General features: G+C 61.2%; 46 protein-coding genes and 1 pseudogene (1 of these 47 cut by a window edge). 27 read left to right on the plus strand and 20 right to left on the minus strand.

What is annotated here, in order from left to right:
* From IMW75_RS14885 to IMW75_RS14895, 3 genes are all read left to right on the plus strand, one after another.
* Positions 1-1,227: the 3' portion of an acyl-CoA dehydrogenase family protein gene (locus IMW75_RS14885; RefSeq protein WP_205893051.1), read on the plus strand. It extends 423 nt beyond the left edge of the window; the window shows 1,227 of its 1,650 coding nt (coding positions 424-1,650); its start codon lies off the left edge, out of view; its stop codon occupies positions 1,225-1,227.
* A 129-nt stretch (positions 1,228-1,356) separates the two neighbouring features.
* Positions 1,357-2,856 (plus strand): AMP nucleosidase, encoded by a 1,500-nt coding sequence (amn, locus tag IMW75_RS14890; RefSeq protein ID WP_177328595.1) that lies wholly within the window; start codon positions 1,357-1,359, stop codon positions 2,854-2,856.
* A 71-nt stretch (positions 2,857-2,927) separates the two neighbouring features.
* Positions 2,928-3,569, plus strand: coding sequence for a pseudouridine synthase (locus tag IMW75_RS14895; RefSeq protein WP_045062068.1), 642 nt, complete (start codon positions 2,928-2,930; stop codon positions 3,567-3,569).
* On the opposite strand, the gene IMW75_RS14900 is transcribed toward IMW75_RS14895, so the two are convergent.
* Together IMW75_RS14900 and IMW75_RS14905 are read right to left on the minus strand one after the other, a co-directional pair.
* Positions 3,564-3,773, minus strand: coding sequence for a DUF2788 domain-containing protein (locus IMW75_RS14900; protein WP_045062067.1), 210 nt, complete (start codon positions 3,771-3,773; stop codon positions 3,564-3,566). The genes IMW75_RS14895 and IMW75_RS14900 overlap by 6 nt on opposite strands.
* 215 nt (positions 3,774-3,988) lie before the next feature.
* Positions 3,989-4,468, minus strand: a complete 480-nt coding sequence (locus IMW75_RS14905; protein WP_045062103.1) for an Lrp/AsnC family transcriptional regulator — start codon at positions 4,466-4,468, stop codon at positions 3,989-3,991.
* A gap of 415 nt (positions 4,469-4,883) precedes the next feature.
* Between IMW75_RS14905 and IMW75_RS14910 the strand changes: the two genes are divergently transcribed.
* The gene (locus IMW75_RS14910) at positions 4,884-5,945 is read left to right on the plus strand and encodes a DUF6515 family protein (protein WP_045062065.1); all 1,062 of its coding nucleotides are present in this window, start codon (positions 4,884-4,886) and stop codon (positions 5,943-5,945) included.
* On the opposite strand, the gene IMW75_RS14915 is transcribed toward IMW75_RS14910, so the two are convergent.
* Positions 5,930-6,835 (minus strand): cation diffusion facilitator family transporter, encoded by a 906-nt coding sequence (locus tag IMW75_RS14915; protein WP_205893052.1) that lies wholly within the window; start codon positions 6,833-6,835, stop codon positions 5,930-5,932. The genes IMW75_RS14910 and IMW75_RS14915 overlap by 16 nt on opposite strands.
* A 26-nt stretch (positions 6,836-6,861) precedes the next feature.
* The gene (locus IMW75_RS14920; protein ID WP_045062063.1) at positions 6,862-7,281 is read right to left on the minus strand and encodes a hypothetical protein; all 420 of its coding nucleotides are present in this window, start codon (positions 7,279-7,281) and stop codon (positions 6,862-6,864) included.
* Positions 7,282-7,391: 110 nt separating this feature from the next.
* Between IMW75_RS14920 and hrpB the strand changes: the two genes are divergently transcribed.
* On the plus strand, positions 7,392-9,911 hold the full coding sequence (gene hrpB, locus IMW75_RS14925) for an ATP-dependent helicase HrpB (RefSeq protein WP_205893053.1): 2,520 nt from the start codon (positions 7,392-7,394) through the stop codon (positions 9,909-9,911).
* 77 nt (positions 9,912-9,988) lie between these two features.
* Here hrpB and IMW75_RS14930 read toward each other — a convergent pair whose 3' ends face one another.
* The 3 genes from IMW75_RS14930 to IMW75_RS14940 form a co-directional block, all read right to left on the minus strand.
* The gene (locus tag IMW75_RS14930) at positions 9,989-10,903 is read right to left on the minus strand and encodes a LysR substrate-binding domain-containing protein (RefSeq protein WP_205893054.1); all 915 of its coding nucleotides are present in this window, start codon (positions 10,901-10,903) and stop codon (positions 9,989-9,991) included.
* Positions 10,904-11,255: 352 nt separating this feature from the next.
* Positions 11,256-12,332: an endonuclease/exonuclease/phosphatase family protein gene (locus IMW75_RS14935; protein ID WP_205893055.1), complete on the minus strand. Its 1,077-nt coding sequence runs from the start codon at positions 12,330-12,332 to the stop codon at positions 11,256-11,258.
* A 78-nt stretch (positions 12,333-12,410) separates the two neighbouring features.
* Positions 12,411-13,085, minus strand: a complete 675-nt coding sequence (locus IMW75_RS14940) for a YciC family protein (RefSeq protein WP_205893056.1) — start codon at positions 13,083-13,085, stop codon at positions 12,411-12,413.
* Between the two features lie 178 nt (positions 13,086-13,263).
* Here IMW75_RS14940 and IMW75_RS14945 point away from each other — a divergent pair, with 178 nt between their 5' ends.
* From IMW75_RS14945 to IMW75_RS14965, 5 genes are all read left to right on the plus strand, one after another.
* Positions 13,264-14,004, plus strand: a complete 741-nt coding sequence (locus tag IMW75_RS14945; RefSeq protein ID WP_205893076.1) for a DUF2076 domain-containing protein — start codon at positions 13,264-13,266, stop codon at positions 14,002-14,004.
* A gap of 188 nt (positions 14,005-14,192) precedes the next feature.
* Positions 14,193-14,672, plus strand: coding sequence for a LabA-like NYN domain-containing protein (locus IMW75_RS14950; RefSeq protein ID WP_007946629.1), 480 nt, complete (start codon positions 14,193-14,195; stop codon positions 14,670-14,672).
* Between the two features lie 22 nt (positions 14,673-14,694).
* Entirely contained in the window at positions 14,695-15,306 is a 612-nt protein-coding gene (locus tag IMW75_RS14955; protein WP_122838954.1) for a 3'-5' exonuclease, read from the plus strand.
* A gap of 1,249 nt (positions 15,307-16,555) precedes the next feature.
* Positions 16,556-17,482, plus strand: a complete 927-nt coding sequence (yedA, locus tag IMW75_RS14960; protein WP_205893057.1) for a drug/metabolite exporter YedA — start codon at positions 16,556-16,558, stop codon at positions 17,480-17,482.
* Between the two features lie 65 nt (positions 17,483-17,547).
* Positions 17,548-18,882 (plus strand): RNA helicase RhlE1, encoded by a 1,335-nt coding sequence (locus IMW75_RS14965; protein WP_122838956.1) that lies wholly within the window; start codon positions 17,548-17,550, stop codon positions 18,880-18,882.
* A gap of 61 nt (positions 18,883-18,943) precedes the next feature.
* Here IMW75_RS14965 and IMW75_RS14970 read toward each other — a convergent pair whose 3' ends face one another.
* Positions 18,944-20,185, minus strand: coding sequence for a TIGR03862 family flavoprotein (locus tag IMW75_RS14970; protein WP_205893077.1), 1,242 nt, complete (start codon positions 20,183-20,185; stop codon positions 18,944-18,946).
* A 224-nt stretch (positions 20,186-20,409) separates the two neighbouring features.
* Positions 20,410-21,330, minus strand: coding sequence for a histone deacetylase family protein (locus IMW75_RS14975; protein WP_205893058.1), 921 nt, complete (start codon positions 21,328-21,330; stop codon positions 20,410-20,412).
* 83 nt (positions 21,331-21,413) lie between these two features.
* Here IMW75_RS14975 and IMW75_RS14980 point away from each other — a divergent pair, with 83 nt between their 5' ends.
* The 3 genes from IMW75_RS14980 (at position 21,414) to IMW75_RS14990 (ending at position 23,549) form a co-directional block, all read left to right on the plus strand.
* Entirely contained in the window at positions 21,414-21,983 is a 570-nt protein-coding gene (locus IMW75_RS14980; RefSeq protein WP_045062055.1) for a GNAT family N-acetyltransferase, read from the plus strand.
* A 106-nt stretch (positions 21,984-22,089) separates the two neighbouring features.
* A complete protein-coding gene (tesB, locus tag IMW75_RS14985; RefSeq protein WP_205893059.1) occupies positions 22,090-22,959 on the plus strand; it encodes an acyl-CoA thioesterase II in 870 nt (289 codons plus the stop codon).
* A complete protein-coding gene (locus IMW75_RS14990) occupies positions 22,956-23,549 on the plus strand; it encodes an HAD family hydrolase (RefSeq protein WP_205893060.1) in 594 nt (197 codons plus the stop codon). The genes tesB and IMW75_RS14990 overlap by 4 nt, the downstream gene beginning before the upstream one ends.
* A gap of 28 nt (positions 23,550-23,577) precedes the next feature.
* On the opposite strand, the gene IMW75_RS14995 is transcribed toward IMW75_RS14990, so the two are convergent.
* Together IMW75_RS14995 and ypfJ are read right to left on the minus strand one after the other, a co-directional pair.
* Positions 23,578-24,537 (minus strand): alpha/beta hydrolase, encoded by a 960-nt coding sequence (locus IMW75_RS14995; protein WP_205893061.1) that lies wholly within the window; start codon positions 24,535-24,537, stop codon positions 23,578-23,580.
* A complete protein-coding gene (ypfJ, locus tag IMW75_RS15000; RefSeq protein ID WP_045062051.1) occupies positions 24,538-25,431 on the minus strand; it encodes a KPN_02809 family neutral zinc metallopeptidase in 894 nt (297 codons plus the stop codon). It abuts the gene before it with no gap.
* A 171-nt stretch (positions 25,432-25,602) separates the two neighbouring features.
* Between ypfJ and IMW75_RS15005 the strand changes: the two genes are divergently transcribed.
* Together IMW75_RS15005 and IMW75_RS15010 are read left to right on the plus strand one after the other, a co-directional pair.
* Positions 25,603-26,382, plus strand: coding sequence for an IclR family transcriptional regulator (locus IMW75_RS15005; RefSeq protein WP_045062050.1), 780 nt, complete (start codon positions 25,603-25,605; stop codon positions 26,380-26,382).
* 141 nt (positions 26,383-26,523) lie between these two features.
* Positions 26,524-27,408 (plus strand): DMT family transporter, encoded by an 885-nt coding sequence (locus tag IMW75_RS15010; RefSeq protein ID WP_045062049.1) that lies wholly within the window; start codon positions 26,524-26,526, stop codon positions 27,406-27,408.
* 42 nt (positions 27,409-27,450) lie between these two features.
* Here IMW75_RS15010 and IMW75_RS15015 read toward each other — a convergent pair whose 3' ends face one another.
* A complete protein-coding gene (locus tag IMW75_RS15015) occupies positions 27,451-28,752 on the minus strand; it encodes an MFS transporter (RefSeq protein WP_236695888.1) in 1,302 nt (433 codons plus the stop codon).
* A 418-nt stretch (positions 28,753-29,170) separates the two neighbouring features.
* Here IMW75_RS15015 and quiC point away from each other — a divergent pair, with 418 nt between their 5' ends.
* Together quiC and IMW75_RS15025 are read left to right on the plus strand one after the other, a co-directional pair.
* Entirely contained in the window at positions 29,171-31,072 is a 1,902-nt protein-coding gene (gene quiC, locus IMW75_RS15020) for a 3-dehydroshikimate dehydratase QuiC (RefSeq protein WP_205893062.1), read from the plus strand.
* Between the two features lie 101 nt (positions 31,073-31,173).
* Entirely contained in the window at positions 31,174-31,851 is a 678-nt protein-coding gene (locus tag IMW75_RS15025) for a TetR/AcrR family transcriptional regulator (RefSeq protein WP_045062046.1), read from the plus strand.
* A gap of 49 nt (positions 31,852-31,900) precedes the next feature.
* On the opposite strand, the gene IMW75_RS15030 is transcribed toward IMW75_RS15025, so the two are convergent.
* The 3 genes from IMW75_RS15030 to IMW75_RS15040 form a co-directional block, all read right to left on the minus strand.
* Positions 31,901-32,755 (minus strand): shikimate dehydrogenase, encoded by an 855-nt coding sequence (locus IMW75_RS15030; RefSeq protein WP_205893063.1) that lies wholly within the window; start codon positions 32,753-32,755, stop codon positions 31,901-31,903.
* A 5-nt stretch (positions 32,756-32,760) separates the two neighbouring features.
* Positions 32,761-33,201, minus strand: a complete 441-nt coding sequence (aroQ, locus tag IMW75_RS15035; RefSeq protein WP_045062044.1) for a type II 3-dehydroquinate dehydratase — start codon at positions 33,199-33,201, stop codon at positions 32,761-32,763.
* A 133-nt stretch (positions 33,202-33,334) separates the two neighbouring features.
* On the minus strand, positions 33,335-34,246 hold the full coding sequence (locus IMW75_RS15040; RefSeq protein ID WP_045062043.1) for a LysR family transcriptional regulator: 912 nt from the start codon (positions 34,244-34,246) through the stop codon (positions 33,335-33,337).
* Positions 34,247-34,463: 217 nt separating this feature from the next.
* Here IMW75_RS15040 and IMW75_RS26955 point away from each other — a divergent pair.
* Positions 34,464-34,571: pseudogene (locus IMW75_RS26955) on the plus strand (DUF4160 domain-containing protein); the annotation flags it as partial.
* Between the two features lie 2 nt (positions 34,572-34,573).
* Positions 34,574-35,020 carry a DUF2442 domain-containing protein gene (locus IMW75_RS15045; protein ID WP_205893064.1) on the plus strand — a complete coding sequence of 149 codons (447 nt, stop codon included), beginning with the start codon at positions 34,574-34,576 and terminating at the stop codon, positions 35,018-35,020.
* Between the two features lie 54 nt (positions 35,021-35,074).
* Here the strand turns inward: IMW75_RS15045 and trmA are convergent, their stop codons facing one another.
* Together trmA and IMW75_RS15055 are read right to left on the minus strand one after the other, a co-directional pair.
* Entirely contained in the window at positions 35,075-36,154 is a 1,080-nt protein-coding gene (gene trmA / locus IMW75_RS15050; protein ID WP_205893065.1) for a tRNA (uridine(54)-C5)-methyltransferase TrmA, read from the minus strand.
* Positions 36,151-37,446: an NCS2 family permease gene (locus tag IMW75_RS15055; protein ID WP_045062040.1), complete on the minus strand. Its 1,296-nt coding sequence runs from the start codon at positions 37,444-37,446 to the stop codon at positions 36,151-36,153. The genes trmA and IMW75_RS15055 overlap by 4 nt, the downstream gene beginning before the upstream one ends.
* A gap of 222 nt (positions 37,447-37,668) precedes the next feature.
* Here IMW75_RS15055 and IMW75_RS15060 point away from each other — a divergent pair, with 222 nt between their 5' ends.
* The 5 genes from IMW75_RS15060 (at position 37,669) to IMW75_RS15080 (ending at position 42,557) form a co-directional block, all read left to right on the plus strand.
* A complete protein-coding gene (locus IMW75_RS15060; protein WP_205893066.1) occupies positions 37,669-38,115 on the plus strand; it encodes a DUF4879 domain-containing protein in 447 nt (148 codons plus the stop codon).
* A 66-nt stretch (positions 38,116-38,181) separates the two neighbouring features.
* A complete protein-coding gene (locus tag IMW75_RS15065; protein WP_205893067.1) occupies positions 38,182-38,733 on the plus strand; it encodes a DJ-1 family glyoxalase III in 552 nt (183 codons plus the stop codon).
* Between the two features lie 106 nt (positions 38,734-38,839).
* The gene (locus tag IMW75_RS15070; RefSeq protein WP_205893068.1) at positions 38,840-39,373 is read left to right on the plus strand and encodes a (2Fe-2S)-binding protein; all 534 of its coding nucleotides are present in this window, start codon (positions 38,840-38,842) and stop codon (positions 39,371-39,373) included.
* Positions 39,370-40,356, plus strand: a complete 987-nt coding sequence (locus IMW75_RS15075) for an FAD binding domain-containing protein (protein ID WP_205893069.1) — start codon at positions 39,370-39,372, stop codon at positions 40,354-40,356. The genes IMW75_RS15070 and IMW75_RS15075 overlap by 4 nt, the downstream gene beginning before the upstream one ends.
* Positions 40,356-42,557 carry a xanthine dehydrogenase family protein molybdopterin-binding subunit gene (locus IMW75_RS15080; RefSeq protein WP_205893070.1) on the plus strand — a complete coding sequence of 734 codons (2,202 nt, stop codon included), beginning with the start codon at positions 40,356-40,358 and terminating at the stop codon, positions 42,555-42,557. Before IMW75_RS15075 ends, IMW75_RS15080 begins: the two co-directional genes overlap by 1 nt.
* Here the strand turns inward: IMW75_RS15080 and IMW75_RS15085 are convergent.
* Complete coding sequence (locus tag IMW75_RS15085; RefSeq protein ID WP_205893071.1) at positions 42,554-43,792, minus strand: MFS transporter; 1,239 nt, start codon at positions 43,790-43,792, stop codon at positions 42,554-42,556. The genes IMW75_RS15080 and IMW75_RS15085 overlap by 4 nt on opposite strands.
* Positions 43,793-44,275: 483 nt before the next feature.
* On the opposite strand from IMW75_RS15085, the gene IMW75_RS15090 reads away from it, so the two are divergent.
* The 3 genes from IMW75_RS15090 (at position 44,276) to IMW75_RS15100 (ending at position 46,981) form a co-directional block, all read left to right on the plus strand.
* A complete protein-coding gene (locus IMW75_RS15090; protein ID WP_045059322.1) occupies positions 44,276-45,709 on the plus strand; it encodes a cytochrome ubiquinol oxidase subunit I in 1,434 nt (477 codons plus the stop codon).
* Between the two features lie 3 nt (positions 45,710-45,712).
* The gene (cydB, locus tag IMW75_RS15095; protein WP_205893072.1) at positions 45,713-46,720 is read left to right on the plus strand and encodes a cytochrome d ubiquinol oxidase subunit II; all 1,008 of its coding nucleotides are present in this window, start codon (positions 45,713-45,715) and stop codon (positions 46,718-46,720) included.
* Between the two features lie 93 nt (positions 46,721-46,813).
* Entirely contained in the window at positions 46,814-46,981 is a 168-nt protein-coding gene (locus IMW75_RS15100) for a DUF2474 domain-containing protein (protein WP_082069162.1), read from the plus strand.
* A 49-nt stretch (positions 46,982-47,030) separates the two neighbouring features.
* Here the strand turns inward: IMW75_RS15100 and IMW75_RS15105 are convergent, their stop codons facing one another.
* Complete coding sequence (locus IMW75_RS15105; protein WP_205893073.1) at positions 47,031-48,155, minus strand: methyltransferase; 1,125 nt, start codon at positions 48,153-48,155, stop codon at positions 47,031-47,033.
* Between the two features lie 476 nt (positions 48,156-48,631).
* A partial coding sequence (locus IMW75_RS15110; protein WP_205893074.1) for a hypothetical protein occupies positions 48,632-48,829 on the minus strand: 198 nt, incomplete at its 5' end.

Below are 48,829 nucleotides of genomic sequence, written 5' to 3' on the forward strand. Positions count from 1 at the left end.
GCCAGCGTGCCGGCCCTGCGCCTGCAGCCAAATCTGGCTGACATCTGGCTGCCGAAAATCCTCGCCACCGAATACGATCCACGCAACATCGGCATGGCGCACAAGGCGGGCGTCACCATCGGCATGGCCATGACCGAGAAACAGGGCGGCACCGATGTACGGGCCAACACCACCAAGGCTTATCCGGTTGGCGCCAGTGGGCCGGGCCAGGCGTACGAACTGGTGGGTCACAAGTGGTTCTGCTCGGCGCCGATGTGCGATGCGTTCCTGACGCTGGCCCAGACCGACAAAGGCTTGACCTGCTTCCTGTTGCCGCGCCATCGCCCGGACGACACTCGCAACCAGTTCTACATCCAGCGCCTCAAAAACAAGCTCGGCAACTGCTCCAATGCCTCCAGCGAAGTAGAGTTTCGCGGCGCGCTGGCGTGGATGGTCGGCGAGGAAGGGCGCGGGGTGCCGACCATCATCGAGATGGTGGCCATGACTCGCTTTGATTGCATGGTCGGTTCCAGTTCGCTGATGCGCCAGGCCTTGACCCAGGCGAGCCATCACTGCGCGCATCGCAGCGTCGGGGGCAGGCTGCTGAGTGAGCAACCGCTGATGCAGAATGTGCTGGCGGACCTGGCCCTGGAAAGCGAAGCGGCCCTGGCCTTGAGCCTGCGCATGGGCCGCGCCCTGGATCATTTGGCTGACGATCATGAAGCAAAATTCGCCCGGCTGGTGACCGCCGTGGGCAAGTACTGGATCTGCAAACGTGCACCGGCCATGATCAACGAAGCCGCCGAATGCATGGGCGGTGCGGGTTATGTCGAGGACAGCATCCTGCCGCGCCTGTACCGCGAGGCGCCGGTGAACTCAACGTGGGAAGGCTCCGGCAACGTGCAGTGCCTGGACGTGCTGCGGGCGTTGTCGAAAGAGCCCGGCGTGCTCGATGTGCTGTTCAATGAACTGGGCGATGGCCATGGCGACAAGCGCCTGGCGGCGCATATCCAGCGGCTGCACGCAGCATTCAAGGACACGGGCGATATCCAGTACCGAGCCCGCCAGCTCACCGAGGACATCGCCCTGGGTTTGCAGGCCAGGTTGTTGCTGGAGGCGGGTAATGCTGCCGTCAGTGATGCGTTCATCGCCAGCCGACTCGGCTCGAGCGGCCGCGTGTATGGTGCGCTGCCACGCGGCCTGGAGGTTGAAGCGATCGTCGCCCGATCAACCCCGCAGATGTCTTGAAGGGCAAAAGATCGTCCGAACGCGGCCCGAGCCTTCGGCAGCTCCTGCGGGGATTCGCGATTCTTCAAGGGGCTGCCGAAGGCTGCGATCTTTTTTTCACTGTTCCCGTCCGACGACGATGCAGGCAAGATGAAGCTCTGCAAGTCAGAACACAGGATGCTGATCGTGACCGAAGCTTTTATTGTCGTTCAAACCGCCGAGCAAGCCGTGGATCGGCTTGCGCTCTTGCACGAACGTGCAACCACTGCGCTGAATCAGGCGCTCAAGCGTTACCTCAAGGATCGTATAGAACCGGACGCCGAACAGCGTGCGATGTTTCGTTATCCCGAACTGCGTCTGACCTATCACTGCCAGGGCGAAGTGCCGCAGACCACCCGCGCCTACGCCAAGGTTCAACTGCCGGGCACTTACAGCGTCACCGTCACTCACCCTGCGGCGTTTCGCAAATACCTGCTCGAACAGCTGGTGCCGCTGATGCATGACTTCACCGTGACCGTGGAAGTCGGGATCAGCCAGCAGAACATTCCTTATCCGTACGTGGTTGAGCAAGGCGACGAGCTGGCGGGGTCCGGGGTAACGGCTGCCGTCCTGGCACGCGTCTTCCCCAGTACCGACCTGTCCGCCGCCACCGATGGCATTGCCGACGGCCTGTACGACTGGGAAAACACCGACCCGCTGCCACTGGCCCTGTTCGACGCCGCACGGGTGGATTTCTCCCTGCGTCGCCTGGTGCACTACACCGGCAGCGACTGGCGCCATGTGCAGCCGTGGATCCTGCTGACCAACTACCACCGCTACGTCGACCAGTTCATCGTGCATGGCCTTGAGCAGTTGCGCAGCGACCCGCGTTTCGTGCGCATGGTACTGCCGGGTAACGTGATCATTGAAAAGAGCATGGACCACGGCGAGGCATCGGCCATTGCCGCAGGCGTGGTGTGGCATCGCTACCAGATGCCGGCCTATCACCTGATCGCCAGCGATGGTCATGGCGTGACCCTGGTGAATATCGGCGTCGGCCCCTCCAACGCGAAGAACATCACCGATCATCTGGCGGTACTGCGCCCGCATTGCTGGCTGATGATCGGCCACTGTGGTGGCCTGCGTCAGTCCCAGACCATCGGCGACTACGTGCTGGCTCACGCCTACATGCGGCGCGACGGCATTCTCGACCGGGTGGTGCCACCAAATATCCCGATTCCGGCCCTGGCAGAAGTGCAGATGGCCTTGCAGCAGGCGGCGGCGAACATCACTGGCGAGAAGGGCGACGAGCTGAAGAAGCGTCTGCGCACCGGCACCGTACTGACCTACGACGACCGTAACTGGGAATTGCGCTGGGCCCAGGAGCGTCCGCTGATCAACCTGTCCCGCGCCGTGGCGGTGGACATGGAAAGCGGCACCATTGCCGCCCAGGGCTATCGCTTGCGGGTGCCGTATGGCACGTTGCTGTGCGTTTCGGACAAGCCGCTGCACAGTGAAATCAAGCTGCCGGGCTCGGCGAACGCGTTCTACGAGCGTGCGGTCAGCCAGCACTTGAAGATTGGCATCGAAGCGGTGGACCTGTTGCGCACCGAACTCAACTCGCTGCACTCGCGCAAACTGCGCAGCTTCGACGAGCCGCCGTTCCGCTGATTGTTCTCATGGTCATTTGGCGGTCAGGGCACTAGCATTAGCAGCCCTGACCGTTAGATGTTCTCTTCGCCATGTCTCGTCCCCCACGTCCTGCTTCCCGCCGCCCCGGTGCGAACCTTGCGCCATCGGCTTCGGCCCCGCGCCGGGTCGCCAAAGCGCCGCCTGCCGAACCCCGGCTGATCCTGTTCAACAAGCCATTCGATGTGCTGACTCAATTCAGCGACGGCGAAGGGCGGGCGACGCTCAAGGATTACATCGAGATACCCGGCATATACCCGGCCGGACGTCTGGATCGCGACAGCGAAGGCTTGCTGTTGCTGACCAATGACGGACAGCTGCAGGCGCGCATCGCCGACCCGAAACACAAGCTGGCCAAGACCTACTGGGTGCAAGTGGAAGGCGAGCCGAACGCTGTGCAGCTGCAGCGCTTGCGCGATGGCGTCGAGCTCAATGACGGCATGACCTTGCCCGCCGAGGCGCGGCAGCTGGACGAGCCGCAGCTTTGGCCGCGCAACCCACCCGTGCGTTTTCGCAAGAGTGTGCCCACCAGTTGGCTGGAACTGGTGATTCGCGAGGGCCGCAACCGCCAGGTGCGGCGCATGACGGCTGCCGTGGGTTTGCCGACCTTGCGTCTGGTGCGCGTCAGAATTGGCGACTGGTCGATCGAAGGGCTCGATCAAGGCCAGTGGAAGGAAGTGCCGGCGCGTTTATAAGGCGCCGGATTCGATCAGGCCGATCACCACACTCTTGATGACGAACGCGGCCACACCCAGGCCCAGCACGAAGAACAGAATCATTGAACCGAAGCGGCCGGCCTTGGATTTCTTCGCCAGATCCCAGACGATGAAACCCATGAATATGATCAGGATGGTGACCAGTCCGGTCATCATCCACTCTTCGAATACGGCAGGATCCATCGAAACTCTCCGGCGTGGACGCGGCTAAAATTGCGGGGGGCGAGTATACGCCACGCAAGGTTCGCGCAGCATTGACCTGCGTCGGTGTGCCGCAGTCATTGGTCGCCTTCGCCGGCCCTATCGCTGGCAAGCCAGCTCCCACAGGGTTTGTGCTCGCTCACAATCGTGAGTTCAACACAAAACCTGTGGGAGCGGGCTTGCCCGCGATGGCGTCTTCAACTGCGCAGATGCGTCAAAGGCAGTTCGGTACTGTTCAAAACCTGGTTCAACACAAAACTCGAGCGCACACTCGTCACCCCGTCAATCCGGGTCAAGTGCCCCAGCAGCAGCTTCTGGTAGTGATCCATATCCGGCACCACTACCTTGAGCTGATAGTCGGCGTCCATCCCCGTCACCAGGCTGCATTCGAGCACCTGGGGCAAAGTGCGGATCGCCGCTTCGAAGTTCTCGAAGCGTTCCGGCGTGTGCCGGTCCATGCCGATCAGCACGTACGCGGTCAGGCTCAGGCCGAGCATCTTGCGATCCAGCAGGGCCACCTGGCGGGTGATGTAGCCGTCGTCCTCCAACTGCTTGACCCGACGTGAGCAAGGGGAAGGCGACAGCCCTATGCGTTCGGCCAGCTCCTGATTGGAGATGCGCGCATCACGCTGCAATTCCGCCAAAATGCTCAAGTCGTATCGGTCGAGTTTGCTCATCATTCAGGCCTTTATCATAACTATTGCGGCGGATTATCTATCCAGGGTTAAAAATTGCGCAAGTGATGTTTAATTCAGCAATCTTCGCAATCCTCTGCCGCAGCCTCAAGCCTATTCTTATTACCAGAATCACTGCTCGGACAAATAGTCCACTGCAGCTCGCCCAATCAGGCCAGCTGCGGCCGCCACCCCCACCGGGGATGTGCCGGCCTCCGAGCTGCACACTGTCCAGAAGACGGCGTGAGGTGAGCCGACGTCATAAGCGTCGAGCACGGACGAAGTTCTCAAGGGGAGGCCGACGGGTCTCCCTTTTTTAATGCCTGCGAAAAATACTGCGCGACTGATAACCTGTTGCAGAACCGGCCTGTGCTTTCCCAGTCTTACGTACAAGCCCTGAGCTACTGTGAGGAAAAGCATGAAGTCGCGCATCTGGCGTTTGGCCGGTGTTGGTTTGCTGTGCATCAGTGTCACCACCCAGGCGCTGGCTGACGAGCCGCACAATCGGGGGCCTGACGGTGTACAGCAAGGTGAGGGTCACCAGGGTAACAATCCGGGGCGCGGTGGCAACGATCATGCGCAGCGCCCGCAGAATGCGCCTCAGCAGAATAATCAGCCCCGCGGGCAGGGCAACGACATCATTCGTGGCGACAATAGCCGACAGTTCGAGCAGAACGGACACAATCGCAACGGGCAAAGCCGCCCGCCACCGGATTACAACAGCCCGGTGCGGCCACCGCCGCCTCCACCCCAGTTACCCGCCAATGACCTGCCGATCCAGGGTCGCCCCGACAGCGTGCGCCAGACCCAGCAACCTCAGCGGGGCTATTATCAGGATGTGCCACGGCGCAATGACGGTAACCCGCAGTGGCAAGTCGGCGGGCCGGGGGCGCGTCCCGATGACCATCGTGATGACAATCGCTGGCCCGGTCGCCCGCCTGGGCACGGTAATGGCTGGGGGCCAGGGCCGCAGTATCGTCCAGGGCACGTGATCGACCGCTTCCCGGACCGTGATTATCGTGTGCCCTACGGTGGCCGCGATTACTTCTACTCGGGCGGCTACTGGTACCGTCCACAGGGGCCACGTTATGTGGTGGTGCAACCGCCGCGCGGGATTCGCGTGGGCTACCTGCCCGATTACGCACGCGAGGTGTGGATCGGCGGTTCGCTGCTGTTCCTGGCGGCCGGTTCGTACTACGCCTATCAGGAAAGCACCCGGGATTACGTGGTGGTCGAGCCACCGGGACAACCGCTGCCGCAGTCGGCCAGCAACGGTTACGACGTTGAAGCTTATCCGGCCAATGGACAGTCGCCGGAGCAGGTCAATCAGGACGGCTACGACTGCTACCGCTATGCAGTCGAGCAGAGTGGTTTCGATCCACGTGCCGACACTTATCAGCCGGACCCCTCGGTGGTGCAGATCTACCGTCAGGCCCAGGGCAACTGCCTTGGCAGTCGCGGTTATCAGGTCAAATTCTGAGCGCGGGCCGCTTGCACCACTTCCTGCGGGTCGGCGTGCACCAACACCTCGGCCCGTGGGTAGGCGGCGTGGATGGCATCGGCGGCCTGGTCGCTGATGCCGTGGGCCACTGACAGGGTCAGGTCGCCGGGCAGCTCCAGGTGTAACTGCACGAACCACTGGTTGCCCGAGACCCGGGTGCGCAAGTCATGCGCACCCAGCACGCCCGGTACACTGCAGGCCAGTTCAAGCATGTGCTGGCTGACATCCAGTGGTAGTTCTTCATCCATCAGCACGGTAAAACTCTCCCGGGCGATCTGGATGGCGCTCCACAAGATGTAGGCGGCGATGCCCAGCCCGAACCACGCATCCAGCTGATGCCAGCCGAACGCCGCCAGCACCAGTGCCACCAGGATGCTGCCGTTGAGCAGCATGTCCGAGCGATAGTGCAGCGAGTCGGCGCGCACTGCATTGGAGCCGGTGGCCTTGACCACGCGATGCTGCAGCATCAGCAGCGCCAGGGTCAGTGCCAGGGAGAACAGGATCACCCCGATGCTGATCCAGGCTGCGCCTATCGGTTCGGGGTGCTGCAGCCTGTCAAACGCCTGCAGGGCGATCAGCACCGCACTCCCGCCAATGAACAACGCCTGGGCCATACCGGCCAGCGACTCGGCCTTGCCATGGCCGTAGCGGTGATCGTCATCGGCCGGGCGCAGGGCGTAATGCACCGCCAGCAGGTTGAGCATCGAAGTGACGCCGTCCAGCGTCGAATCGGTAAGCCCGGCGAGCATGCTGACCGAGCCGCTCAACCACCAGGCAATGGCTTTGGCGACGATCAGCGTACAGGCCACCGCCACCGAGGCACGGGTCGCCAGCCGCAGCAGGCGGGCGTGTTCGGAGCTTGAGATCATAGGTGCGGCGGTTCCTTGCAAAAGGTTTATGCAGCGGGTTGCAGGCCGAACATGGCCAACTGCTGGGTGCTGCCCTTGTGCTGGATCAGGCGTGGATCATCCAGCGGGAAGCTGCGGCCCAGTTCGGTTTCCAGGATGGTCTGCAACTTGCGGTTGTCGACCTTGCCGTCGGCGCCAATCGCTTCCTGGAGCTTTTCCGGAGCGACCTGGGCGGTCTTCCCCGGTTCGAAGTAGATCGCGCCAGTGGCGAAGTCCACGGCGAAGGCGATCAGGCCCGGGACGATGTAGAACAGCAGGCCCACGGCATCGAGCACGGCAATGGCCGGATCGATCTTGCCATCGATCTGACCGCGGCGATCAGGGTAGAAGATCGATCCGCAGGCGGTCACTTGAGTCAGCAGGGTCGCAACTAGAACACCACCAATCAGGCGAAAGGGAGCACGCATATGAATCTCCTTGAGTCATCTGGAAAACGAAGCGTCGTCGGTATGAATTAGGACCGTGAGAAACGCCAGGCAGTTCGCCGTTATACTCGCGCCTCTGTTTGGGAGCCAGCATGATTTCTTTACCGATCGATGAAGTTTTACCCGCCCTGCGTGAAGCCCTGGCCGCACGTCATGAAGCGGTGCTCGAAGCACCGCCCGGCGCGGGCAAGACCACTCGGGTGCCACTGGCCTTGCTCGACGAGCCCTGGCTGGCCGGTCAGACCATCCTCATGCTCGAACCACGACGTCTGGCCGCGCGAGCGGCGGCGGAGCGCCTGGCCAGTGAGTTGGGCGAGAAGGTCGGGGAAACCGTGGGCTATCGGATTCGCCTGGACAGCCGGGTGGGGCCCAACACCCGTATCGAAGTGGTAACCGAAGGTATCCTCACCCGACGCCTGCAGGATGACCCGGCCCTGGAAGGCGTGGGCCTGTTGATCTTCGACGAATTCCACGAGCGCAGCCTGGATGCCGACCTGGCCTTGGCCCTGAGCCTCAACGGCCGGGAGCTGTTCCGGGAAGACCAGCCGCTGAAAATCCTGCTGATGTCGGCCACCCTCGAAGGCGAGCGCCTGGCCGGCTTGCTCGATGATGCGCCGATACTGCGCAGCGAGGGGCGCATGTACCCGGTGGCGATGCGCTGGGGCAGGCCGTTCCAGGCGGGTGAATTCATCGAACCGCGGCTGGTGCAGACAATACTTGAAGCCTTGAACGATGAAGCCGGCAGCGTCCTGGTGTTCCTCCCCGGTCAGGCGGAAATTCGGCGGGTGCATCAACAGCTGGCCGATGCGCTGGGCGACAGTTCCCAGGTTCTGCTCTGCCCGCTGCACGGCGAGCTGGACCTTGGCGCCCAGCGCGCGGCTATTGAGCCGGCTCCTGCGGGCAAGCGCAAAGTAGTGCTGGCCACCAACATCGCCGAGACCAGCCTGACCATCGACGGTGTGCGTGTGGTGATCGATGCCGGGCTGGCGCGGGTGCCGCGCTTCGATCCCGGCAGTGGCATGACCCGCCTCGACACCCAGCGAATTTCCCGTGCCAGTGCCACCCAGCGTGCGGGCCGGGCCGGGCGCCTGGAGCCGGGGGTGTGTTATCGCCTGTGGTCCCAGGATCAGCACGAACAGCTGGCGGCCTATGCCAGTGCGGAAATCCTCTCGGCTGACCTTGCCAGCCTGGCCTTGCAACTCGGTCGCTGGGGCGTAACGCCCGGGCAACTGGTCTGGCTCGACATCCCGCCGGCCGCCGCCTATGCGCAGGCGCAGGATCTGCTGCAACGCCTGGGCGCTCTGGATGGCGAGACGCTGACCCGCCACGGCCAGGCCATGGCCGAGCTGCCGGCGCATCCACGTATTGGTCATTTACTGTTGCGCGGCCAGGACCTGGGGTTGGCTGACATGGCCTGCGACGTCGCGGCTCTGCTGGGGGAGCGCGATATCCTACGCGGCGCCGGTGCCGATCTGCATAGCCGGTTGGTGCTGTTGTCCGGCGCAGAACGCGCCGCGCGTGGCGCCCAGGGCGGCGTCCAGCGTGCGCGGCAACTGGCACGGCAGTATCGCGGCTACCTGCGGGGCAAGGCGACGCAGGCGGTCAGTGATCCCGAACATCCACGCTGGCTGGGCGCGTTGTTAGCGCTGGCCTATCCCGACCGCGTGGCGCAGCAACGCCGTGCAGGCGGCGCCGAGTATCGCCTGGCCAACGGCCGGGCGGCGCTGTTCGCCGAAGCGGACAGCCTGATGAAGCAAGCGTGGCTGGTAATTGCCGACCTGGGCAGTCGCCAGGGCCAGCGAGAGGAACGGATTTACCTGGCGACGGATTTTGATCCGGCGCTGTTCGACTCGGTGCTGTGCGAGCAAGTGCGCGTGGTCGACCAGCTTGACTGGGATGAGCGCGAGGGCGTGTTGCGCGCCGAGCGCCAACGCAAGGTTGGGGAACTGATCCTCAGCCGCGAGCCGTTGACCGGCCTGGATGAAAGCGCCCGGAGTCAGGCGCTGGTCAACCTGGTGCGGCGCAAGGGCCTGGAGCTATTGCCGTGGACCCCGGAGCTGCGCCAGTGGCAAGCGCGAGTGGCGCTGCTGCGCCAGCTGGATCTGGCGGGGAAGGGCGAGAGCGAATGGCCGGACGTCAGCGACGCCGCGTTGCTCAAAAGCCTTGAACGCTGGCTGATGCCGTATCTGGGCAAGGTCTCGCGGCTGAGCCATTTCAGCAACCTGGACCTGTCGAGCATCGTCCACAACCTGTTGCCTTGGCCGCTGCCGCAACGCCTGGACGAGCAGGCGCCGCATCACCTGAGCGTGCCGTCGGGCTCGTCGATCCGCCTGGATTACAGCGAGCAGCCACCGATCCTGGCGGTACGCTTGCAGGAATTGTTCGGTCTGTCGGACACTCCGCGCATCGCCGGCGGCAGGCAGGTGGTGAAACTGCACCTGCTATCCCCGGCGCGCCGGCCGGTGCAAGTGACCCAGGACCTGGCGAACTTCTGGCGCAGTACCTACGCCGAGGTGAAGAAGGACTTGAAAGGACGATACCCCAAGCATTACTGGCCGGATGATCCGTTGGTGGCGGAGGCGACGGCGCGCATAAAACCGCGCAAAGGCTGAGGATCAAAAGTTCGCAGGCTGCGCCAGTTCCTGTGTTGGCGGGCATTCCGATGCGGGAGCCTGCGATCTTTTGACATTCAAGAGGCCGCCTTGGCCGTCAGCTGCTCCCGGCAGTAATCGGCAAACAACTGCGCCGGCTTGGTCAACTGCCCGCGTTTCAACCACGCCGCCACCAGCCCGGAGCCGGTGACTGCCTCGGCGATGTCCACGCACACCACCTTCTTGCCGTCATAAGTGCATTCCGAGTGCGGCCGGGTTACCAGGATCGAGAAGCCGAATCCTTGCCCGACCATGCCCCGGACCATCTCGATCGACGGCGAGCTGAAAGCGATGTGCGGTGTCAGTTCGAGCTCTTCGAACAGGCTGACGAAGTAAGTTCGACTGGGCTGCACGTCCAGCAGGATCATCGGCTCCAGGCACAGGTCCCGCAGCGACACCTGCTTGAGCCGGGCGAAACGATGATCCTCTGGCAGCAAAGCATAAGGCCGCTGCGCCGGCATCAGCGGTTCGGTTTCGATGGTCGCATCCAGGTCGTGTTCGTACAGGATCGCCAGGTCGAAAGCGCCTGAGGTCAGACCCTGCACCAGCTCTTGCTGCTCGCCGTCGCGAATGCGGATTTTCACACCGGGGTATAGCGCAGAGAAGCCGGCGATCAACTGCGGCAGGTACAGCGGTGCAACTGTTTCAAAGCAGCCGATATCGATTTGCCCGGCCACCACGTCGTTATCGGCCAGGGCGTTCTGTTCGAACTCCTTGGCCATGCGCAGCAGTTCCTGGGCCTTGCGATAGAAGCGGCCACCGCTGGGCGTCAATGACACGCCCTGGGCGTGATGGCGAATCAGCAACTGCACGCCGAAGCTGTCTTCCAGGCCTTTGATCGCCGTGGAAATCGCGGGCTGGGCGATATACAGCTTGCGTGAAGCCTCGGCGACGCTGCCGCATTCGACGGTGGTGATGAAGTATTTCAGTTGACGCAGATTGTACGCAGCCACGGCAAACCTCGGATTGGATGGGTACGACATCCAGGCAATTTTTGCGCCGACTGCTTCCGTTCTGACGACGGTGTTGTTGTGCCCGAACAATAACCACATAGGGCGTCACCGGGGAGATGGGTTGCCCAGTTTTTTCATGGTCTGCGAAGACATTTTTACTATTTTGGCTCGACACGGGCCTGGGCCACCATCCAAAGCACTGGAAAGCCCATGGAGCATCTGAACCTGCTCCAGACAGCCGCTCATGAGAAAACGACTGCCCAGCAGTACGGCGTGCTCTGATACCGCAGGCAGGTCCTGCGAACGCTATCGCGAGCAGAGGCTCACTACCAGATTCTGTATCCAGGTTGGATTACGGCGATGCGGGTAACAGAAACCGCGCAATCACCGGCAAGTGATCGGAGATGCGCAACGTGTCGTCCTGCCTCACCAGCGCTTCGACCCGTTTGATTCGTGGGCTGTAGAACAGGTAATCAACCGTGCGGTCCGGCCCGTTCAGGCCCGGATCATTCGGGTAGTGGGTCAGCCAGAGCGCCCGGTCGGCTCCACTGGCTTCATTGTTGGTCGGGATCATCGGGTACCTGTCCCACAGCACGTGCAGCGCGCTGTCGGCTGAGTAGGGGGTGCGTTGCTCGTTGGGCAGGCGCTGGAATTGACCCAGCGGCAGCAGGTTGAAATCACCGCCCAACAGCCACGGCGTGCCTCGGCTTTCGTAGCGGTCGAGCACCTTGCCCACGGCGCTGACTTGATTCTGCAGGGTTTCGTCAGGCTGGCTGGCGCGGTCCAGGTGCGTGTTGAGCAGGGCGATCTGACCACCGTCGCTCAGCGGCAGATAAGTCACCAGCAGGGCGTTTTTCGGCTCGAACTGGCGGCTGATGAAATTGGCTGGCGCGATGGGCAATTGCAGGCGTTCGGCGTGCTCGATCTGATAACGGCTCAGGGTCGCGAGTTGGCGGCCAACGCTGCCGTAAATATGCGGGTCGGGAACAAATTCGGCTTTCCAGTCGAAGGCGTGGGCGCTGCAGGGGTACAAATCGGTAAGTCGTTCCTGCAACAGTTTGAGCTGGTTCTGGTAGTCGCTGGCTTTGGCGCCATCGTCCAGCTCTTGCAGCAGCACCACATCCGGGAGCTCGTCGCGGATTACCCGGGCCACCTCGTCCAGGCTGAAGGCCATGTCTTCCGGCGTCGGGCCTTCGTCCTCGCCCTGGGCCAGGTCGTTCCAGAACACGTAGCGTTTACCTGCCAGGTACTGCACGTTCCACGTCATCACCTTCAGCGCCTGACCGGGCACCAGCGTGGGGGCCTGGGCATTGCAGCTGACCGGCAACACTTCCTTGGCATCGGGGCGCCAGGTCAGGTTGGCAATCATGGCGGCCAGGCCGATCAACAGCAGCAGGCCCACCAGGGTGTAGCGCAGTAGACGGGTCATGGCTCGGCTTTTATCGCGTTACATAAGTTGAGCCCGAGCATAACCGAGCGCAGCAGGTAACCCCAAGGCCCGCGACAGTCAAAGCGGCCCATCGATTTTTTCGGGGGCATCGCTGATCAGCATGAACAAGCGGAACAGCACCACGCTGGTGAACAGTTGCAGGAAGCTGTGGGCACTGTCGATCAGCAGTGAGATCACCGGGTTCTGCGGCTCGGGATAAACCGCCAGGGTCGCGCCCTTGAGGATCCACAACGGGCCCATCACACACAGGATGCACACGAGGATGCGCAGGAAATTGCCGCGGGTCAGGCGCAGGCTTTCCTTCATCGCGGCCAGCGGCGCCAGGCCGCGCAGCACCAGCAGGTACTCGCCAAACGCCAGGGTCACCATCAGCCAGATGCCCGGCAGTAAATACAGCGACAGGCCGAGCAGGATCAACAGGGTGTTTAGTGCGGTGAGCAACGCAAAGCGCGGCCACAAGGTGGCCGACATGGCCAGCAGGTCGCGGGTGCGGGGTGATTCACCCCGGCTGCGCGCGTCCAGAAACAGGATCAGGGCCGCGGTGTAGAGCGGGTAGATCAACAGGCCGACAATCACGCTGATGCCCGGGAAACTGTCCGGCTCGGTGGAGTGGTCGACCACTTGCTGCAGCAGCGCCTCGAAAATCACCAGGGGCAGGCACAGCTGCACGATCTGGCCCAGATTGCGTTTGAAGAAGTACAGGGAGTCACGCAGTACATCGAACGAATTCATCAGTCGGTATCGCAGGTTGAAAGCAGTGGCCCACTTTAACCGATGATGCGCTTTGCGGCGCAAACGTAAACGTTCGGTAAAGGTCATTGAAACATCCTGCATCAGCCTCCATTACCGTCAGGCACCCCATCCACGGCGGATGAGGACGATGAAATTCCCGGCAATCTACGAGGTCGCCATGAACAACGAAGAACAAACCCTGATCGATGGCCTGTTTTCCCGGCTGCAAGAGGCCCAGGCGCAATCTGCCCCGCGTGATGCCCAGGCCGAGGCGCGCATCAATGAGCACCTGGTTCGCCAGCCTGCGGCGGGTTATTACATGGCCCAGTCGATTCTGGTGCAGGAGGCTGCGATCAAAAGCCTCGACCAGCAGAACAAGGAGCTGACGCGGCAAGTGCAGCAATTGCAGGCTGAACTGCAGTCGGCCAAAGCGCAGGCGCCGGCGCCGGCCAGCGGTGGCTTTTTATCGAATATCTTTGGCGGCGGTTCCCGTGATCCGCTGCCGGCATCATCGGCGCCTGCCTCCAGCGGTGGCGGCTGGCGCGAGCCCGCCCGGCCGTCGTTCAACGCGCAACCGTCACAGCAGAACTTCGGTGCAGCCCCGCCCCAGCAGAACTATGGCGCGCAGCAGCCTGCCGGCAACAGTTTTCTCGGCGGCGCCCTGAAAACGGCGGCGGGAGTGGCGGGCGGTGTCATGCTGGCGCAGGGTATCAGCAGCCTGTTTCATCACAACCAGCAGCCTGAAGTGGTTGAAGTGATCAAGGAAGAACCGGCCGAGGTCAACGATCAGGGCGATAGCGGCAATGGCTGGGGCGATGAACAGCGGGTGGCTGACAACAATGACCAGGGCGGCTTCAGCGACGCCGACTACAGTGACGACAGCTCGTCGTTCTTCGGCGACGACGACTCCTTCGTCTGACCCTGCGGCGAGGGGCCGGCTCGCGCTGGACTGCGCAGCCGTCCCCCAAGCCAGCCCGAGCGCGACCCTGCGCCCGCGCCACATGGCCGATTATTCGCGGAATACGCCTGCGGGCTGGCATACTGGGCCACTTTTCGGGCCTGCGGCCCGATCCAGCCCGCGCCCTTGTGCGCGAAAGAGGATGCCCGGTGAAAAAAATCGCAGTGTTCGCCGATGTCCAGAACCTCTACTACACCGTGCGTCAGGCCTATGGTTGCCATTTCAACTACGCCGCGTTGTGGGCTGATATCAGCAAGCAGGGCGAGATCGTCGAAGCCTACGCCTACGCCATCGATCGTGGCGACAGCAAGCAGCAGCAGTTCCAGCAGATCCTGCGCAACCTGGGCTTCACCGTGAAACTCAAGCCTTACATCCAGCGCAGCGATGGCTCGGCCAAGGGCGACTGGGACGTGGGGATCACGCTGGACATCATGGACGCTGCCGATCATGTCGACGAGGTGGTGCTGGCGTCCGGGGACGGTGATTTCGACATGTTGCTGGAGCGCATCATCAGCAAACATGGGGTACAAGCGGTGGCTTACGGCGTACCGGGACTCACCGCCAACTCGCTGATCCGCGCCGCCAGCCGCTACGTGCCGATCGAAGGCGCGTTGCTGCTCAAGAATTGATTTTTACGGAGTTGAAACAGGTTTGGAACGCATAGCAGTCATCGACTTTGAAACCACCGGGATCTCCCCGAGCAGCAGCTGCCGGGCCACGGAAATTGCCGTGGTGATCCTTGAACAGGGGCGCATCGTCGAGCGTTACCAGAGCCTGATGAATGCCGGCGTACGAGTGCCGCCCTTCATCGAACAACTGACCGGCATCAGCAACGCCATGTTGCGCACTGCACCCTCGGCGGAAAAAGTGATGAACGAGGTCAACGAGTTCGTTGGCATCACGCCGTTGCTGGCGCACAACGCCGCGTTCGACCAGAAGTTCTGGGACTTCGAGCTGGGGCGCATCAAGCGCACCCGCCTGCAGAACTTCGCCTGCTCGCTGCTGCTGGCCCGCCGCCTGATGCCCGCTGCGCCGAATCATAAGCTGGGCACGCTGACCACCTTCGCCCAACTGCCCCACACCGGCCAGGCTCACCGGGCCATGGCCGACGCCGAAATGGCCGCCAACCTGACGGCACATCTGGCGCAGGAGTTGCGGCAAAAGCATGGGTTGCGAGAGTTGTCCCATGATTTGCTGGTGAGCTTGCAGAAAGTGCCGGCGGCGAAGATCAATGAGCATCTGAAGCGTCATCGCGGGTTCTAGGAACAGCGCGGATCCCCCGTAGGAGCTGCCGAGAGAAACGAGGCTGCGATCTTTTGATCTTGATCGGATTGGGCTCTGAATCTCATCCTGGCAGGGCTGCGGCCGCCCACTCTACAATCGATCTGCAAAGATTCTTATGTTGCTTTGAGCGCTCTTCAGCAATTAGCGCCTCTCTGACTTTTCGTAATTTAGTCTTGTGGCCTCGTATACCAGACTGAACAAGGCTAATAAGTAAGTCGGCCCGATTGTATGTTGATTCACTTTGTTTAAGGCAGCCTCCTGCTTTGACGAACGATCCTACAAAACAATAAGGCTTTACTGCCTTGCTGCCCTGCGATGGGACCGTTAACCTCTGGGATGTCGCTCCAATTCAGCGACCGGGACTGCAAGCCCGCCGAAAGTTTGTTAGGCGCATACAACCGCACCTATAATCGCGTCGCGTTATCTAGCGACCATCGATTTATGGTAGCTGTGTGCGGGAGACCCTTGGGTCTGCCGAGGTGCCTAACACTCGGTCTTGCAGGCCTGCACATCGCTGCCACCCATCATCTGCAAGTGATGCTGGTAGCTCCGACTTTTGTTAGGAGATTCACATGGTCAAAGTCACCCCCAATCCGCCTGTCGACTCAGGTCAGTCCTGCGCTATGGAAATCGCCGCGTGGAGACCCGAATTTGTACCCCGCAGCTTCATTCGCCATCACATCCAACTCCGAGCTTTTTTGGTGGACTCAGAGGCTTGGTTCTGTGCCCGGAGAATCGGCAATTAAGGCGTTGGCTGACTCAACATGTGGTGCCGACGTTGCGAGAGGATGCCGGCCCCGTTTCGACTCAAGTGCCGCATATGCAGGCTATGGACTGGGGTGGTGGAACCTTGAACTTGCTTCATTGGAGGAGAGAACCTTGGATTCGCCTGCGTGATATGCCGGGATTTTTGTCCGCCAACTGATGTGGTGTTTGCTCCGCCAATACGCGGGTTCTAGGAACAGCGCGGATCCCCCGTAGGAGCTGCCGAGAGAAACGAGGCTGCGATCTTTTGATCTTGATCTTGATCTTGATCTTGATCTTGATCTTGATCTTGATCTTAGAAGCGAAAAGATCGCAGCCTCGTTTCACTCGACAGCTCCTACGTAGCGTCTGTGCTCACTCATTTTTGAAAGTGTACCGGCGCTAAAAATCGCTTTTGTAACTTATTTTTACCCGCTCGCTTTCCTAGAATGCCTGTTCTCCCGTCCTGCCCGCGAGCTTCCCAATGTCTGCCCCACGTCGCTTTCCCTTACCGTTGATCGCCGCTTTTTTTGCGTTGTACGTGATTTGGGGCTCGACCTACCTGGTGATTCGCATCGGCGTGGAATACTGGCCACCGCTTCTGCTCGCCGGGATCCGCTTCGTCATCGCGGGTTCATTGATGTACGCCTTTCTACGCTGGCGCGGGGCCCCGGCGCCGACGTGGACACAGTGGAAGGCGGCGGGAGTCATCGGGATTTTGCTGCTGACCTGCGGTAACGGCGCAGTCAGTGTCGCTGAGCACACCGGGGTTGCCTCGGGCGTGGCGGCCCTGGCGGTGGCGACGGTGCCGTTGTTTACCTTGCTCTGCGGCTATTTCTGGGGCGCGCGTAACACGCGTCTTGAATGGGCCGGGATCGTGCTCGGGTTGATCGGCATCGCCATGTTGAATCTGGGTTCCAACCTGCAATCGAGCCCGCTGGGCGCCGCACTGCTGATCTTCGCGGCAGCGGCCTGGGCCTTCGGCTCGGTGTGGAGCAAGCATCTGCCGCTGCCCCAGGGCGCGATGGCCAGCGCCGTGGAAATGCTGGTCGGCGGCGTGGCGTTGTTAATCGCCAGTGCACTCAGCGGTGAACACCTGGACAGCCTGCCACCGATCGAAGGCTGGGCCGCGCTGGCCTACCTGACGCTCTTCGGCTCGATCATCGCTTTTAACGCCTACATGTACCTGTTGAAAAATGTCCGTCCCGCTGCCGCGACCAGTTATGCCTACGTCAACCCGGCCGTCGCGGTGTTGCTGGGCATCGTGTTTGTGGGCGAGACCATCGGAATAGAGGAGGCGCTGGCGATGGCTGTGATCATCAGTGCGGTGGTATTGATCGGCTTGCCGCAGTGGCGCCGCCCGCCAGTCAAACCCGCTGCAGTGGTGCCGACAGAATCCCGAGTGAATTAGGGTAAACTGCGCGGCATTGCACACTCGTTTTGCACAACCGCGCTGAATTTTCCTACGGTAATCCCATGACTTTCGCCTCCCTTGGCCTGATCGAACCCTTGCTGCGCTCTCTAGAGACGCTCGGCTACCAGACTCCTACGCCGGTTCAGGCGCAAGCCATCCCGGCGGTGCTGGCCGGTCGCGACCTGATGGCTGCGGCCCAGACCGGTACTGGCAAAACGGCCGGTTTTGCCCTGCCGCTCCTGCAACTGCTGGCCATGGAAGGGCCGAAAGTCACGGCCAACTCGGTACGCGCACTGATCCTGGTGCCGACTCGCGAACTGGCGGAGCAGGTTCACGAGGCCGTGCGTCAGTACGCCGAAAACCTGCCGTTGAGTACGTATGCCGTGTACGGCGGCGTCAGTATCAACCCGCAGATGATGAAGCTGCGCAAAGGCGTGGACCTGTTGGTCGCAACACCGGGCCGTTTGCTGGACCTGTTCCGCCAGAACGCGCTCAAGTTCAACCAGCTGCAAACCCTGGTGCTGGACGAAGCCGATCGCATGCTCGACCTCGGCTTTTCCGAGGAGCTGGGCAACATCTACAAAGCGTTGCCGAAGAAGCGCCAGACGCTGCTGTTCTCCGCGACCTTCTCGGATGCAATTCGCACACTGGCCGGGCAAATGCTCAACGACCCGCTGCTCATCGAAGTCAGCCCGCGCAACGTGGCGGCCAACACGGTCAAGCAATGGGTGGTGACGGTCGACAAGAAGCGCAAGCCGGAGCTGTTCATTCATTTGCTGCGCAAGGGCAAGTGGAAACAGGTGCTGGTGTTCGCCAAGACCCGTAACGGTGTTGACGCGCTGGTGGAAAAACTCCAGGGCCTGGGCGTAAACGCCGACGGTATCCACGGCGACAAGCCGCAAGCGACCCGTCAGCGTGCGCTGGACCGGTTCAAGGCCAGCGAAGTGCAGATCCTGGTGGCTACTGACGTCGCGGCCCGTGGCCTGGACATCGAAGATTTGCCGCTGGTGGTCAACTTCGACCTGCCCATCGTTGCTGAAGACTATATTCACCGCATCGGTCGCACCGGCCGTGCAGGTGCGACCGGGCAGGCCATTTCCCTGGTCTGCGCCGATGAAGTGAATTTGCTGTCGGCCATCGAGACGTTGACGCGTCAGACGCTGCCACGACAGATGGAGCATGATTTCGAACCGGAGCATCGCGTGCCGGACACCGATGCCAGCGGCCAGGTGGTCAAGAAGCCGAAAAAGCCGAAGAAACCCAAGACTTCCGGCGGCGGCAAACGCAATCTGGGCAAGTGGGTCGAGAGCGCAGAAGCATCGACGCCAGAGCCTTCGATCAAGCCTGTGCGCAAGGTGCCGGTGTTTAATACCGGGCCGCGCAAGAAGAAACCTTAACGGGTGCGGTGTTAGTCAGGCCGCCATCGCGAGCAGGCTCGCGATGGACGCGCCTCGGTCTTCAATCCTTGCGCTGCAACCACTCCAGCATCCCCAGCCCCGCCGCGCGGCCGCTGGCGAAGCACGCGGTCAGCAGGTAGCCGCCAGTCGGCGCCTCCCAGTCCAGCATCTCACCGGCGCAGAACACCCCGGGGAGTTGCTTGAGCATCAGTCGCTCATCCATCGCTTCGAACCGCACGCCACCGGCGCTGCTGATCGCCTCGTCCAGCGGACGGGTTTTCACCAGGGTCAGGGGCAACGCCTTGATTGCCTGGGCCAGCCGCGCAGTGTCGGCAAAATCCACAGCGGCAACCTGCTCTCGCAGCAATGCCGCTTTCACCCCATCGATCCCCAGCTGACTGTGCAGGTGCTTGGACATGGAGCGCGAGCCGCGGGGTTTATCCAGTGCTGCCTGGATTTTATCCACAGGCCGTCCCGGCAGCAGATCAATATGCACAGTGGCCGCGCCATCTCGATTGATGGCCTGGCGAATCGGCGCTGACAGGGCGTAGATCAGGCTGCCTTCAATTCCGGTCGCCGTGATCACGCATTCGCCCAGGCGCGGCACGTCGTCATCCAGGCCAATGGCGATGTTTTTCAGCGGCGCGCCAGCGAATTTACTGACCATCAAATCGCTCCAGGCCTGCACCTCGAAGCCGCAATTGCTCGGTTGCAACGGTGCCAGCTGCACCCCGCACTGTTCCAGGGGCAGCATCCAGGCGCCATCCGAGCCGAGTCGCGCCCAGCTGCCACCGCCCATGGCCAGCAGCGTAGCGTCTGGCGTAATGGTTTTTTCGCCCTCGGGGCTGTCGATGCGCGATCCACCCTGCGCATCCCAGCCGAGCCAGCGGTGGCGGGTGTGGATAACTACGCCGGCTTCGCGCAGACGTTTGAGCCAGGCGCGCAGCAGCGGGGCGGCTTTCATGTCTGTGGGAAATACTCGGCCGGAGCTGCCGACAAAGGTCTCAATGCCCAGGTCATGTATCCATTGGCACAGCGCGTCGGCGCCAAATGCGCGCAGCAGTGGTGCGATTTGCGGAGCGCGTTCGGCATAGCGCGACAGAAAGGCCGGATAGGCTTCGGAATGGGTGATGTTCATGCCCCCGACCCCGGCCAACAGGAATTTGCGCCCCACCGACGGCATGCCGTCGTACAGGTCGACCTTGCAACCGGCCCGGCTCAACACTTCAGCGGCCATCAAGCCGGCGGGGCCGCCGCCGATGATGGCGACTTGCGGGGGGAGGGTGGTCGAGGGTTGGGTCATCTTCAACGCTGCGCAGTGGCGGAATAGGGCGGGCATTCTACCAGCCCGACACACGCTCTTGTGGGCCCGGGCCAAGCCCGCTTGCACGGGCGATTAATTGTGTGTTCGAGAGTGGTCAAAAAACAACCAGTGCTTTGCACGCCATAGCCAGTATGGCTTGCAGCGCCTTTCACTCAGGTTATCCACAGGCAGTTCCACAGGCATTGTGGGTAACCAGCCACACCTCAGTGACAACCTGATGACTGCCAGACCCGCTGGGCGCTGTGATGCAGAATCCCATGGCGCCGCGCCAGGGCCTTGCGGTCTTTGCTGTAGCCCCCACCAATGACTCCGACCACGGGAATGTCCCGGCCCAGGCAATGGCGCATCACGCTTTCGTCGCGGGCGGCGACGCCTTCGTCCGTCAGCTTCAGGTAGCCAAGGGCGTCGTCCTTGTGCACGTCGACCCCGGCGTCATACAGCACCAGGTCCGGCTGGTAGAGCGGCAGCAGATAATTGAGCGCATCGTCCACGACCTTCAGGTAAGCGGCATCGCCCATGCCCATCGGTAATGGAATGTCCCAGTCACTTTCGGCTTTGCGTGCAGGAAAATTCTTTTCGCAGTGCAGGGAAACAGTGACCGCGTCCGGGGTGTTGTGCAGGATGCGTGCAGTCCCATCGCCCTGGTGCACGTCGCAATCGAAGATCAGCACCCGATTCACCCGGCCACTTTCCAGCAAATAGCGGCTGATAACCGCCAGATCGTTAAAAATGCAGAATCCGGCTGGATAATCGTAGTGCGCATGGTGGGTGCCACCGGCCAGGTGGCAGGCGAGCCCGTGTTCCAGCGCCTGCTCCGCTGCCAGCAGCGAGCCGCCGACTGCCCGCACGGTGCGCCGGGCCAGGGCTTCGCTCCAGGGCAGGCCAAGGCGGCGCTGGTCTTCGCGGGACAACTCGCCTTCCATGTAGCGCGCGATGTATCCGGGGTCATGTGCCAGGGCGAGAATTTGCGACGGGCACAGTTGCGGGCGCAGCAGGTCGGCGTCCCGGGTCAGGCCGCTGTCCACCAGGTGGTCACGCAGCAAGCGGAACTTGTCCATGGGGAAGCGGTGGTCCGCCGGGAAGTCGGGACTGTAGTCTTCGTGGTAGATCAACGGCAGCGGCATGGCGGTTTTATCTGGAAGGAACGCAGGAAAGAATCAGGGATCCTACCAGCGATCTAGACTTGCGACATGGAAAGGGGAGCACGATGGAGCCGATACTGGAACTCGAGAGCGCGCGACTGTTGTTGCGACAATGGAGCGATGCGGATTTGCCTGAGTTTGCGGCCATGTGCGCCGATCCGCAGGTGATGCGCTATTTTCCGGCGCCGTTGAGCCGTCTGGAAAGTGCGTCGCTGATCGGGCGCATTCGTGGCCACTTTGCCGAGCACGGGTTCGGCCTGTGGGCGCTGGAGCGCAAGGACACCGGTGCGTTTATCGGCTTTACCGGCCTGGGCGTGGTGGGTTTCGATGCGCCATTTACCCCGGCGGTCGAGATAGGCTGGCGGCTGGCGCGTGAACATTGGGGGCTGGGTTACGCCAGCGAAGCGGCCTGGACCGCTCTGCGCTGCGGCTTTGACCGCCTCGGGCTGAACGAGGTGGTGGCGTTTACCGCGCAAGCCAATCTGCCGTCGGAGAAAGTCATGCAAGCCATCGGAATGCACCATGATTCAGCCGATGACTTCGATCATCCCAAGCTCGCCGCCGGACATCCACTGGAGCACCATGTGTTGTATCGCATCAGCCGTGAACAATGGCTGCAAACCCTGCATGGCTAAGCCGGCGCGGACGTTTACAATGGCTCCCATGATGGCGCTGGCCAGAAATTGAATTGTTCGTCGCAGCCAAGACTGCGCGGCATTGTGTTGTGTTAGGAGAGTCTGAATGAGCCAAGTGTTGGATGATCTGGTCGACCTGTTGACCCTGGAATCAATCGAAGAAAACCTGTTTCGCGGCCGCAGCCAGGATTTGGGTTTTCGCCAGTTGTTCGGCGGCCAGGTCATCGGGCAGTCCCTTTCGGCAGCCAGTCAGACAGTGGAAGAGGCGCGCCATGTGCACTCGATGCACGGTTACTTCCTGCGTCCGGGGGACTCTGCGCTGCCGGTGGTGTATCAGGTCGATCGAGTGCGTGATGGCGGCAGTTTCAGCACCCGCCGGGTGACGGCAATCCAGAAGGGCAACCCGATTTTCACCTGCAGCGCCTCGTTCCAGTACGACGAAAAGGGCTTCGAGCACCAGGCACAGATGCCGGTGGTGGTCGGCCCGGAAAACCTGCCGTCGGAGCTCGAACTCACCCAGCAGCGTGCTCACCTGATTCCGGAACACATGCGCGAAAAGCTGCTGTGCCCCAAGCCCATCGAATTTCGTCCGGTGACCGAGGAAGACCCCTACAACCCGCAACCCTCAGATCCCGTCAAGTACGTCTGGTTTCGCGCCGACGGCGCCTTGGCCGACACCCCGGCGCTGCATAAATATCTGATGGCCTACGCCTCGGATTTCGGCTTGTTGACCACCTCGATGCAGCCCCATGGCAAGTCGGTGTGGCATCAGGACATGCAGGTGGCCAGCCTTGATCACGCGCTGTGGTTCCACGCCGACCTGCGTGCCGATGACTGGCTGCTGTACGCGATGGACAGCCCTTGGGCGGGCAATTCCCGCGGTTTCTCCCGGGGCAGCGTGTTCAATCGCGCCGGGCAACTGGTGGCCTCGGTGACCCAGGAAGGCCTGATCCGTCACCGCAAGGACTGGGCATGAGCCTGGCGGCGGTGCGGCACTGGGTGTTCGACATGGACGGCACCCTGACGGTGGCCGTGCATGACTTCGCGGCTATCCGCGTGGCATTGGCCATCCCCGCCGAGGACGACATCCTGACTCATCTCGCGGCGCTGCCGGCGCAGGAAGCCGCCGCCAAGCACGCGTGGTTGCTGGAGCACGAGCGCGACCTGGCCTTGGGTTCGAAACCGGCACCGGGTGCCGTGGAACTGGTGCGCGAGTTGGCCGGACGCGGCTATCGCCTGGCTATCCTGACGCGCAATGCCCGCGAGCTGGCGCACGTCACGCTGGAGGCGATCGGCCTGGCCGACTGCTTTGCGGTCGAGGATGTGCTGGGGCGCGACGAAGCGCCGCCGAAACCTCATCCAGGAGGCCTGCTCAAATTAGCCGATGCGTGGAAGGTCCCGACAAGCGAGATGGTGATGGTTGGCGATTACCGGTTTGACCTGGATTGTGGGAGAGCGGCCGGAGCGCGCACGGTGCTGGTGAACTTGCCGGATAATCCGTGGCCGGAGTTGACCGATTGGCATGCGGTGGATTGTGTGGCGTTGCGCGAAATGCTTTCGGCTTGAGGTGCCCATCGCGGGCAAGCCTTGCTGCCTACTGACCAAAGAGCGCTTTGCGCCCCTCAGGCGAGGTAAACATCCCATCCCCATCATGCCCGACGCCGGGCACTTCGATCAGTTGCTGATTCAAACCCTGGGGATGGTCGCGCTTCAAATACTCAAAATAACTGCGCCCGCGCGCCAAACGATTCGCACCCTGGGCTTTGGCTTCGCAGCTTTTATCCAGGGCTGGATGATTCGGATCGATATCCTGCTGGCCCAGCAAGTAAATGACATCGCGTTTGACGTAACTGGCCTCCAGCGTCGCGGGCGTCTGGCCCTCGGCATACGCGGGCAGATCCGCCAGCCCGTATTTCCAGCGATTGTAATCCCCACAGCCGGCGTGGCTGAACGCCACCGGCCGACGTTCATCCAAATAGGCGTAGGAAGACGGGTTGGCAATCACATAACGCACCCGAACTCCGGCGGCGTCGAGTTCCGGCTGATCATGACCCAGCAGCGCATAACGCTGGACCACCTGGGCCCCGCCAGAGTGTCCGGCGATCACCACTTCCTTGAGCGCCGGAAACTGTTGCCGGTCAGCGAAACGGCCAATGATCTGGTCCATTGCCCCGTACGAACTGAGGGCAAAAGGCGCCGTGGACAATCCACCGGCCATCCATTCATTGCCTTGCCAACGCAAAACCGTGTCGGCCAATGGATGTAGCGCGACGTCGGATTCATTGAGAAATTGCGGGGCGATCACCAACGTGGTCGACGCCTGTCCCGCTTGCTCGGCCGCGTGTTCAGCGGTTTTGCGGTAAGTTTCGGCGTTGCGTAGCCGGCCATGGACGATGATCAGCACGCGCTCTATGGTCGCCGGTGCCGGGCCGATACCGACTGCCATTTCGCCTTCCTTCAACAACAGGCGACCGGGGCTGATGTCTCGCACACCGTGGTCGGCAGCCTGGGAACTGGTGCAGGTGATCAACAGGACCAGCCACCACTTGTTCATCTACAGGTTTTTCGCGGCGAAGGTGTCGCACTGGCTGATCTGGCCCTGGGCGAACCCGGTTTTGAACCAGCGTACCCGTTGCGCCGAAGTGCCATGGGTGAACGAGTCCGGAACCACGCGACCCTGGCCGCGCTGTTGCAGGCGGTCGTCGCCAATGGCGTTGGCCGCATTCAAGGCTTCTTCGATGTCGCCGGGTTCGAGCCAGTTCAGCCGTTGCTGGGCATTATTGGCCCACACGCCGGCCAGGCAATCGGCCTGAAGTTCCTGGCGTACCAGCAAACCGCCATCGCCTTCCATTTGCCGCCCTTGCTGGCGAGCAGCCTGGATTTTTGCCGAGACGCCGAGCAGGGTCTGCACATGGTGGCCAACTTCGTGAGCGATCACATAGGCCTGCGCAAAGTCACCGGCTGCGGAAAAACGCTGCGACATTTCCTGGAAGAAGCTGGTGTCCAGATAGACCTTCTGATCCGCCGGGCAATAGAACGGCCCGGTGGCCGAGGTGGCCATCCCGCAGGCAGAGTTGACCCTGCCGCTGAACATCACCAGGGTCGGATCCTTGTACTGCCGGCCGGCCTGCTGAAAAATCTGGCCCCAGGTGTCTTCGGTATCGCCGAGAATCGAGCGTACAAATTCGGCGCCTTCGTCATTGGCCGGTGGCGCCTTGCGGCTCTGGTTGGTGGCGGGTGCCGACTGTTCGCTCATCTGCCCGGTCAATTGCCCGAGAATCTGCAGTGGATCCTGGCCGGTGATCCAGCCTATGCCGACAATCAGGATGATCGCCGTCAGGCTCAGCCCTTTGCCGCCACCGAAGCGCATCCCACCGCCACCACCGCCCACGTCATCTCCACGGGCGTCGACCACATTGTCGCTGCGCCGGCCTTTTTTCCATAGCATGGGTGAGCCCTCTTTCCTTAATCTGATGAAGATGCGTGGTGATGAGTGTTGCTGGTGTGCAGGAGCCGCGCCAGTCCGGTCGTCTGACAGCTCCGGGCAGAACCGGTTCCAGATTTCGCATTCGCAGCATTGTCTTTTAGAATCGATAAAACCTTTCTCGTGGAACCTCTCATGGCCGGCAGTCAGATCGAACGCGTTTTCAGCGTGCTGGAAACCCTTACCGGTGAACCCAAGGGCGTACCGATGCAGGTATTGGCCGAACAGCTGGGAATTCCCAAGAGTGCCACCCACCGTTTGCTGACCGAGCTGATCCGCCTGGGTTATGTGCGGCAGAATCCGGATAACCTGCGCTATCACTTATCGACCAGGCTGGTCGCCATGGGCTTTCGCTACCTGTCTCGCAGCGGCGGCGATATCGTCCAGCCGGTACTCGATCGACTGGCCGAGGAAACGGGCGAACTGGTTCGCCTGGGTGTGATCTCGGGGGAGCGACTGACCTGGATCGCCAAATCCCAGGGCGCTCGTTCCGGCTTGCGTTATGACCCCGACATGGGGCGCGATGCCCCACTGTTCTATACCGCCTCGGGGCATGCGTGGCTGGCGAGCCTGTCCGATGCCGAAGCCCTGGCGCTGGTCGAGCGCCAGGGCGGCGACACATTGCCAGCACCCGGGCCGAACGCGCCGCGTTCGAACATTGAACTGCTGGAGCGTCTGCGCCAGGGACGCGAACAGGGTTATGCCTGGGTAGAGGAGAGTTCGGGGGTGGGGACCTCGGCCATTGCCGCAGTGGTGCGCCATCCGCTGGATGCGCGGGTGATAGGCGTGCTGAGTCTTGCCGGCCCCAGCGCTCGGTTGCCAGGTGCGCGGTTGCACGATCTGGCGCCGCTGCTGTTGCAGTTCACCGAAGAGCTGTCGGCGGCCAGCCAGGCGTCGGAGTTTTTCAACGGTTGATTGTTCCAGGCGAGCGCAATGGCCGTAATGGAAAAACTGTACGCTGTTCGCACGCTTTCTCGGCCTGTTAGTTTGAAAAAATGGAACAAGGTTCTAGAATATTGATCCATTGGCTTGTTATTCCTTTCAGAGAGTATCGCCTTGACGTCACGTATCAGCACTCCGCTCTCCGGCGTCAACCAACCCTTCAAGGGCATCTTGCTGATCGTTGTCGCGACCTTCCTGTTTTCCAGTCACGACGCGTTGTCAAAATACCTGTCGGGTTTCTATCCAATCGTCATGGTGGTGTGGGCCCGTTATATGGTGCACACCTTGTTGATGGCGGGGATCTTCCTGCCGCAGTCGGGCTTGCGCGTGCTGCGTACCAAACGCCCGCTGCTGCAGCTGGTCAGGGCCTTGTGCCTGCTCGGCACCAGTCTGTTTTTTACCACCGGCCTGCAGTACATCCCCCTGGCGGAAGCTACGGCAGTCAACTTTCTGGCCCCGGTGCTGGTCACGGCACTGTCGGTACCACTGCTGCGCGAGCACGTGACCCGCGGCCAGTGGATCGCGGTGATCTGCGGATTCATCGGCGTGTTGATCATCGTTCACCCGGGTGGTGAGCTGTTCACGCCGGCGGTGCTGCTGCCCTTGTGCTCGGCGCTGTTTTTCTGTTTTTACCAGTTGTTGACCCGCAAGCTCAGCGAGATCGACAGCCCGACCACCAGCAACTTCTTCGCCGGTTTGTGTAACACCCTGGTGATGAGCGCGCTGGTACCGTTTTTCTGGCAGGTACCGACCCTGGGTCATGGGTTGCTCATGGTGGCGCTGGGGGCTTGCGGGATGACCGCGCACTTGTTCCTGACCCAGGCATTCCGCTACGCGGCCCCGGCGTTGCTGGCGCCTTTCGGTTATTGCCAGATCGTCTTTGCCGGGTTGCTGGGCTGGCTGCTGTTCTCCCACACACCGACCCTGACCACGATCATCGGGATTGCGGTGATCTGTTGCAGCGGGTTGGCAGCGGTGTGGCAACAGAGTCGCCGCTAGAGAGCGTGGGCAGGCCTGGAATCAGGCCTGCCGCGGGAGATTTCAGTCGATAACGGAAGGGATCTTGCGCGGCGCCATGAAGTACATCCAGATCAGCGCGATGAAGTACATCGCCGGAATCATGGTGAACAGTACGGTGTAGTTGTTGTTGGTGATGGTCAGGATATGGCCGACCAGCTGGGTCATGAACATCCCGCCAATCGCGGCGCACATGCCGCCGAAACCGAACACGGTACTCATCATGTGCTTGGGCGTGTAGTCCATCACCAGGCTCCAGATATTCGCCGTCCAGGCCTGGTGCGCGCCGATGGCCAGCGAGATCGCGGCTACGGCAACCCACAAACTGCTGGAACCTGCCGCCATGACCACGCCGACGATGCAGCAGGCAAACAGGAACATGGACATCAGTCGCGCCTTGATCGGATTGATCCCGCGGCCAATCAGGAACGAAGACAGGATCCCGCCGCCGACGCTGCCGAAGTCAGCCGTCACATAGATGATGATCAGCGGGATGCCCATCTGGGTCACGTTGATCCCCAGGTTGTATTGCTGGTTAAGGAACGGTGGCAGCCAGTAAAGGTAGAACCAGAACACCGGCGCAGTCATCGAGTAAGCGAGGGCGAAGGCCCATGTGCCGCGCATGCGCAGGATTTTCGAGAAGGGCACGCGGGTTTGTTCCGGCTCGACCTCCTGCTGGATGTAGTCCAGTTCCGATTGTCTGACGCCTGGATGATCTTCCGGGTTGAAGTACTTCAAACCCCAGAACAACAACCAGATCCCGCCCAGTGCCGACATGCACAGGAATGCGGCCTGCCAGCCCCACACGTGCAGAATCAGCGGCAGCAGCATCGGGGTGAACATCGCGCCGACGTTGGTCCCGGCATTGAAGATCCCGGTGGCCACGGCGCGTTCGCCGGCGGGGAACCACAGCCGGGTGGTCTTGACGCAGGCCGGATAGTTGGCCGCTTCGGTTAGCCCGAGGATGAACCTGCAGACCATGAAGCCGACCGCCGAAGTGGCCAGGCCATGCGCGCCGGTCGCCAGGCTCCACAACAGGACGGCGCAGAAGAACACCCGTTTTACGCCGACCCGATCAATCAACCGGCCCTGCAGGACAAAGCCGATGGCGTAGCCGACCTGGAACCAGAAGTTGATGTTGGCGTAATCCATCGCCGTCCAGCTCATCTCCTTGGCCAGGATCGGCTGCATGACGCCCAGTGCGGCGCGGTCGATATAGTTCAGCGTTGTAGCGAAAAACACCAGTGCCAGCATGCCCCAGCGGGTCTTGCCGACTGCCATGGCGCCTCGAACCTTGTCGCCAATGCCACCGGTGGCAGGAATCATGGAGGAACGCTCCACGGAAGAGCTTTGAGAAGGAGTCATTTAAGCCACCGATTATTTTTATGTGGTGTTTTGAATCTATGTTCATCGGGCCGACCTGTGACCGCACCCAATGTGGAGTCGATGGTGGGCAGTGGACGAAAAATCGTCAATTCGCCAAGCGGCATTTTGTTCGATAATCGCACATAAAACTAACCGGATAGTACACTTTGAATTGCTGTGCGAGACTGCCAGCCTAATAATTCCCCTCAACAGAAATATACGGTCTCCCTGTAGGAGCTGCCGAGTGAAACGAGGCTGCGATCTTTTGACTTTGTTTTGATCGCCAGATCAAAAGATCGCAGCCTCGTTTCACTCGACAGCTCCTACGCCGGGAGCATGCAATACCCCCAATAAGATCTCCACCACCGGGAGTCGAAAGATGCAGCGTTCCATTGCCACCGTGTCCTTGAGCGGTACCCTGCCGGAAAAACTCGAAGCCATTGCCGCCGCCGGCTTTGACGGGGTGGAGATTTTCGAGAACGACCTTCTCTACTACGACGGCAGTCCGCGGGAAATTAAACAGATGTGTGCCGATCTCGGCATCGCCATCACACTGTTCCAGCCTTTTCGCGACTTCGAAGGATGCCGCCGCGACCGCCTGCCGCGCAACCTGGAGCGGGCCGAGCGCAAGTTCGACCTGATGCAGGAACTGGGTACCGACCTGGTGCTGGTGTGCAGCAACGCCTCGGCCGACTCCCTGGGTGATGAACAGATTCTGGTCGACGACTTGCGCCTGCTGGCCGAGCGCGCAGGTGCCCGAGGCCTGCGCATCGGCTACGAAGCGCTCGCCTGGGGACGGCACGTCAACACCTGGCAGCAGGTCTGGAACATTGTGCGTCAGGCCGATCATCCGAGTCTCGGCGTGCTGCTTGACAGCTTCCACACCTTGTCACTCAAGGGTGATCCTGCGGGGATCGCGCAGATTCCCGGCGACAAGATCTTCTTTGTGCAGATGGCCGACGCGCCGATCCTGGCCATGGATGTGCTGGAATGGAGCCGGCACTTCCGTTGCTTCCCCGGCCAAGGTGAATTCGATCTTCCCGGCTTTCTCGCACCGATCATCAAGAGCGGTTACACCGGGCCACTTTCGCTGGAAATTTTCAACGACGGCTTCCGCGCCGCGCCACCTCGGGCCAACGCCGCCGATGGCCTGCGCTCGCTGCTGTATCTTGAAGAGAAAACCCGCGAGCGCCTCGCGCAGGAGGCCAAGCCGGTGGCCAGCCCTGAAATTTTGTTCGAAACGCCCAAGGCCAGCGAGTACAACGGCATCGAATTTCTCGAATTCGCGGTGGACGAAAGCCTTGGCGCCAAGCTTTCCCATTGGCTGGAGCGGCTGGGCTTCGTCAAGGCCGGGCAGCATCGCTCCAAGAGCGTGAGCCTGTTGCGTCAAGGCGACATCAACCTGATCCTCAACTCCGAGCCTTACTCCTTCGCCCACAGTTTTTTCGAAGCCCACGGTCCTTCGCTGTGCGCCACTGCCGTGCGGGTGAAAGACAGCGGCAGTGCCCTGGCTCGCGCGGTCGCCTACAAGGGCCAGCCCTATCGTGGGCTGGTAGGCCCCAACGAGCTTGAACTGGCCGCAGTGCGCGCGCCGGATGGCAGCCTGATCTATCTGGTCGACCAGCATGCCGACGTCTATGGCACCGACTTCAACCTGCAACCGGTCGCCCAGGCGAGCGGCGGGCTCAAGCGTATCGACCATATGGCCATGGCGCTGCCGGCTGACAGCCTCGACAGCTGGGTGCTGTTCTACAAGAGCTTGCTGGATTTTGAAGCGGACGACGAAGTGGTGCTGCCCGATCCTTATGGCCTGGTGAAAAGCCGGGCATTGCGCAGCCGCGACAGCTCGATCCGTCTGCCGCTCAATATCTCCGAGAACCGCAACACCGCGATCTCCCACGCGTTGTCGAGTTATCGCGGTTCCGGTGTGCATCACATCGCGTTTGACTGCGATGATATTTTTGCTGAGGTCAGTCGTGCGAAAGAGGCCGGGGTGCCGCTGCTGGATATTCCGCTCAACTATTACGACGACCTGGCTGCGCGCTTCGATTTCGACGACGAATTCCTCAGCGAACTGGCGTACTTCAACGTGCTGTACGACCGTGATGCCCAGGGTGGCGAGCTGTTTCACGTGTACACCGAGCCGTTTGAAGGGCGATTTTTCTTCGAGATCATCCAGCGCAAGAACGGCTATGCCGGATACGGCGCGGCCAACGTCGCCGTGCGTTTGGCTGCCATGGCCAAGTCGCGCAGCGGGGCCGTGCGTCAGGCAAAGTTGTAGGAAATTGGTAAGCCCCAGTGCAAACCCATGCCGTGCGGCTTCCTTCGCCGTGCGGCGCGGCCCATAATCGCCGCCTGTGCAGTGATGGCCGTGAGCCCGCGATGACAATAACTTCAGAACTCTCCGCAGCGCCTGACAAATCCCTTGCCGAGCCGCGCAAGAGCCGCAAGAACAACCCGGAAAAGACCCGCGAGAACATTCTTCAAGAGGCCATTGTCGAGTTCGTGCAGCAGGGGCTTTCCGGTGCGCGGGTCGATGCGATCGCCGAGCGCATCCACACCTCCAAGCGCATGATCTATTACTACTTCGGGAGTAAGGAACAGCTCTACGTCGAGGTGCTGGAAAAGTTGTACGGCGACATCCGCAGCACTGAAAACCGCCTGCACCTGACCGAACTGCCCCCGGTGGAAGCGATCCGGCGCCTGGTGGAGTTCACGTTCGACCACCATGACCGCAACGTCGATTTCGTGCGCATCGTGAGCATCGAGAACATTCACAACGCCGAATACGTGAAGCGCTCCGATGCGATCAAGACCATGAACAACACGGTGCTCGATTCACTGGGCGTCATTCTGCGCCGTGGTGCCGAGGAGGGGGTGTTCCGTGCGGGTCTCGACCCGCTGGACGTGCATCTGCTGATGAGTTCGTTCTGCTTCTACCGAGTGTCGAACCGCCATACTTTCGGCGAGATTTTCCAGATCGACCTGCCGGATGAAGGCATCAAGCAGCGCCATCGGGAAATGATCTGCGAGTCTGTCCTGCGCTACCTCAAGGCATGAACCCAGGATCGCAGCCTCTGCCGAACGCTGCGATCTGTTCTTCCTGTGTCTATCCGACCATCCCCTGGAAATGCGCCAGCATCCGCTGCGCATCGGGCGCCACGCCACTGAACAGCTCAAACGCCTTCACCGCCTGAAACACCGCCATGTTGCCGCCGTCCAGGGTCCGGCATCCCAGGGCGCGGGCCTGGCGCAGCAGTTCAGTCTCCAGCGGGAAGTACACGATCTCCGCCACCCACAATTCCCGGCGCAGCAATTCCACCGGCACCGGCGTGCCCGGCAGTTTTTTCATGCCCATGGGCGTGGTGTTCACCAGGCCGTCGGCCACGGCGAGGGCGCCAGGTAAATCTTGCCCGGCAACTGCGCGGCCAGCACCGAAATGCTGGTTGAGATTATCTGCCAGCGCTTGGGCGCGACGGATCTCCACATCAAAAATGCTCAGCAGCTGTGCGCCTTCGCTCAGCAGCGCGTGGGCCACCGCCGCACCGGCTCCGCCAGCACCCATCTGCACCACGCGTGCCACGCCAACGTCCGGCAAGCCGCGGCGAAAACCTTCGGCAAATCCCAGGCAGTCGGTGTTGTGGCCGATGCGTTTACCTTCCTTCAGCACCACTGTGTTTACCGCGCCAATTCCCCGGGCTTCCGGCGACAGTTCGTCGAGCAGGGGAATGATGGTTTGCTTGCAGGGGAAGGTGATGTTCAGCCCCGTGAAGTTCATGCGCTCGGCGGCCAGCAGCAAGTCGGGCAGGGCGCCGCTGTCGAGTTGCAACTGGTCGAGATCGATCAGGCGATAGAGGTAGCGCAAGCCCTGGGCATCGCCCTCCTGTTCGTGCAGCGCCGGGGTGCGCGACGCCTGGATGCCAGCGCCGATCAGGCCGGCCAGTACCACGTTATGCGGGTCCATGGTGCTCACCCTTTCAACTGCTGGCGAAAGTGCTCCAGTGCCAGGCGATAACCATGGCTGCCGAAACCGGCCATCACCGCCATGGCCACCGCAGAGACGAACGAGTGGTGACGAAAGGGTTCACGGGCATGAACGTTGGACAGATGAACCTCGATCACTGGCAATTCACTGGCTACCAGGGCATCACGGATCGCGACCGAGGTATGGGTCCAGGCTGCCGGATTGATCACGATGCCTGCGCAGCGCCCGCGGGCGGCGTGAATCCAGTCCAGCAGTTCACCTTCATGATTGGTCTGGCGGAATTCCACTCGCAGTCCGAATTCTTCTGCGGCGCGACCGCACAGCGCGGAAATGTCCGCCAGGGTTTCATGGCCATAGGTGGCCGGTTCGCGGGTGCCGAGCAGATTCAGGTTTGGGCCGTTAAGCACCAGGACGATAGGGTCCATGGGTATCTCCACTTATTATTGTTGGCGTTGGCCGATGGTCTCAGCCTGTGGAGATAAAATGTACTAGATGGTTAATGTGGTCAATTGACGAGGTGCGCCCGTTAGCATTTGTGTGCGGTGATCGGACGACTTTTCATCGCGGCAGCTGCTCCACCAGGAAATCGATGAACGCCCGCAGCCGCAGTGGTACATGGCGGCTCTGGGGATAGAGCAGGGTAAACGGCCTTGAACGTCCACCGTAGGGTTTGAGCACTTCCACCAGCGAGCCGTCGGCCAACTCCTTTTCAACGATAAAGCGATAAGTCTGAAACAACCCCGCGCCGTGTTTTGCCAGGGTCACGCCGCCCAGCACGTCGTCGGAGCAACTGAGATTGCCTTGGGCCAGAAGCTCGACAGGCGTGCCACCGTCATTGAACAACCAGGCAATGCGCCGGCCGCTGCTGGGTAATTCGTACTGAATGCATTCGTGCCGTGACAGGTCGTCCAGGGTCTGCGGCACGCCCGCCTGCTTGAGGTAGTCGGGGCTGGCAATCATCACCAGGGCGGCATCTTCAAGTGGTCGGGCGATCAGGCCGGAGTCCGGGATGGCCCGCACGCGAATCGCCATGTCATAACCTTCTCCTACGAAATCGATATTGCGGTTACTGATGTGCACTTGCACCTTCACATCGGGAAAGCGCGCCCTGAAGGCTGGCAGTAACGGCAGGATGCGGTGATGGCCATACGTGGTGGGAATGCTGATGCGCAACGTGCCTGAAGGTTGCTGCTGCTGGCCCATGACCTCGCGCTGCGCCTCAACAAGCTGTGCCAGCGCCTGGCGACATTCTTCGTAGTAGCGCCGGCCGCTGTCGGTGAGCTTGACGCTACGAGTGGTACGCGCGAACAACCGCACCCCAAGGCGCTCTTCCATGCGCGATACCGAGCGACTCACCGCCGCCGGCGTCACCCCCGCCACCAGCGCCGCCGCGGTAAAACTGCCAGCCTCGGCAGCCAGGCAAAACAGCTCAATGCTGCCCAACTGGAGATCGTCAAAGAGTCGCTGCATGGTTAATTACACCGTGGATCAAGTGAAGCTGATTCTGTACCGATCATGCTGGGGGGTGAAAGGATTGCTTACTTATTAGCGTGCCTTTCCCCAGGCTTGCGGCGAGCTCAGCGCTAGCCTGAGGGGTAGGATTTCGATTCGGCTCGCCGCGCCGATCGTCGAATTTTACGAGGATAGGATCAGGATATTGATCCAATAACCTAACGGATGGGTTAGTATGAATGTATGTCGCTACAAGGGACTTTCACTGGTGATTATGCTGCGCGATGAACACTGCCCTCCGCATGCACATGTGAATGCCGGGATCTGGAGCGTGGAGATCGAACTTTGAAAACGATAAAAGCAAAAACACTGGTGGATCAGCCAGTGACCGAGGCAGCACTGGACGAGGCGATCGAGCGTGGGCAGTTGAGGCAACAAAACGGCCTTCAGGCAATTGCGGTCACCCATGGGGCATCGCGTCTGACCGTGAGTTTCGAAGACGGTAGCGGCGTGTTGCTGCCCGTGAAGCTCTACGCTGAGTTCGATGATTTCTGCGCCGAGGACTTTGCAGCTTTGACTGTCGGGTTTTCGGGGACCGCCCTGTGTCATGAGGGCAAGGACCTGCAGGTGTCGATTGCCGGGATGATCTCTGCCAGCAAACCGTTGATGGCCATGGCCGCTTCCGTCGCCGCTTCGCGCAATGGCCGGCAAAGCAGCGCCGCGAAGTCTGCTGCAGCTCGGGCCAATGGCAAGAAAGGCGGGCGCCCGCGCAAAGTGGATGCGGTGCTTTAGGCGCGCACAAAAAAGCCGTCAGGACGACGGCTTGTTTGATGTTGGCTGTTGAACTCAGCGCCGGGTCAGCATGACGCCGGATTCCATGTGATGGGTCCATGGGAACTGGTCGAACATTGCGCAACGGGTGATGCGGTGCGTGTCGTGCAACTGGGCGATGTTGGCTGCCAGGGTTTCCGGGTTGCAGGAAATGTACAGAATGTTGTCGAAACGCCGAGTCAGTTCGCAGGTGTCCGGGTCCATGCCGGCGCGCGGCGGGTCGACGAAGACACTGCCAAATTCGTAACTCTTGAGGTCGATGCCTTGCAGGCGACGGAATGGCCGCACTTCGTTCAAGGCTTCGGTCAGTTCTTCGGCAGACAGGCGCACCAGGGTGACGTTATCCACCGCGTTTTCGCTGAGATTGCTCAGTGCCGCATTGACTGAAGACTTGCTGATTTCGGTCGCCAGTGCCTTGCGCACGCGGGTCGCGAGGGGCAGGGTGAAGTTGCCGTTGCCGCAATACAGTTCGAGCAAATCGTCCGGGCGATCGCCCAGGGATTCATACGCCCAGTTGAGCATCTTCTGGTTCACGGTGCCGTTGGGCTGGGTGAATGCGCCTTCGGGCTGGCGGTAGCTGAAGGTGCGACCGCCCACTTCGAGCTTCTCCACCACGTAATCGCGACCGATGACTTCGCGCTTACCCTTTGAGCGGCCAATCACACTCACATTCAGGTCGGCTGCCAATTTCGACGCGGCGGCGTGCCAGTGCTCGTCCAGCGGACGGTGATAACACAGAGTGATCATCGCGTCGCCGGCCAGGGTGGTCAAAAACTCCACCTGGAACAACTTGTTACTCAAGGGCGCGCTGGCTTGCCAGGCGGCTTTAAGTTGCGGCATCAGTAGATTGATGCGCAGGCTGGCGATCGGAAAGGCTTCGATCAGGATCGGCGTGCGTTTGTCTTCCGGGGAAAACATGGCGTAATGACGTTCGCCGGCTTCGCGCCACAAGCGAAACTCGGCACGCAGCCGGAAGTTCTGCAGCGGCGAGTCGAACACGGTCGGTTCAGGTGCATCGAACGGGGCCAGCAGGCCACGCAGGCGTGTGACCTTGTCTTCGAGCTGAGCAGCGTAGGCCTGGGAATCAAAAGTCATGCGTTGAACCAACCCAACTTGATCACGAACAGAATCGACAGAATCACCAGCGCCGGATTGAGCTCACGGGCGCGGCCGGACAGCAACTTGATCGCGGTCCAGGAGATGAAACCGAAGGCGATGCCGTTGGCGATGGAATAAGTGAACGGCATGGCCAGGGTGGTCACCACGACCGGTGCCGCTACGGTGATGTCGTCCCAGTCTATTTCGGCCAGGCCGGATGTCATCAGCACTGCGACGAACAGCAGTGCCGGAGCGGTTGCGAACGCCGGAACGCTGGCGGCCAGTGGCGAGAAGAACAGCGCCAGCAGGAACAGGATCGCCACCACCACGGCCGTCAGGCCAGTACGGCCACCAGCACTCACACCGGCTGCGGATTCGATGTAGCTGGTGGTCGTCGAGGTGCCCAGCAGCGAACCGGCCATGGCCGCGGTGCTGTCGGCGATGAGCGCACGGCCCATCTTCGGCATGTGGCCGTCTTTGCCCATCAGGCCGGCGCGCTTGGCGACGCCGATCAGGGTGCCGGAGTTGTCGAACAGATCGACGAACAGGAAGGCGAAAATAACGCTGACCAGACCGATGTCCAGTGCGCCCTTGATATCCAGTTGCAGGAAGGTTGGCGCCAGGGATGGCGGCATCGACATCACGCCACCAAAGGGCGTGAACCCCAAGGCGATGGAGGCGATGGTGACCACCAGGATGCCGATCAGCACCGCGCCACGGATTTTCAGGGCTTCGAGGGCGACGATCAGGGCAAAGCCCAGGGTCGCGAGAATCGGTGCCGGCTGCTTCAGGTCGCCAAGGCCGACCATGGTCGCCGGGTTACTGACCACGATGCCGGCGTTATGCAGGGCAATCAACGCCAGGAACAGGCCGATGCCGGCGGCAATGGCTGAACGCAGTGGCAACGGGATGCTGTTGATGATCCATTCGCGGATCCGGAAGATCGACAGCAGGAAGAACAGCACCGCCGAGATGAATACCGCGCCCAACGCCACTTGCCAGGTGTGGCCCATGTGCAGCACGACGGTATAGGTGAAGAAGGCATTCAGGCCCATGCCCGGTGCCAGCGCGATCGGATAGTTGGCGATCAGGCCCATCACGGTGGAGCCGATGGCTGCTGCCAGGCAGGTCGCGACGAACACCGCGCCCTTGTCCATGCCTGTCTCGCCGAGAATGCTCGGGTTGACGAACAGGATGTAGGCCATGGCCAGGAAGGTCGTGATACCCGCAAGAATCTCGGTCCGCACGTTGGTGTTGTGTGCCTTGAGTTGAAACAGCCTTTCCAGCATGTCTGCTCCCCGTGGCGCGCCGGGCGCCGTGAATGTATCGACCTCAACAGCAAAGCACAGACCGTGAAAGGGGCCCGTTAATTTTCTGTGGGTCGGAAAAAGCCGCGCATCATACCAGCAGTGTGGGGCTGTGGCTGCTTATGGCTGCGATCGTCGTCGATGTTTTGCGTTCAGGCCAAGTGCGCCATACTGCGCGCCGGCATTCGGGACAATGGGACTTGCATGAACAGGCGTCTGGCGGGGGTATTCGCGATGGTCATCGCCTCTTTGGCGGGGGGGCAGGCGGTGTGGGCTGCTTCGGCGCCGGCGCTGAGCCAGGTCAAGGTGGTCAAGGTCGAGTCGCCGGCCTGTGGCTTTGAAGACATTGCACCCGGCCAGGAACAGACCCGCTGTAATCACAGCGGGCCGAGCATCAAGGTGTATGTGCTGGAAGTCGGCTACGGACGCGCGGCGCGGGTCGGTCTGGACGGGTTCGATCTCAACGGTACCCGTACGCCGGTCTGCGCCTTTGATAACGGCAACCTGACAGAATGCACCGTCGGCAGAAAAACCGTAGGCTACCTCTACGTCTTCGATCTGGCGGGCAAGCAGGAGGGAACGTTCACCTTTAGCAACACCTCAATCAACGCGCCGGGCAATACCCTGGCGACGCAGCTTTACATCAAGTAACTGCCCGCCCAGACAGCAGGCGCGAAAGCTGACTACGCTCTAAAGATCTTTCAGTGGATGTCGCCCATGACCTTTAGAACCCTGATTACCCTCGCCGAGGGCATCGATGATCTGCAAGCAGTGACGTTGGTCGATGTGCTGCGCCGCGCCAAGGTGGAAGTGGTGGTGGCCAGTATCGAGGGCCGGCGCATGCTGACCTGTGCCCGTGGTACCCGCTTGACCGCCGATGCCATGCTGGTGGATTTGCTCGCGCAGCCCTTCGACCTCATCGCACTGCCCGGCGGCGCGGTGGGCGCGCAGCATCTGGCGGCCCATCAGCCCCTGCAACAACTGATCAAGGATCAGGCGGCCGCCGGTCGCCTGTTCGCCGCTATTGCCGAGTCTCCGGCGCTGGCGCTGCAAAATGCGGGGGTGTTGCGACAGCGCCGTATGACCTGCCTGCCCTCAGCCAGCCATCAATTGTCGGGCTGCAATTTTGTCGATCAGCCGGTGGTGGTCGACGGTAACTGCATCACCGCCCAAGGGTCGGGCGCGGCGCTGGCATTTGCCCTGGCCCTGGTGGAGCAGCTCTGTGGCAAGGCCATACGCACGGCGGTGGCGGCAGAATTGCTGGTTTGACACCGCAGATCAATCCCCTTGAACGCTGTTCGCCACGCGAAGTCGTACCCCTTATGACGGCGGTTTGCCAAAACGCCGCGACTAGACGACCAATCGTGAGGTGTATATGAGCGCAACCAATGACGACGCCACGCCAGCGTCATATGCCCGCCATCCACTGGGTTTGACGCTCAATGGCCAGGCGCGTCAGCTTGAGGTCCTGCCCTGGACCACCTTGCTGGACCTGCTGCGGGAACAACTGGACCTGATCGGCACGAAAAAAGGCTGTGACCACGGCCAATGCGGTGCCTGCACCGTATTGCTCAACGGCAAGCGGGTGAATGCCTGCCTGACGTTGGCGGTGATGTGCGACGGTGCCGAGTTGACCACTATCGAAGGCCTTGCCGAGGGTGAACAGCTGCATCCGATGCAACAGGCGTTCATCAAGCACGATGCCTTCCAGTGCGGGTATTGCACACCAGGGCAGATCTGCTCTGCCGTCGGGCTGGCCAACGAAGGACGGGCCAACAGCCAGGCAGACATCAAGGAGTTGATGAGCGGCAACCTTTGCCGCTGCGGCGCCTACAGTAATATTCGCGATGCCATCGAAGAGGCGCTTCCTGCCTGCCGCGCCAACGCCGGGCAAGGGGGTGGCCAATGAATCCCTTCCAGTACAGCAAGCCTGAATCGGTGCAGGACGCGGTGCATCTCGCCGGTCCCGCATCCCGCTTCATTGCCGGCGGCACCAACCTGCTGGACCTGATGAAGGAAAACGTCACTCGTCCCGAGCACCTGATCGACATCACCGGCCTGCCACTGCGCGAAGTGCGCGAAACGGCTGGAGGCGGGCTGATGATTGGCGCGCTGGTCAGCAATGCCGACCTGGCCTGGCACCCGTTGATCGAACAACGTTACCCTCTGTTGTCCCAGGCGATACTGGCCGGGGCATCGCCGCAGTTGCGCAACATGGCCAGCACGGGTGGCAACTTGCTGCAGCGCACGCGCTGTTATTACTTCTACGATGCCAGCGTGCCGTGCAATAAGCGCGAACCCGGCAGCGGCTGTCCGGCGCGGGACGGGTTGAACCGTATCCATGCGATCTTCGGTGCCAGCGCCCAGTGCGTCGCTACTCACCCGTCGGATATGTGCGTGGCATTGGCGGCACTGGAAGCCGTGGTGCATGTGCAGGGTCGTGGCGGGCCGCGCACGATCGAATTTGCCGACTTCCACCGCCTGCCAGGCGATGCGCCCGAGCGCGACAATCAACTGGCCGACGATGAATTGATCACGAGCATTGAACTGCCTGCCTCCGGATTCGCCGACTGCAGCCATTACCTCAAGATTCGCGACCGCGCCTCCTATGCTTTTGCCCTGGTTTCGGTGGCCGCTGCGCTGGAGCTGGACGGGCCGGTCATTCGTCAGGCACGCCTGGTGCTGGGCGGCGTGGCGCACAAGCCGTGGCGCGACAAGTCGGTGGAAAACGCCCTGGTGGGCAAGACCGTCAGCCGCGAAACCTTCACCGCTGCCGCCGATACGCTGCTGCGAAACGCCGAACCGCTTGAGCACAACGCTTTCAAAGTCAAACTGGCGCGCCGGGCGATTGTCCGTGCGCTGAGCGACGCCGCGCTGGGAGGGCAAGCTTGATGAATACTTTCACTCAACCGATGGGCCAGCCGCTGGACCGGGTCGATGGCCACCTCAAGGTCACCGGCCAGGCGCGGTATGCCGGGGAGTTTCCCGAGCAGGGCCTGCTGCATGGGAGCGTGGTCTCGAGCCCTGTCGCTTGCGGGCGCGTGCTGACGATTGATGCCTCGGCAGCCCTGGCATTGCCCGGCGTCGTTGCCGTGATCGATCATACGAACCGCCCCCAAATAGCAAGCTATGACAAGGATTATGAGGACGCGGACTCCGCCGAAGGCTCACCGTTTCGTCCACTCTACAACGATCAAATCCTCTACAGCGGTCAGCCGCTCGCGCTGGTGATAGCCGACAATCTGGAACTGGCGCGACATGCCGGTTCGCTGGTGCGGATCGAATATGAAAGCGCGGGCCATCAAACCGATCTCCTGTCGATGCAGGGTGAAGCTCATCCTGCGCCCGCCGAGTTGCCCAAGCCCCGCGGGAATTTCCAGGCGGAGTTCGCTGGTGCGGCTCTGAGTCTCGACCTGCACTACAGCACGCCGATAGAGCATCACAACCCGATGGAGCCGCACGCCAGTACCGTGCTCTATCAGGCCGATGGCGCCCTGCACATTCACGACAAGACCCAGGGGCCGCAGAACTGTCAGTCCTATGTGCAAAAAGTCTTTGGCCTGGAAAAAGAGCAGGTGCGGATTTTCGCCGCCTTTGTCGGTGGTGCCTTTGGTTCGGGCTTGCGTCCGCAATACCAATTGCCACTCGCTGTGATGGCCGCGCTCAAACTCAAGCGTTCGGTACGCGTGACCCTGACTCGCCAGCAGATGTTCACCTTTGGCTACCGGCCTCGCACCTTGCAGCGCCTGCAACTGGGTGCTGCGGCTAACGGCCGTTTGTTGGCCGTGGGGCACACTGCAATCGGCCAGACCTCGCGCTTTGAAGACTTCACCGAGCACGTGGTGGAGTGGAGCGGCATGCTTTATCACTGCGACAACGTGCAGCTGACTTACAAGCTGGTGCCACTGGATGTCTTCACGCCGCTGGACATGCGCGCCCCAGGCGCGGCACTCGGCCTGATCGGCCTGGAGTGCGCCATGGACGAGCTGGCCTGCGCCCTGGCGATCGACCCGGTGCAGCTGCGGTTGATCAACTATGCAGAGCGCAACCAGAACGAAGATAAGCCGTACTCGAGCAAGGAGCTGCGTGCCTGCTACGAGCAGGGTGCCGAACGCTTCGGCTGGAACCAGCGCAACCCCGAACCGCGCAGCATGCGTCACGATCGGCAGTTGGTCGGCTGGGGCATGGCCGGGGGTGTCTGGGAAGCCATGCAACAGAAAGCCAGCGCCAAGGCCAGTATCGACCACAACGGCAAGCTGACCGTCAGCAGCGCAACCACTGACATCGGCACCGGGACCTACACCGTCATGACTCAGATCGCCGCCCAGGCCTCAGGTGTTGCGGTGCAGGACGTCACCTTTGTGCTCGGTGACTCTTCACTGCCCACCGCGCCACTGCAGGGCGGATCCTTTACCGTTTCCTCGGTCGGCACAGCGGTTCAGCAGGCGTGCGCGGCACTGCAGGAAAAACTGCTGGCAGTTGCCCGGCAGACCCATCCGGCATTCGCCGCCGTCACTTCTGAACAGGCCGTGTTCGAAGCCGGGCAGTTGCGCTATGGGGAGTCGCGCACCTCCCTGGCCGAGCTGGTGCGCAGCAGCGGCGAAGCGACCCTGGAGGTCCAGGTGGATGCCGAGCCCGACAAGAAGCGCGAAGCGTACGCCACGGCCACGCATTCGGCGGTGTTCGTCGAAGTATTGGTCGATGAAGACCTGGGCACCGTGAAGGTCAATCGCGTGGTCAGTGCCATCGCCGCCGGCCGGGTGGTGAACCCGAAAATGGCCCGCAGCCAGATCCTCGGCGGCGTGGTCTGGGGGATCGGCATGGCGCTGCACGAGGAAACCCAGACTGATCATGCCCTGGGTCGGCACATGAACCACAGCCTCGCCGAATACCACATTCCGGTGAATGCCGACATCGGTGACATCGACGTACTGTTCGTCGAAGAGCACGACGAGATCGTCAATGCCCTGGGTTCCAAGGGCGTGGGGGAAATCGGCATCGTGGGTGTCGCGGCAGCGGTGGCCAACGCGATTTACCATGCCACGGGCAAAAGGGTGCGCGACTTCCCCATCACCCTCGACAAGCTGCTCTAAACCCTGGCCTCTTGCGCCGGTACATGCATGCGGTCGCGGTTGGCCAGGGTCGGGAACAGTTTGATCCAGACCCCGGTCACCACCAGCGTACCGATTCCGCCCATGACCACGGCGGGAACGGTGCCGAACCAGTGAGCTGTGAGGCCGGATTCGAACTCGCCCAACTGATTCGAAGCGCCGATGAACAACCCGTTCACGGCGCTCACCCGGCCGCGCATTTCGTCAGGGGTTTCAAGCTGTACGAAGGAAGCGCGGATGACCATGCTGATCATGTCCGCTGCGCCGAGCACCACCAGTACAGCCAGGGAAAACCAGAATGAGGTCGACAGGCCGAAGGCTATGGTGGCGACGCCAAACACGCCCACCGCCGTGAACATCACCCGGCCAACCTGGCGATCCACGGAAAACCGTGCGAGCCACAGCGACATCAGCAGCGCGCCCACCGCCGGCGCAGAGCGCAACAGGCCCAGGCCCCAGGGCCCGGTCAGCAGGATGTCCTTGGCAAATACCGGTAGCAGGGCGGTCGCACCTCCAAGCAGCACGGCAAACAGATCCAGGGAAATCGCCCCGAGGATGTCCGGTCGACTGCGAATGAAACGAATACCCGCCAATAACGAGTCGAGTGTCGCCTTGCCCTTGTTCAGTGGAGTCTGCCGGGCCGGCAGGTTGAGCATCAGGGCGCAGGCAATGATGTACAGGATGACCGTGGGGCCATAGACCCAGACGCTGCCGAACGCGTACAGCAAGCCGCCCAGCGCGGGAGCGACGATGGTTGCCGATTGCTGCGCCGACTGGGCGGCGGCCACCGCGCGGGGAAACAGCGCGCTGGGCACGATGCTTGGCAGCAGCGCCTGGGTCGTGGGCATTTCGAAGGAGCGGGCGGCGCCCAGCAGGAACGCCAGGATGAAGATCATTTCCCGGGTGACATGCCCGGTCGCACTGCTGATCGCCAGCGCCAGGGCGATCAATGCCTGCAACGACTGACAGAGTGCGGCCACCTTGCGCCGGTCGTAGCGATCGGCGACGTGCCCGGTGTGCAACATGAACAGCACCCGCGGGGCAAACTCCACCAGGCCCACGAGGCCGAGGTCAAGTACGTTGCCGGTGAGCTGGTAAAGATTCCAGCCGATGGCCACGGTCAGCATCTGGAAGCCGCTGGCGGTAAAGATCCGGGCCAGCCAGAACGCGATGAACGGGCGATGGTGACGTAACAGCAAGGGCGGTTGGCTGGGCATCTGGCGGCGGATCTTGAACGGGGATAACGTCGAGACTATCACCAACCTGTAACCAGAAGTTGCAGGTCCGGAAAAATTAGTTAGCTAGACACCGATCGCTCAGGCGGTCAAATTCATGTGGGAGCGAGCCTGCTCACGATGACTGTGTGTCAGTAGAAGACAAAGTGAAGGGGCTAACCGCTATCGCGAGCAGGCTCACTCCCACCGCGAATGTGTTACGGCTGATTGCCATGCCTGTGAGGCAACCTGTCACGCGGCAAAAGACCACACCGGTTACCTGCAAAAATGGGACTACTCTTTCAATCATGCTTGATCCAGATCAAAACCTTTCGTGGAGATGATCCGGTGGCCAATTGGCCAGACTCCCTACGTGTGATGCAGGTAAAAAAAGAACGAATTTGAATTCGCCACACTCCATATCCGTGGGGGCAGTGGGTGCAGGCCGCAGGCCTTCAGCCGGAATTACCTGACAGAGGAAGACTTATGTTCGGTTTGGAGGCGCTTGATCTCGCCCGAATTCAGTTCGCGTTCACCATTTCATTCCACATTCTGTTCCCGGCCATCACCATCGGCCTGGCGAGTTACCTGGCGGTGCTTGAAGGCTTGTGGCTGAAAACCAAAAACGACACTTACCGCGATCTGTACCACTTCTGGTCGAAGATCTTTGCCGTCAACTTCGGTATGGGCGTGGTCTCCGGGCTGGTCATGGCTTATCAGTTCGGCACCAACTGGAGTCGTTTCTCGGACTTCGCCGGTGCCGTGACGGGCCCGTTGCTGACGTACGAAGTGCTCACCGCCTTCTTTCTGGAAGCCGGCTTCCTCGGGGTCATGCTGTTCGGCTGGAACAAGGTCGGACGCAACCTGCACTTCTTTTCAACGGTGATGGTGGCCATTGGCACGCTGATCTCAACGTTCTGGATCCTTGCATCCAACAGCTGGATGCAGACTCCCCAGGGCTTTGAAATCATCAACGGCCAGGTGATTCCCACTGACTGGTTTGCAGTCATCTTCAACCCGTCATTCCCGTACCGCCTGGCGCACATGGCAACGGCAGCGTTCGTCGCGACGGCGTTTTTCGTCGGTTCCTCGGCTGCCTGGCACTTGCTGCGGGGCAAGGACAACCCGGCCATTCGCACCATGCTGTCGATGGCCATGTGGATGGCGTTGATCGTTGCGCCCATCCAGGCCGTGATCGGCGATTTCCATGGCCTGAATACGCTCAAGCACCAGCCGGCGAAAATTGCGGCAATTGAAGGTCACTGGGAAAACCATGGCGATGAACCGACCCCGCTGATCCTGTTCGGCTGGCCGGACATGAAAGCTGAAAAAACCAAATATGCGGTCGAAATTCCCTATCTGGGCAGCCTGATTCTCACCCATTCGCTGGACAAACAGGTCCCGGCGCTCAAGGATTTTCCGCCTGAAGATCGGCCCAATTCAACCATCGTGTTCTGGTCGTTCCGGATCATGGTCGGCCTGGGTTTCCTGATGATCTTCACCGGCTTGTGGAGCTTGTGGCTGCGCAAGCGCGACAGGCTGTACACCTCGCGTCCGTTCCTCTATCTGGCACTGTGGATGGGGCCCTCGGGTCTGGTCGCGATCCTTGCGGGTTGGTTCACCACGGAAATCGGCCGCCAGCCTTGGGTGGTCTACGGATTGATGCGCACGGCGGATGCTTCCTCAAACCACAGCTTCATGCAGATGAGCATTACCCTGATCATGTTCGTCGTGGTGTATTTCGCCCTGTTCGGTGCCGGCCTTGGCTACATGATGCGCCTGGTGCGCAAAGGGCCGAAGATCGACGAAGGCAAGGAAACCAACGACGGTGGTCCTGGCAAGCAGCGCACCCCGGCGCGTCCGCTGTCGGCAGCTGACGACAGTGCCGACAACGACCACAGCCTGACCAAGGAGATTTGAGTCATGGGTATTGATCTTCCGCTGATCTGGGCCGTGATCATCATCTTCGGCATCATGATGTATGTGGTCATGGACGGGTTCGACCTGGGAATCGGCATTCTCTTCCCCTTTATCCCGGGCAAGACCGACCGCGATGTCATGATGAACACCGTTGCACCGGTCTGGGACGGCAACGAAACATGGCTGGTCCTGGGCGGGGCCGCCTTGTTCGGCGCCTTTCCCCTGGCGTACTCAGTGGTGTTGTCGGCGCTGTACCTGCCGCTGATATTCATGTTGATCGGCCTGATCTTCCGCGGCGTGGCGTTCGAGTTTCGCTTCAAGGCCAAGGATGACAAGCGCCACCTCTGGGACAAGGCGTTCATCGGCGGTTCGGTGGCGGCCACCTTCTTCCAGGGGGTGGCACTCGGCGCGTTCATCGATGGGTTACCGGTGGTTAACCGGCAATTCGCCGGTGGCTCGCTGGACTGGCTGACTCCGTTCACCCTGTTCTGTGGCGCCGCACTGGTCGTGGCCTATGCGTTGCTCGGTTGCACCTGGCTGATCATGAAGACCGAGGGCAAGTTGCAGGAGCAGATGCATAACCTCGCGCGCCCCTTGGCTTTCGTGCTGCTGGCGGTGATCGGTATTGTCAGTATCTGGACGCCGCTGGCGCATCCGGAAATTGCCTCGCGCTGGTTCACGTTGCCAAACCTGTTCTGGTTCCTGCCGGTGCCGATCCTGGTGATGGTAACGATGTACGGACTGATTCGTGCCGTGGCGCGCAATGCCAACTACATGCCCTTCCTGCTGACGCTGGTCCTGATTTTCCTGGGCTACAGCGGTCTTGGAATCAGCCTGTGGCCGAACATCGTGCCACCGTCGATCTCGATCTGGGACGCTGCCGCACCGCCGCAGAGCCAGGGCTTCATGCTGGTGGGTACGCTGTTTATTATTCCTTTCATCCTGGGGTACACGTTCTGGAGCTATTACGTGTTCCGCGGCAAGGTCACCCACGAAGATGGCTATCACTAGGGCTGCGCGCGTGTGAAAAGCCTGTGGGAGCAAAGCTTGCTCGCGATGGCGTCGATACAGGCGCCATCAACCTTAATAGGAGGGTAGAAAGTCATGGCCGGTAAACATTCGCTACATGAAATCGAAGCCGCAGAGAAGAAGCCGCTATGGCAACGCCTTGGCTGGCTGGCAATGATCTGGGTCGGCAGCGTCGGCGCATTGTTCATCGTCGCCAGCCTGATGCGCATGTTCATGAACGCAGCAGGCCTGAGCACGCATTGAGATGGGCGCATAAAAAAACCTCCTGAAAGGGAGGTTTTTTTCGTCTGGATTATTTTCGAGCTTTGAGAATCACGAACTTCGGCGTCGCCGCCACCTGTTCGACGCCGCGAAACAGCCGCGCGAGTTTGCTGTGATAGCCCAGGTGACGGTTGCCCACGATGTACAGCGCACCACCGACCACCAGCGCTTCACGGGCCTGTTGGAACATGCGCCAGGCGAGGAAGTCGCCGACGACTTGCTGCTGGTGGAACGGTGGGTTGCACAGCACTACATCCAGCGACTGCGCGGCCTGTTCGGCCAGGCCATCACCGGCGCGCACCAGGACTTCCCGGTCACCTAGCGCTGCGCGCCAGTTTTCGCTCGCCGATTGCACCGCCATGAACGACTCGTCGACCAGCGTGTAGTGCGCCTCAGGGTTCTGCAGCGCGCTGGCGATCGCCAGCACGCCATTGCCACAGCCAAGGTCCGCGACCCGCGCTGTGCCGAGATTGTTCGGCAAGTGCGCAAGAAAAGCCCGGGTGCCGATGTCGAGGCCTTCGCGGCAGAACACGTTGGCGTGATTGAGCAACTCGATGGCCGGTGCATCCAGCTGATAACGGGTCGGGTAGGGCGACACCGCCGCAGGCTTGGGTTCGGCAGTGGCGATCAACAACCGGGCCTTCTTGACCGCCAGCGAGGCCTGTACCGGGCCAATGTAACGTTCGAGCAGATCACCCGCAGCGCGGGGCAGATGCTTGATCATGGCGGCGGCCACCACCTGGGCGCCGGGCGCCAGTTGCCCTTGCAGGCGGATCAGTTGCTCTTCCAGCAGGGCCAGGGTTTTCGGGACCCGGATCAACACCTGATCGAACGGGCCGGCAAAAGACTGATGGGCGGGTACTGTCGGCACTGCATCGAAGGCATGGCCATTGCGGACCAGATTTTTTTCCAAGCCCTGGAATGCCAGGAACGAGTCGCCACTGCTGGTGACCTGAACTTTACCGGCCAGGCTCGCAGCCAGTGCCCCAAAGCTGTCATTAAGCACCAGAACCCGCGTCTGAGCGGCCGGTTGCAGCTGCGCCAGGTGATTGAGCAAGTACTCGTCGGCGGCATCAAATGCCTGCAGCGGTTCATTCGACTGTTCGGGTTGGCGGATCAGGTCGAGGCGGGCGAAGGGTGTTTCGAGCAAAGGCATGGAGTGTGGCTCTTGGTAATCAACGGGGTTCCCGCCGCCAAGGGCCTGTTGCGGGCTGATCCGGCCGAGTGCACTGCGTCATGCGGGAGGGCATGTCATCACTCAGGAAGGACCGCAAATGGTACTTTTTTTTCTTAAGGATTACTCGCGGCATTTTTCAACGAACAGCCGAAGGCGCGAGAAACCCCGCAGTACTCCCTGCAATCAGTGTCCCATGACCATGGACTGCGGGAAAAAAAGCTCCACGGTTCTTGCCATGGGTAACATTGCGCAATTGCAATATGCCACTATTGGGTCACGGTCTTCTGCTCTTTCCTTATCGCATCTAGTCCCAGCTTGTGGGGTAGCCGAGGTCCAGCACGTTGCAGGGTGTAGGGTGTAGGATTATTACCTCAGAAGTTTCACTATTATGTCGGCGCAATTACAAATATTTCAAACGGTTGGTTCTAAGACAATTTGGATTGTGCAAAGGAGGTTTAGATGCTGCGTTTAATACGAGGCGTGACTAACGAACCGGTTAAACATTCTGTTGGTGCTCCGTTTAAAGCGGCGGCGGCAAAAACTGAGTGCAACACCTGACCTTTCCGGTACGGTGCTGCCCCATGTCCTATCACGAACTCAGCGTCGAAGAACGCGCCGCCATTCAAATCGGTCATATCCAGGGCCTCAGCCAG

The organism is Pseudomonas gregormendelii (assembly GCF_017114825.1).
GTDB classification, from domain to species: domain Bacteria; phylum Pseudomonadota; class Gammaproteobacteria; order Pseudomonadales; family Pseudomonadaceae; genus Aquipseudomonas; species Aquipseudomonas gregormendelii.

Bases quoted from the DNA above. Each gene is read 5' to 3' on its own strand.
- IMW75_RS14895 (WP_045062068.1), top strand. From the start codon at position 2,928: ATGTCTCGTCCCCCACGTCCTGCTTCCCGCCGCCCCGGTGCGAACCTT.
- IMW75_RS15025 (WP_045062046.1), top strand. From the start codon at position 31,174: ATGACAATAACTTCAGAACTCTCCGCAGCGCCTGACAAATCCCTTGCC.
- IMW75_RS15055 (WP_045062040.1), bottom strand. From the start codon at position 37,446: ATGCTGGAAAGGCTGTTTCAACTCAAGGCACACAACACCAACGTGCGG.
- IMW75_RS14915 (WP_205893052.1), bottom strand. From the start codon at position 6,835: ATGATCTCAAGCTCCGAACACGCCCGCCTGCTGCGGCTGGCGACCCGT.
- IMW75_RS14995 (WP_205893061.1), bottom strand. From the start codon at position 24,537: ATGAACAAGTGGTGGCTGGTCCTGTTGATCACCTGCACCAGTTCCCAG.
- tesB (WP_205893059.1), top strand. From the start codon at position 22,090: ATGAGCCAAGTGTTGGATGATCTGGTCGACCTGTTGACCCTGGAATCA.
- IMW75_RS15090 (WP_045059322.1), top strand. From the start codon at position 44,276: ATGTTCGGTTTGGAGGCGCTTGATCTCGCCCGAATTCAGTTCGCGTTC.
- IMW75_RS14990 (WP_205893060.1), top strand. From the start codon at position 22,956: ATGAGCCTGGCGGCGGTGCGGCACTGGGTGTTCGACATGGACGGCACC.
- IMW75_RS15040 (WP_045062043.1), bottom strand. From the start codon at position 34,246: ATGCAGCGACTCTTTGACGATCTCCAGTTGGGCAGCATTGAGCTGTTT.
- IMW75_RS15085 (WP_205893071.1), bottom strand. From the start codon at position 43,792: ATGCCCAGCCAACCGCCCTTGCTGTTACGTCACCATCGCCCGTTCATC.
- IMW75_RS15080 (WP_205893070.1), top strand. From the start codon at position 40,356: ATGAATACTTTCACTCAACCGATGGGCCAGCCGCTGGACCGGGTCGAT.
- IMW75_RS15060 (WP_205893066.1), top strand. From the start codon at position 37,669: ATGAACAGGCGTCTGGCGGGGGTATTCGCGATGGTCATCGCCTCTTTG.
- IMW75_RS15070 (WP_205893068.1), top strand. From the start codon at position 38,840: ATGAGCGCAACCAATGACGACGCCACGCCAGCGTCATATGCCCGCCAT.
- amn (WP_177328595.1), top strand. From the start codon at position 1,357: ATGAAGCTCTGCAAGTCAGAACACAGGATGCTGATCGTGACCGAAGCT.
- IMW75_RS14905 (WP_045062103.1), bottom strand. From the start codon at position 4,468: ATGAGCAAACTCGACCGATACGACTTGAGCATTTTGGCGGAATTGCAG.
- IMW75_RS14945 (WP_205893076.1), top strand. From the start codon at position 13,264: ATGAACAACGAAGAACAAACCCTGATCGATGGCCTGTTTTCCCGGCTG.
- IMW75_RS14910 (WP_045062065.1), top strand. From the start codon at position 4,884: ATGAAGTCGCGCATCTGGCGTTTGGCCGGTGTTGGTTTGCTGTGCATC.
- IMW75_RS15075 (WP_205893069.1), top strand. From the start codon at position 39,370: ATGAATCCCTTCCAGTACAGCAAGCCTGAATCGGTGCAGGACGCGGTG.
- IMW75_RS15015 (WP_236695888.1), bottom strand. From the start codon at position 28,752: ATGATTCCTGCCACCGGTGGCATTGGCGACAAGGTTCGAGGCGCCATG.
- aroQ (WP_045062044.1), bottom strand. From the start codon at position 33,201: ATGGACCCTATCGTCCTGGTGCTTAACGGCCCAAACCTGAATCTGCTC.
- IMW75_RS15065 (WP_205893067.1), top strand. From the start codon at position 38,182: ATGACCTTTAGAACCCTGATTACCCTCGCCGAGGGCATCGATGATCTG.
- quiC (WP_205893062.1), top strand. From the start codon at position 29,171: ATGCAGCGTTCCATTGCCACCGTGTCCTTGAGCGGTACCCTGCCGGAA.
- trmA (WP_205893065.1), bottom strand. From the start codon at position 36,154: ATGACTTTTGATTCCCAGGCCTACGCTGCTCAGCTCGAAGACAAGGTC.
- IMW75_RS14980 (WP_045062055.1), top strand. From the start codon at position 21,414: ATGGAGCCGATACTGGAACTCGAGAGCGCGCGACTGTTGTTGCGACAA.
- yedA (WP_205893057.1), top strand. From the start codon at position 16,556: ATGTCTGCCCCACGTCGCTTTCCCTTACCGTTGATCGCCGCTTTTTTT.
- hrpB (WP_205893053.1), top strand. From the start codon at position 7,392: ATGATTTCTTTACCGATCGATGAAGTTTTACCCGCCCTGCGTGAAGCC.
- IMW75_RS14965 (WP_122838956.1), top strand. From the start codon at position 17,548: ATGACTTTCGCCTCCCTTGGCCTGATCGAACCCTTGCTGCGCTCTCTA.
- IMW75_RS14900 (WP_045062067.1), bottom strand. From the start codon at position 3,773: ATGGATCCTGCCGTATTCGAAGAGTGGATGATGACCGGACTGGTCACC.
- IMW75_RS15105 (WP_205893073.1), bottom strand. From the start codon at position 48,155: ATGCCTTTGCTCGAAACACCCTTCGCCCGCCTCGACCTGATCCGCCAA.
- IMW75_RS14970 (WP_205893077.1), bottom strand. From the start codon at position 20,185: ATGACCCAACCCTCGACCACCCTCCCCCCGCAAGTCGCCATCATCGGC.
- IMW75_RS15005 (WP_045062050.1), top strand. From the start codon at position 25,603: ATGGCCGGCAGTCAGATCGAACGCGTTTTCAGCGTGCTGGAAACCCTT.
- IMW75_RS15030 (WP_205893063.1), bottom strand. From the start codon at position 32,755: ATGGACCCGCATAACGTGGTACTGGCCGGCCTGATCGGCGCTGGCATC.
- IMW75_RS14920 (WP_045062063.1), bottom strand. From the start codon at position 7,281: ATGCGTGCTCCCTTTCGCCTGATTGGTGGTGTTCTAGTTGCGACCCTG.
- IMW75_RS15100 (WP_082069162.1), top strand. From the start codon at position 46,814: ATGGCCGGTAAACATTCGCTACATGAAATCGAAGCCGCAGAGAAGAAG.
- IMW75_RS14975 (WP_205893058.1), bottom strand. From the start codon at position 21,330: ATGCCGCTGCCGTTGATCTACCACGAAGACTACAGTCCCGACTTCCCG.
- ypfJ (WP_045062051.1), bottom strand. From the start codon at position 25,431: ATGCTATGGAAAAAAGGCCGGCGCAGCGACAATGTGGTCGACGCCCGT.
- IMW75_RS14940 (WP_205893056.1), bottom strand. From the start codon at position 13,085: ATGAATTCGTTCGATGTACTGCGTGACTCCCTGTACTTCTTCAAACGC.
- IMW75_RS14935 (WP_205893055.1), bottom strand. From the start codon at position 12,332: ATGACCCGTCTACTGCGCTACACCCTGGTGGGCCTGCTGCTGTTGATC.
- cydB (WP_205893072.1), top strand. From the start codon at position 45,713: ATGGGTATTGATCTTCCGCTGATCTGGGCCGTGATCATCATCTTCGGC.